38 protein-coding genes and 2 pseudogenes are annotated in these 42,725 nt (G+C 73.3%); 17 read left to right on the top strand and 23 right to left on the bottom strand.

The window, feature by feature from the left end:
* Positions 1-277: septum formation initiator family protein (locus tag JWQ92_RS10960; protein WP_297344494.1), on the bottom strand; the 277-nt coding region annotated here is incomplete at its 3' end.
* Positions 278-311: 34 nt separating this feature from the next.
* Positions 312-1,592: a phosphopyruvate hydratase gene (gene eno / locus JWQ92_RS10955; protein WP_297344493.1), complete on the bottom strand. Its 1,281-nt coding sequence runs from the start codon at positions 1,590-1,592 to the stop codon at positions 312-314.
* Positions 1,593-1,812: 220 nt separating this feature from the next.
* On the opposite strand from eno, the gene JWQ92_RS10950 reads away from it, so the two are divergent.
* Positions 1,813-2,211, top strand: coding sequence for an MmcQ/YjbR family DNA-binding protein (locus JWQ92_RS10950; protein WP_297344492.1), 399 nt, complete (start codon positions 1,813-1,815; stop codon positions 2,209-2,211).
* Between the two features lie 120 nt (positions 2,212-2,331).
* Here JWQ92_RS10950 and hisS read toward each other — a convergent pair whose 3' ends face one another.
* The gene (hisS, locus tag JWQ92_RS10945) at positions 2,332-3,567 is read right to left on the bottom strand and encodes a histidine--tRNA ligase (RefSeq protein ID WP_297344491.1); all 1,236 of its coding nucleotides are present in this window, start codon (positions 3,565-3,567) and stop codon (positions 2,332-2,334) included.
* Positions 3,568-3,645: 78 nt separating this feature from the next.
* Here hisS and JWQ92_RS10940 point away from each other — a divergent pair, with 78 nt between their 5' ends.
* From JWQ92_RS10940 to JWQ92_RS10930, 3 genes are all read left to right on the top strand, one after another.
* Positions 3,646-4,488, top strand: coding sequence for an MIP/aquaporin family protein (locus JWQ92_RS10940; RefSeq protein WP_297344490.1), 843 nt, complete (start codon positions 3,646-3,648; stop codon positions 4,486-4,488).
* A 62-nt stretch (positions 4,489-4,550) separates the two neighbouring features.
* Positions 4,551-5,465 (top strand): ABC transporter ATP-binding protein, encoded by a 915-nt coding sequence (locus JWQ92_RS10935; protein ID WP_297344489.1) that lies wholly within the window; start codon positions 4,551-4,553, stop codon positions 5,463-5,465.
* Positions 5,462-6,523 (top strand): ABC transporter permease, encoded by a 1,062-nt coding sequence (locus JWQ92_RS10930; protein ID WP_297344488.1) that lies wholly within the window; start codon positions 5,462-5,464, stop codon positions 6,521-6,523. Before JWQ92_RS10935 ends, JWQ92_RS10930 begins: the two co-directional genes overlap by 4 nt.
* Before the next feature lie 72 nt (positions 6,524-6,595).
* Here JWQ92_RS10930 and JWQ92_RS10925 read toward each other — a convergent pair whose 3' ends face one another.
* The 3 genes from JWQ92_RS10925 to JWQ92_RS10915 all read right to left on the bottom strand — a co-directional run bounded on the left by JWQ92_RS10925 (position 6,596) and on the right by JWQ92_RS10915 (position 9,398).
* On the bottom strand, positions 6,596-7,267 hold the full coding sequence (locus JWQ92_RS10925; protein ID WP_297344487.1) for a MazG family protein: 672 nt from the start codon (positions 7,265-7,267) through the stop codon (positions 6,596-6,598).
* 22 nt (positions 7,268-7,289) lie between these two features.
* Positions 7,290-8,660, bottom strand: a complete 1,371-nt coding sequence (locus JWQ92_RS10920) for an MFS transporter (protein WP_297344495.1) — start codon at positions 8,658-8,660, stop codon at positions 7,290-7,292.
* A 225-nt stretch (positions 8,661-8,885) separates the two neighbouring features.
* Positions 8,886-9,398, bottom strand: coding sequence for a GNAT family N-acetyltransferase (locus tag JWQ92_RS10915; RefSeq protein ID WP_297344486.1), 513 nt, complete (start codon positions 9,396-9,398; stop codon positions 8,886-8,888).
* 91 nt (positions 9,399-9,489) lie between these two features.
* Between JWQ92_RS10915 and JWQ92_RS10910 the strand changes: the two genes are divergently transcribed.
* Positions 9,490-10,878, top strand: coding sequence for a serine hydrolase (locus tag JWQ92_RS10910; protein ID WP_297344485.1), 1,389 nt, complete (start codon positions 9,490-9,492; stop codon positions 10,876-10,878).
* Here JWQ92_RS10910 and JWQ92_RS10905 read toward each other — a convergent pair whose 3' ends face one another.
* The 5 genes from JWQ92_RS10905 to JWQ92_RS10885 form a co-directional block, all read right to left on the bottom strand.
* Positions 10,879-11,751 carry an alpha/beta fold hydrolase gene (locus JWQ92_RS10905; RefSeq protein ID WP_297344484.1) on the bottom strand — a complete coding sequence of 291 codons (873 nt, stop codon included), beginning with the start codon at positions 11,749-11,751 and terminating at the stop codon, positions 10,879-10,881.
* Between the two features lie 57 nt (positions 11,752-11,808).
* Entirely contained in the window at positions 11,809-13,266 is a 1,458-nt protein-coding gene (locus JWQ92_RS10900; protein ID WP_297344483.1) for a cation:proton antiporter, read from the bottom strand.
* Between the two features lie 162 nt (positions 13,267-13,428).
* Positions 13,429-14,262: a MerR family transcriptional regulator gene (locus JWQ92_RS10895; protein WP_297344482.1), complete on the bottom strand. Its 834-nt coding sequence runs from the start codon at positions 14,260-14,262 to the stop codon at positions 13,429-13,431.
* Between the two features lie 171 nt (positions 14,263-14,433).
* Positions 14,434-18,054, bottom strand: coding sequence for a transcription-repair coupling factor (mfd, locus tag JWQ92_RS10890; RefSeq protein WP_297344481.1), 3,621 nt, complete (start codon positions 18,052-18,054; stop codon positions 14,434-14,436).
* A gap of 124 nt (positions 18,055-18,178) precedes the next feature.
* The gene (locus JWQ92_RS10885; protein ID WP_297344480.1) at positions 18,179-18,622 is read right to left on the bottom strand and encodes a DUF6789 family protein; all 444 of its coding nucleotides are present in this window, start codon (positions 18,620-18,622) and stop codon (positions 18,179-18,181) included.
* A 217-nt stretch (positions 18,623-18,839) separates the two neighbouring features.
* On the opposite strand from JWQ92_RS10885, the pseudogene JWQ92_RS16925 reads away from it, so the two are divergent.
* The 3 genes and pseudogenes from JWQ92_RS16925 to JWQ92_RS10870 form a co-directional block, all read left to right on the top strand.
* A pseudogene (locus JWQ92_RS16925) lies at positions 18,840-19,286 on the top strand (divalent metal cation transporter); the annotation flags it as partial.
* A 100-nt stretch (positions 19,287-19,386) separates the two neighbouring features.
* Positions 19,387-20,022 (top strand): divalent metal cation transporter, encoded by a 636-nt coding sequence (locus JWQ92_RS10875; RefSeq protein WP_297344478.1) that lies wholly within the window; start codon positions 19,387-19,389, stop codon positions 20,020-20,022.
* Positions 20,023-20,106: 84 nt separating this feature from the next.
* Positions 20,107-21,039: an AraC family transcriptional regulator gene (locus JWQ92_RS10870; RefSeq protein WP_297344477.1), complete on the top strand. Its 933-nt coding sequence runs from the start codon at positions 20,107-20,109 to the stop codon at positions 21,037-21,039.
* 74 nt (positions 21,040-21,113) lie between these two features.
* Here JWQ92_RS10870 and pth read toward each other — a convergent pair whose 3' ends face one another.
* The 4 genes from pth to JWQ92_RS10850 form a co-directional block, all read right to left on the bottom strand.
* A complete protein-coding gene (gene pth / locus JWQ92_RS10865) occupies positions 21,114-21,704 on the bottom strand; it encodes an aminoacyl-tRNA hydrolase (protein WP_297344476.1) in 591 nt (196 codons plus the stop codon).
* A 9-nt stretch (positions 21,705-21,713) separates the two neighbouring features.
* A complete protein-coding gene (locus JWQ92_RS10860; protein ID WP_297344475.1) occupies positions 21,714-22,304 on the bottom strand; it encodes a 50S ribosomal protein L25/general stress protein Ctc in 591 nt (196 codons plus the stop codon).
* A 270-nt stretch (positions 22,305-22,574) separates the two neighbouring features.
* Entirely contained in the window at positions 22,575-23,093 is a 519-nt protein-coding gene (locus JWQ92_RS10855; protein ID WP_297344474.1) for a gluconokinase, read from the bottom strand.
* A 130-nt stretch (positions 23,094-23,223) separates the two neighbouring features.
* Positions 23,224-24,279: a D-2-hydroxyacid dehydrogenase gene (locus JWQ92_RS10850; protein ID WP_297344473.1), complete on the bottom strand. Its 1,056-nt coding sequence runs from the start codon at positions 24,277-24,279 to the stop codon at positions 23,224-23,226.
* Positions 24,280-24,448: 169 nt separating this feature from the next.
* Between JWQ92_RS10850 and gndA the strand changes: the two genes are divergently transcribed.
* From gndA to JWQ92_RS10835, 3 genes are read left to right on the top strand one after another with little or no spacing between them, the layout of a single operon-like run.
* On the top strand, positions 24,449-25,924 hold the full coding sequence (gene gndA, locus JWQ92_RS10845; protein ID WP_297344472.1) for an NADP-dependent phosphogluconate dehydrogenase: 1,476 nt from the start codon (positions 24,449-24,451) through the stop codon (positions 25,922-25,924).
* A gap of 11 nt (positions 25,925-25,935) precedes the next feature.
* Positions 25,936-26,640, top strand: a complete 705-nt coding sequence (locus JWQ92_RS10840) for a histidine phosphatase family protein (protein WP_297344471.1) — start codon at positions 25,936-25,938, stop codon at positions 26,638-26,640.
* Positions 26,624-27,478: an NAD(P)H-hydrate dehydratase gene (locus JWQ92_RS10835; RefSeq protein ID WP_297344470.1), complete on the top strand. Its 855-nt coding sequence runs from the start codon at positions 26,624-26,626 to the stop codon at positions 27,476-27,478. The genes JWQ92_RS10840 and JWQ92_RS10835 overlap by 17 nt, the downstream gene beginning before the upstream one ends.
* A 40-nt stretch (positions 27,479-27,518) precedes the next feature.
* Here the strand turns inward: JWQ92_RS10835 and JWQ92_RS10830 are convergent, their stop codons facing one another.
* The gene (locus JWQ92_RS10830; RefSeq protein WP_297344469.1) at positions 27,519-28,310 is read right to left on the bottom strand and encodes an LLM class flavin-dependent oxidoreductase; all 792 of its coding nucleotides are present in this window, start codon (positions 28,308-28,310) and stop codon (positions 27,519-27,521) included.
* Positions 28,311-28,450: 140 nt separating this feature from the next.
* On the opposite strand from JWQ92_RS10830, the gene JWQ92_RS10825 reads away from it, so the two are divergent.
* The gene (locus tag JWQ92_RS10825) at positions 28,451-28,789 is read left to right on the top strand and encodes a hypothetical protein (protein WP_297344468.1); all 339 of its coding nucleotides are present in this window, start codon (positions 28,451-28,453) and stop codon (positions 28,787-28,789) included.
* A gap of 18 nt (positions 28,790-28,807) precedes the next feature.
* Here the strand turns inward: JWQ92_RS10825 and JWQ92_RS10820 are convergent, their stop codons facing one another.
* From JWQ92_RS10820 to gabT, 3 genes are all read right to left on the bottom strand, one after another.
* Complete coding sequence (locus JWQ92_RS10820; RefSeq protein WP_297344467.1) at positions 28,808-29,524, bottom strand: GAF and ANTAR domain-containing protein; 717 nt, start codon at positions 29,522-29,524, stop codon at positions 28,808-28,810.
* Positions 29,521-30,201: a GAF and ANTAR domain-containing protein gene (locus JWQ92_RS10815; RefSeq protein ID WP_297344466.1), complete on the bottom strand. Its 681-nt coding sequence runs from the start codon at positions 30,199-30,201 to the stop codon at positions 29,521-29,523. The genes JWQ92_RS10820 and JWQ92_RS10815 overlap by 4 nt, the downstream gene beginning before the upstream one ends.
* An 83-nt stretch (positions 30,202-30,284) precedes the next feature.
* On the bottom strand, positions 30,285-31,670 hold the full coding sequence (gene gabT, locus JWQ92_RS10810) for a 4-aminobutyrate--2-oxoglutarate transaminase (protein WP_297344465.1): 1,386 nt from the start codon (positions 31,668-31,670) through the stop codon (positions 30,285-30,287).
* A gap of 181 nt (positions 31,671-31,851) precedes the next feature.
* On the opposite strand from gabT, the gene JWQ92_RS10805 reads away from it, so the two are divergent.
* The 3 genes from JWQ92_RS10805 (at position 31,852) to JWQ92_RS10795 (ending at position 37,203) form a co-directional block, all read left to right on the top strand.
* A complete protein-coding gene (locus JWQ92_RS10805; protein ID WP_297344464.1) occupies positions 31,852-33,666 on the top strand; it encodes a family 43 glycosylhydrolase in 1,815 nt (604 codons plus the stop codon).
* 169 nt (positions 33,667-33,835) lie between these two features.
* Positions 33,836-34,894 carry a hypothetical protein gene (locus tag JWQ92_RS10800; protein WP_297344463.1) on the top strand — a complete coding sequence of 353 codons (1,059 nt, stop codon included), beginning with the start codon at positions 33,836-33,838 and terminating at the stop codon, positions 34,892-34,894.
* Between the two features lie 134 nt (positions 34,895-35,028).
* Positions 35,029-37,203, top strand: coding sequence for a beta-glucosidase (locus JWQ92_RS10795; protein ID WP_297344462.1), 2,175 nt, complete (start codon positions 35,029-35,031; stop codon positions 37,201-37,203).
* Here JWQ92_RS10795 and JWQ92_RS10790 read toward each other — a convergent pair.
* Both JWQ92_RS10790 and JWQ92_RS10785 read right to left on the bottom strand, forming a co-directional pair.
* Positions 37,200-38,012, bottom strand: a complete 813-nt coding sequence (locus JWQ92_RS10790; protein ID WP_297344461.1) for a carbohydrate ABC transporter permease — start codon at positions 38,010-38,012, stop codon at positions 37,200-37,202. The genes JWQ92_RS10795 and JWQ92_RS10790 overlap by 4 nt on opposite strands.
* The gene (locus JWQ92_RS10785) at positions 38,009-38,785 is read right to left on the bottom strand and encodes an SDR family NAD(P)-dependent oxidoreductase (protein ID WP_297344460.1); all 777 of its coding nucleotides are present in this window, start codon (positions 38,783-38,785) and stop codon (positions 38,009-38,011) included. Before JWQ92_RS10785 ends, JWQ92_RS10790 begins: the two co-directional genes overlap by 4 nt.
* Before the next feature lie 71 nt (positions 38,786-38,856).
* On the opposite strand from JWQ92_RS10785, the gene JWQ92_RS10780 reads away from it, so the two are divergent.
* Positions 38,857-39,588, top strand: coding sequence for an SDR family oxidoreductase (locus JWQ92_RS10780; RefSeq protein ID WP_297344459.1), 732 nt, complete (start codon positions 38,857-38,859; stop codon positions 39,586-39,588).
* Positions 39,589-39,627: 39 nt separating this feature from the next.
* Here the strand turns inward: JWQ92_RS10780 and JWQ92_RS10775 are convergent, their stop codons facing one another.
* A complete protein-coding gene (locus JWQ92_RS10775) occupies positions 39,628-41,283 on the bottom strand; it encodes an APC family permease (RefSeq protein WP_297344458.1) in 1,656 nt (551 codons plus the stop codon).
* Positions 41,284-41,391: 108 nt separating this feature from the next.
* Between JWQ92_RS10775 and JWQ92_RS10770 the strand changes: the two genes are divergently transcribed.
* Positions 41,392-41,637: a hypothetical protein gene (locus JWQ92_RS10770; protein WP_297344457.1), complete on the top strand. Its 246-nt coding sequence runs from the start codon at positions 41,392-41,394 to the stop codon at positions 41,635-41,637.
* Positions 41,638-41,658: 21 nt separating this feature from the next.
* Here JWQ92_RS10770 and JWQ92_RS10765 read toward each other — a convergent pair.
* Positions 41,659-42,725 (bottom strand): annotated as a pseudogene (locus JWQ92_RS10765) (hypothetical protein); the annotation flags it as partial.

Here is a 42,725-nt window from a genome sequence, read left to right as displayed (position 1 = left end):
CCTGCGAGCGGATGTAGGCGGGATCGTTCCAGCGGGCCACGTCGGCGTCGAGCTTCGTGAGGTCCCGTTCCTGGGACGCCACCTTGGCGGTGGTGTCCTTCAGCTGCTGCTGCGTCTTCAGGTAGGTGCTCACCTGCGGCGCGAGGCTCAGCACCGCGAAGACGAGCAGCACGAGCGCCGCGACGGCGAGCCCCGGGATCCGCACGCCGGCCAGCGGGCCGCCCACGAGCGCCAGCCGGCGCCGAGCCGGTGCCGCCCGCTCGTCCGCGTCCGTCATGTGTCCCCGTCCCGCGCCCCCGCGGCCGGGCGTGTCAGCCCTGGAAGCGCGGGAAGGCGCTCCTGCCGGCGTAGACCGCGGCCTCGCCGAGCTCCTCCTCGATCCGGAGAAGCTGATTGTATTTGGCGACCCGCTCGGACCGGGCAGGCGCTCCGGTCTTGATCTGGCCCGCATCGGTGGCGACGGCGAGGTCGGCGATCGTGGTGTCCTCGGTCTCGCCGGAGCGGTGGGAGAGGATCGCCGTGTAGCCGTTGCGCTGCGCGAGCTCGACCGCGTCGAGCGTCTCGGTCAGGGTGCCGATCTGGTTGACCTTCACGAGGATCGAGTTCGCGACCTTGCGGCTGAGGCCCTGCTGGAGGCGGGCCGGGTTGGTGACGAAGAGGTCGTCGCCGACGATCTGCACCGTCGCGCCGAGTTCCGCGGTGAGCGTCTCGTAGCCCTCCCAGTCCTCCTCGGCGAGCGGGTCCTCGATGGAGACGAGCGGGTAGTTCGCGACGAGATCGGCGTAGTAGGCGCTCATCTCGGCGGCGCTCTTCGCCTGCCCCTCGAAGGTGTAGCTGCCCTTGTCGAAGAACTCGGTGCTCGCCACGTCGAGGGCGAGGGCGATGTCGGTGCCGGGCGTGTAGCCGGCCTTCTGGATGGCCTCGATCAGCAGGTCGAGCGCCGCGCGGTTGCTCGACAGGTTCGGCGCGAAGCCGCCCTCGTCGCCGAGGCCGGTCGAGAGGCCCTTGCCGCTCATCAGGCCCTTCAGCGCGTGGTACGTCTCGGCGCCCCAGCGCAGCGCCTCCCGGAACGACTCCGCGCCGATCGGCAGGATCATGAACTCCTGGATGTCGACGTTCGAGTCGGCGTGGGCGCCGCCGTTGATGACGTTCATCATCGGGACGGGCAGCACGTGCGCGTTCGGACCGCCGACGTAGCGGAACAGCGGCAGCTCGGCGGAGAGGGCGGCGGCCTTCGCGACCGCAAGGCTCACGCCGAGGATCGCGTTCGCGCCGAGGTTCGACTTGTTGTCGCTGCCGTCGGTGGCGATCAGAGTGGCGTCGAGGATCCGCTGGTCCGCGGCGTCGATGCCCTCGACGGCCGGTCCGAGCTCGTCGATGACGGCCGCGACGGCCTTCTCGACGCCTTTGCCGCCGTACCGGCCCTTGTCGCCGTCGCGCAGCTCGTAGGCCTCGAACGCGCCGGTGGAGGCGCCGGAGGGAACGGCCGCGCGGGCGACGACGCCGTCCTCGAGCAGCACCTCGACCTCGACGGTCGGGTTGCCGCGCGAGTCGAGGATCTCGCGGGCGTCGATGGTGTCGATGGCGGCCATGGGGCGGTCCTTCCGTCGTACGTCCTGCGGCCGCTGGCGGCCGGTGGTCACTCTAGTGAAGGCGCGGGAACGGCGGCTGGCGGGGTGGAACGCCCCCGGCGTGCGCCCCTCGACGCTTCCGCCATCGCGCCGTTCCGGAGAAACTGGCGACACGCCGCGTTCCGCGGGGTCGGGGCGGCGTGTCCGACGATGTCTCCGGATCCGCGCGATTGGAGGGCGGATGGCGACGCATCCGATCATGTTCGACGAGCACGATCCGGTGCTCGCCCGCGTGCGGGCGCTCGCCCTGGCGCTGCCCGGCGCGGAGGAGCGGATCGCCCACGGCCGGCCCTGGTTCTTCGCGGGGCAGGCGTTCGCCGTCTACGGCGGCGGTACGAAGGGGCCCGACCACGTGCGGCACGACGGCGCGCTGCTCGTGCACGTCGACGACGACGAGCGGCCGGCGCGGATCACGGATCCGCGGTTCTTCGTCCCGGCGTACGTGGGGCCGAAGGGCTGGCTCGGCATCGACGTCGATGCGCCGGGCACCGACTGGACCGAGATCGAGGAGCTGCTCGACGCGTCGTTCCGCTGGGTCGCGCCGGACCGCCTCGTCCGCGAGCTCGACGCCCGCTGCTGACCGTCGCCGATCATCGCGCCGTTCCGGAGTTCTCGCCCGACATGCCGTGCGGTCATCGTCTGAGCCGGCGTGTCGCCCGGTTTCTCCGGAACGGCGCGATGGCTCGCGGCCGGCCACGCCTCAGGTGAGGGGGCGCTGCTCCCCCAGGCCGTCGGCGGTGACCGTGGCGAAGGCGGTGAAGCCCTCAGCGGCGAGCGCGTCCAGCTGGCCCTTGCGGTTCTTGCGCGCCCGCTCGAGCCGCACCCGGCCGGCCACCGCCTGCGCCTCGCGCTTCGCCGCGAGGAGCGCCGCGGCCGGCACGCCCGCCTCGTGGAGCAGCACGAGCGCCGCGCCCTCACCGCTCGCGTCGGGCAGGAGGTCGAGGATCCGCTCGAAGCCGATCGAGAAGCCGACGGCCGGCACGTCCCGGCCGAGGAACCGACCGATCATCCCGTCGTAGCGCCCGCCACCGCCCACGGAGCTCGCGGATCCGGGGTGCGCGAGCTCGAAGATCGTGCCCGTGTAGTAGCCCATGCCGCGCACGAGTGTCGGGTCGAAGCGGAGGTCGACGGCGGGCAGCGCGTCGCGGAGGGCGAGCAGATCGCCGTACGCGTCCGCGTCGAGCCAGGCGGGTGGATCCACCAGCAGGTCCCAGCCGGCGGACGCGAGCCGCGCGAACGCGTCGTCGAGCCCGGCCGTGTCGACGCCGAGCTCCGCGAGCTCGCCGACGACCCCCGGCACGCCGATCTTGTCGAGCTTGTCGATCGTGATGAGCGCGCGCGGGGCCGCGTCGCCGGCGACTCCCCAGGTGACGAGCAGCCGGTTCAGGATGCGGCGGTCGTTCACCCGCACGTGCACGCCGTCCAGGCCGAGCGCGGCGAGCGCATCCGTGGTCGCGGCGATGAGCTCGAGCTCCGCGATGGCGCCCGGCTCGCCGAGCACGTCGATGTCGCACTGCACGAACTGGCGGTAGCGGCCGCGCTGGGGTCGCTCCGCGCGCCAGACCGGGCCGACCTGGATCGCGCGGAACACCGGTGGGAGCTGCGCCTGGTTCGTCGCGTAGAAGCGGGCGAGCGGCACGGTGAGGTCGTAGCGGAGGCCGAGGTCGGCGAGCGCGAGCGGATCCCCGCTGTTCGCCGCCGCTCCGAGGTCCTCCGGTGTCAGCCCCCGCTTCAGCACGCTGTAGGCGAGCTTCTCGTTGTCGCCGCCGATGCCCGCGTGCAGCCGACCGACCTCCTCGAGCGCCGGCGCCTCGATCTCGTCGAAGCCATGGGCCCGGTAGACGGCGCGGATCGTGGCGAGCGCGTGCTCCCGCTTCGCCTTCTCGGCGGGCAGGAAGTCGCGCATGCCGCGCGGCGGGTTCACGGGGGCGGCCATGCCTCCATCCTGGCGGACCGCGCTCAGGTTCCCGCCTGCCGGGTCGGCGACCCTGAGGGGGCCCGATCCGGAGGACCCATGCCCTTGCTGCACGCCGACCGCGACGGAGCGCGCGTCCTCGGGCCCGTCGTCGCCGCGCAGCCCGCGCGGGCGGGCTCGCACGCCGTGGAGTGGCTGTGCGAGTTCCTCGGCACCGCGATCCTCGTGGGGCTCGGCCTGTCCGTCGTGGTGGCGACGAGCGGATCCGCGTCCCCGATCCACACCTGGCCCCTCCCCCAGCGGCTGCTGCTGAACGGCTTGTGGTTCGCGGGCGTCGGCAGCCTGATCGCCGTGAGCCCGATCGGCCGGCGCAGCGGCGCGCACCTCAACCCGATCGTCACGCTCGCGTTCTGGACGCAGGGCAAGGTGCACCGGCACGACCTCGTCGGGTACCTCGTCGCGCAGTTCGCGGGCGGGATCGTCGGCGCCGCGCTGCTGCTCGCGGTCTGGCAGGGGCAGGCGCGCAGCGTGGACGTCGGCGCGACGGTCCCGGGCAGCGGCATCGGCCCGGTGCAGGCGGTCCTCCTGGAGGCCGGCATGTCGGCGGTCGAGGTGCTCGTGATCCTCGGCATGACGTCGTCGCTGCGCACCGCGCGGTGGACGCCGCTCGCGCTGTGGCTGCTGAACGCGACGCTCGTGTGGCGGTTCGCCGGGTTCACCGGCACGAGCCTCAACCCGGCCCGCAGCCTGGGGCCCGCGCTGCTCGCGCCCGCGCTCGACGTGTACTGGGTCTACATCGTGGGACCGGGCCTCGGGATGCTCCTCGGCGTCGCGCTGTTCGCGCTCGCTCCCCGCCTGGAGGTGCTGACGACGAAGCTGTTCCACGACCCCGCGTATCCGTCCAGCATGGCGTCGTCGCTGCCGGTGGCCGAGCGCCGCTGAACCGGGCGGGGCGCGCCGCGGCGGGCGGCTCCGCCGCTGCTCCCCACCGATACCCTCCGGGCATGCCGACCGAGCCCGGGATCGCCGTCGAGGGGGTCCGCCGCGCGTTCGGACCCGTCCACGCCGTGCGGGACGTCACGTTCACCGCGCCGCCCGGCGCCGTCACCGGCCTGATCGGCCCGAACGGCGCGGGCAAGACGACGCTCCTGCTCCTGCTCGCGTCGCTGCTGCAGCCGGACGGCGGATCGATCCGCATCCTCGGCCACGACCCGGTCAGGGACACGGCTGCCGTGCGGTCGCTGATCGGGTGGATGCCGGACACGCTCGGCTCCTGGGCGACTCTGTCGTGCCGTGCCTCGCTGACCACCTCCGGCCGGATGTACGGCATGCCGAAGCCCGCGGCCGCGGCCCGGGCGGCCGAGCTGCTCGACCTGGTCGGGCTCACCGAGTTCACCGGCCGGCCCACCCGGGTGCTGTCCCGCGGCCAGAAGCAGAAGCTGAGCCTGGCGCGGGCCCTGGTGCATCGCCCTCGTGTGCTGCTGCTCGACGAGCCGGCGAGCGGGCTCGACCCGGCCGCCCGGGTCGAGCTGCGCGTCCTGCTCCGCGGCCTCGCCGCGGACGGCTGCACGATCCTCGTCTCGAGCCACGACCTCGCCGAGCTCGAGGAGGTCACCGACGACGCCGTGTTCATGGCGGCGGGCGAGACCGTCGCCACGGACCGGGTGCAGCGGGCGCAGTCCCGCGTGCGCGAGTGGCGCATCCGCTCGCTCGACGAAGCCGCGCTCGACACGGCGCTCGCCGGCCGGGCGGGCGTGCGGCCGGAGCGCGGCGACCGCCTCGTGCCGGTCGACGGCGAGCGCGCCGCGGCCGACCTGCTCGCGGAGCTGGTGCGCTCCGGGGTGCCGGTCACCGGCTTCGGGCCGGCCGTCGGCGAGCTGGAGACCACGTTCCTCGAGCTCGAACGGAGCGGCGCATGACCACCGTGGCGGCCCCGCGGCGGCGCTTCAACGGACTCGGCACGATCGTCGCCCTCGAGCTCGCGCAGCGCGTGCGAAGCACCGCCTGGTACGTGCTGCTCGGCGTGTTCGCGCTGCTGATGCTCGGGATGACCGCGCTGCTGCTCCCGATCTCCGGCATCGCGGACGGCGGCGGCTACGCCTTCTCCACGATCGTGTTCTTCGTGCTTCTGCTCGGCACGCTCATCACGCCCGCCCTCTCCGGCGGTGCGGTGAACGGCGACCGGGAGGCCGGCACCCTCGCGACCACCCAGGTGACGCTCGTGCGCACCGGCGCGCTGCTGCTCGGCAAGGTGCTGGCCGCCTGGGTCTCGTCGCTGGCGCTGGTCGTGCTCGCGCTGCCGTTCCTCGCCGTCGCCGTGATCGCCGGCGGCCTGCGGGTGGACACCGTGCTCGTCTCGGTGCTCGTGGTCGCGGTCGAACTCGGTGTGGTCGCTGCGATCGGCGTCGGGCTGTCCGCCCTCATCACGAGGACGGTGTTCTCCGTCGTCGTGACCTATCTGATCGTCGCGGCGCTGTCGATCGGCACGCTGCTCGCCTTCGTGCTCGGGGGCCTCGCGGTCCGTACCGACCAGGTGACCCGCTACCGCAGCCTGCAGGACGGCGCGACCTCCACGGCGTCGAAGACGCCCGTCTGCGGCGCGTGGGAGCAGGACCACCAGCCGGTGCCCCGCTTCGACAAGGTCTGGTGGCTGCTGTCCGCCAACCCGTACGTCGTGCTCGCCGACGCCGTGCCCGCCTCGTTCAGCAGGGACGGGGTGCCGAAGGACCTCTTCGGCGGGCTGGCGTCCAGCGCGCGCCTCGCGCAGATCGCGCCGAAGCCGCTCGTGGTCTACGACGACTGCAGCGCCGACAACAGCAGCGGCCCGACGCCCGCGCAGGTGATGGCGCGCACGGTGCCGAGCTGGTTCGTGGGCCTCGGCCTGCACCTGCTGCTGGCCGCCGCGATCCTGCTCGGGGCCTGGCGCGCCCTCCTGACGCCGGCCCGCAAGCTCCCCCGCGGCAGTCGCGTCGCCTGACCCTCAACGCGGACTTGCCACTTTCTGCCCTCATTGGGGCGGTTTGAGGTCAGAAAGTGGCAAGCGTGGGTTTCAGGGAGAGGGGTGGTTCTGCGCCTCGGCCTCGCGGATGCGGGTGGTGAGGCGGCGGATCGCGCCGCGGAGCGCCCGTTCCGCGTCGAGGCCCGCCGCCGACGCGGCGACCACCGTGTCGAGCAGGGCGTCGCCGAGCGCCTCCTCGTCGCCCGGCGCCTCGACCGAGGGCCGCACCTCGAGGCCGGCGCGCGCCGCGCGGCCGAGCAGCTTCTCCGCGAGCAGCAGCGACGGCATCCCCATCGGCACGCCGTCGAGCACGCTCGTGCGGTGCGCCTTCTCGCGGCGCTTCTGCTCCTCCCAGACGCCGACGACCGCCTCCGCGTCGGCCGCGGCGGTGTCGCCGAAGACGTGCGGATGCCGGCCGATCATCTTCGTGGCGGTGGCGGCGGCGACGTCCTCGAGGTCGAAGCCCTCGCCCGGCGTTCCGGCGGCCAGGTCGGCGTGGAAGAGCACCTGGTAGAGCACGTCGCCGAGCTCCTCGCGCATCGCCTCGGCGTCGCCCGTCTCGATCGCCTCGACGAGCTCGGCCGTCTCCTCGATCAGGTAGCGGACGAGGGACTCGTGCGTCTGCTCGGCGTCCCACGGACAGCCGCCGGGGCCGCGCAGGCGGGCCATGACGGCGACGAGCCGGGTGAGCTCCGGCGTGGACACCTCGGGCAGATCGGTCACCCGGCCATCCTCCCCCGGACGGTCAGGCGGCCTCGGCAGCGACCCCGGGCACCGCGACCGTCTCCGCGTGCACGCCCGGCATCGCGATCGCCGCGACGAGGGTGAGCAGACCGGCGACCACCACGGCGTCGAAGACGGCGGAGGAGGCGCTCGAGGTGCCGGAGACGGCCGAGCCGTGCCAGCCGGCGAGCACGCCGTTCGCGAGCGCGCCGAACACGGCCACGCCGAGCGCGGATCCGATCGAGCGGAGGAAGAGGCTCGCGCCGGTCACGACCCCGCGCTGCTCGTATCCGACGCTCGACTGGGCGGCGATCAGGGTCGGCGTCGCCACCAGGCCGAGGCCGAGCCCCACGAGGAAGCAGGTCACCGCCATGAGCCCGATCGACGCGAGCGGCGCCGTGAGAGCGAGGGCGACGGCGCCGAGCGCCGCGATCCCGCAGCCGATCAGCGCGGTCGATCGGAAGCCGATGCGCAGGTACAGCCGGCCCGCGTTGGACGCGGCGACGGGCCAGCCGACCGTGAGGGCGGCGAGCGCCAGTCCGCTGACCAGCGGGGTCGTCGGGACGACCTTCTCGAGGAACGTCGGCACGTAGGACGTGAGACCGATCGTCACCGCGCCGACTCCGGCCGAGACGAGGGCGGTGGTGAGCAGAAGGCGGCGCGAGAAGACCCAGAGCGGCAGCACCGGCTCCGGCGCCCACCGCTCCGCCAGCACGAAGACCGGGAGGGCCACGACGGCCACCCCGAAGGCGACGAGGCTGGGCACCGAGTTCCAGGCCCAGACCGTGCCGCCCTCGAGCAGCGCCGTGAGCAGCGCGGTGAGCCCGATGGTCAGGGTGACGGCGCCGGCCACGTCGATGCGGTGGCGCGTGCGCTCGACGTTCTCGCGGTAGCGGCGGAGCAGGAACACGGTCAGGAGGCAGAGCGGGATGTTGACGAAGAAGATCCAGCGCCACGAGACGAACTGCGAGAAGACCCCGCCGAGCGTCGGGCCGACGACCGACGAGATCGCCCAGACGCTCGCGAGGTAGCCCTGGGCCTTGGCGCGCTCGGCGACCGTGTAGATGTCACCGGCGACCGTGATCGACACGGGCATGATCGCGCCGGCGCCGAGGCCCTGCACCGCTCGGAAGACGATGAGCACCGTCATGGACGGCGCGAACCCGCAGAGGATCGAACCCAGCAGGAAGAGGCCGATGCCCGTCAGGAGGATCGGCTTGCGCCCGACCGTGTCGGCGAGCTTCGCGTAGACGGGCACGGAGACCGCCTGCGCGAGCAGGTAGACCGAGAACAGCCACGGGAAGCTCGAGAACCCACCGAGGTCCTTCACGACCGAGGGCACCGCCGTCGCGAGGATCGTCGAGTCGATCGCGATGAGGCCGGTCGACATCATCAGGGCGAGCAGGATGGGTCCGCGCTCGGACCGGAGGCCCACGTCGCGGCGGCTGACGGTTTCGGTCACGGCAGGAGACAAGCCGCGCCGAGGCCCCGCTCTTCCCGTCCGGGGCGGATCCGCAGGTGCTCGCCCAGATGCATCCACCCGCGGGCTCGTGACTTGCCGCTTCTGCACCCTTCAACGCCCCCGAAGGGTGCGGAAGTGGCAAGCCGCCGCGAGGGGTCAGTCGTCGGCGGCGACCCGCGCCGTCAGCAGCGCGACGCGGTAGCGGCCGCCCTTCGTCTCCTGCTCCCCCACCCGCCGGAAGCCGAGCGCCGTGTGGAAGCCGAGGGACCGCGGATTCGGGGGCCGCACGTTCACCTCGCAGGCCACCTCCGTGCGCCCGTCCTCCTCCGCCTTCGCGAAGACGGCTCCGTAGAGCAGGCGGCCGACGCCCGCGCCGCGGGTCTCCGCGTCGATGACGATGCGGTCCACGTAGAGGAAGTCGCCGCCGCGGGCCGAGAACCAGCGGAAGTTCTCGCTCGCGTAGTCCGTGCCCGGATCCATCGCCACGACGAAGCCGAGCGGCCGGAACGGATCTGCCTCATCGACCGCGACGAGGCAGAGCGAGGCGAGGGCGGTGAGCAGCGCCATCTCGTCCTCGTCCATCATCGGCACGGCCGGCACGGCGTCGTTGTTCATCTCCGTGACGGCGGGGAGGTCGGCGGGTTCGAGTTCGCGCAGCACGACGGGCACGCCGGGAGCCTACTGAGGCGTCCCCGCACAGGACCCGGAGGGCCGCATCCGGCAGGATCGATCCGGCCCACCCCGGCCGGAAGGAGCCCCCGTGCAGTACGACACGTCCCGCGCCGCGCTCTCGGCGCCCGCGATCGACGACCTGCTCGCCGCCCGCGTGAAGGACGGCCGCACCCCGTCCGTCGCCTACGCGCTGGTCGCCGACGGGCGGATCGTGCACACCGGCGGATTCGCGGACGAGGCCGTGACCCCGGTGCCCGGCCCGGACACCGCGTTCCGCATCGCATCCTGCACGAAGAGCTTCACCGCCGTCGCGATGCTGCAGCAGCGGGACGCCGGCCGCCTCGATCTCGACGCGCCGGTCAGCGAGTACCTGCCGCTCGCCACGGTCCCGGAGGCGTTCCCCAGGGTGGCGCAGCTCGCGTCGATGGCCGCCGGGTTCCCCACCGACGACCCGTGGGGCGACCGCCAGGAGTCGCTGCCGCTCGACCAGTTCGACCGGATGGCGGCCGCCGGGTTCCGGCTCATCGATCGGCCCGGGGCGCGCTTCGAGTACTCGAACCTCGGGTACGCCCTGCTCGGCCGCGTGCTCGAACGGGTGAGCGGGCGCCGCTACGTGGACCTGGTGCGCGAGGACGTGCTCACACCGCTCGGGCTTCGAGGCATCGGCTACGACCGCTCCGTCGAGGCTCCCGGCGGCGTCGCGACCGGCTTCGCCCGCTTCGGCGGCCGCTGGGAGCCGCAGCCGTTCGCGGGTCCCGGCGCGTTCTCGCCGATCGGCGGCGTCTTCGCGACGCCGCGGGCCCTCGCGACCTGGGTGGCGTGGCTGGCCGACGCGTGGCGCCCCGCCGCGCCGGATGCGGTCCTCGCCGCCGCGTCCCGCCGTGACGCGCAGACGGCGCGCATCCCGATCGAGGACGTCGGCTCCTACGGCTACGGGCTGTTCCTCGACGAGCATCCCCGCCACGGGCTGCTCGTCTCGCACTCGGGCGGCTACCCGGGCTACGGCTCGCACATGCGCTGGCACGCCGGCACGGGGCTCGGCATCGTGGTGCTCGAGAACGCCCGCTACAGCGGCGCGGGCGCGCCGGCCGCGAGGGCGCTCGAGCTCGTGCTCGATCAGATCGGGTCGCCGGAGACCGTCCCCGACGTCTGGCCCGAGACCGTCGCCGCCCGGGAGACGGTGGAGCGGCTGCTGCGCCGGTGGGACGGCGCCACCGCCGACGCCCTCTTCGCGGAGAACGTCGCGCTCGACGAACCGATCGAGCGGCGCAGGGCCACGATCGAGGCCCTCACCGCCCGCGCCGGCGTCGCAGCGGACGCGCACGTGCTGCCGCTCGAGCAGGCCGCGCCGTCGAGCCGCACCCCGGCCCACCTCGCGTGGACGGTGCCCGGGGCGACCGGAGCGCTGCGCGTCGAGGTCCGGCTCACGCCGGAACTGCGGCCGACCGTCCAGACCCTGACCGTGCGCCTCGGCTGATCAGAACCGGCCGGCGCCGAGCCCGTCCACGAAGTCGCCGACGAGGGCGAGGAAGCGGTCCGGGTCCTCGAGCTGCGGCGCGTGCCCGAGGCCGGGCAGGCTCACCGGGACGGCGTGCGGCACGCTGGCCGAGACGGCGTCGAGGTGCCGGTGCGGGAGCACGACGTCGCGGTCGCCCCATAGCACCATCGTCGGCGTGCCCACCGCGGCGAGCGCCTCGAGCACCTCCTGGCGCCACTCGGGCCGGACGCCGGACCACGCGCCGAGGCCGCGGATGACCTGCAGGTAGTGCCGCCGGGCGCCGGGCCGGCGCATCCGCCGCGCCGAGGACTCCGCGAGCTCGCGGGTCGCGAGCGCCGCGTCGGCGAAGAGCGCCCGCACCTGCATCGTCGCGGCGATCATGTGGCAGCGCTGCAGCACCTCGCCGACCACCGGAACGGTCATCAGCCGGAGCCCGAGCGACGCGTCGGCGCCGAACCCCGCCGGGCTCACCAGCACGAGCGCGCGCACCTGGCCGGGGTCGTCGGCGTGCATCCGCAGCGCCACGGCACCGCCCATCGAGTTGCCGATGATCACGACCGGCCGGTGCTCGCCGACCGTGTCGAGGGTGCGGCGCACCATCTGCGCCATGGAGGCGAGGGTGGTGCGGTCGCTCCAGGGCTCCGACTCCCCGAACGCCTCGATGTCGATCGCGTAGACGGTGTGCTGCTCGGCGAGGCCGGGCGCGACCTTGAACCAGTCGGTGCGGTCGCGGCCGATGCCGTGCAGCAGCACGATCGGGTTCCCCGATCCGGCGACGGTGAGGCCGACCCGGTGACCGTCCACGGTGAGGGTCGGGCCGGTGCCCGTGTGGTGCTGCTCGGCGGTGCTCATACGGTCCTCCTGCACGCAGCATGCCTCCGGAACCTGGATGCGACGTTCGGGATCCGTTCAGGACCGCGGCACCTCGAACAGCCCGCCGACGTCGAGATCCGGACCCGCGAAGGCGAGCACCTCGTCGCCCGCCGCCAGCCGCGTGCGACCGCTCAGCCGCACGGGACCGCCGTCGCGGCGCACCATGCTCACCCAGCCGTGCTCGCCGAGGGACAGCTCGCCGACGGCCGCGCCGTCCGCCGGTGATCCCGCCGTCACGACGAAGTGACGCAGGCCCTCGGGCTCCTGGTTGAACCGCAGTCCCGCCACGAACGGCTGCTGCTCGACGGTGCGCATCGGCACGCGGAACCACCGGGCGAGCAGCGGCACGGCGCCGCCCTGCACCACCACCGAGACGAGCACGACGACGAAGATCAGGCCCGCGAGCACGTCGCCGCCCGGCACGTGCGCGTCCCGGATGAGGATCCCGAGCAGGATCGGCACGGCGCCCTTCAGCCCCGCCAGCACGATGAACGCCCGCTCGCCGAGCGCGAGACGGATCGGGACGAGCAGCGCGCCGACGAGCAGCGGGCGGATCACGAGGAGCAGCAGGGCCGCGATGGCGAGCCCCGGCAGCAGCACCGAGGGCTGCAGCACGTCGTGCCAGGAGACGCTGAGCCCGAGCACCGTGAACGCGACGATCTCGGCGAGGCTCGACAGGCCGCCGCTGAACCGGCGCACCTCGCCGGCGTACGGCGCGCGGACGTCGCCGACGACGATGCCCGCGAGGAACACCGCGAGGAAGCCGGAGCCGTGCAGCACGGCGGCGACGCCGTAGAGCAGGCCGGCGAACGCGATGGTCCGCAGCGCGTACAGCGACTCGTTCGGCAGCCGCACCCGGCGCATCAGGAGACCGAGCAGCCGGCCGCCCGCGAGGCCGACCGCCGTGCCGACCACCATCTGCAGCAGGAAGTCGCCCACCCCGGCGGCCACCGCGCCGGCACCGCCGCCGGCGGCGAGGAGCGCGGCGAGGAGCGCGATGCCGACGGGATCGTTCACCCCGGACTCGCCCTCGAGGATCGTGCCGGAGCGCCCCTCGATGTCGCGCTTGCCGAGCACCGCGAACACCACGGCGGGATCGGTCGGCGAGAGCGCCGCGCCGAGCAGCAGCGCCGCCTGCCAGGCGAGGCCGAAGAGCAGGTGGGCCACGAGCGCGACGGCCGCCGCGGTGACGGCGGTGCCGGCGATCCCGACCCAGGTCATCGGCCCGGCGCTCTCGCGGAAGCGGCGCCAGCCGATGTGCATGCCGCCGTCGAACAGGATGAGGATCAGGGCGACCGTGACGATCCGCTCGTCGGTGACGAGCGGCACGGTGCCGAGCACCGGGAACAGGTCGGAGGCCAGCGCGGCCACGATCAGGAACAGGGCGGGCGCCGGCACGCGGATGCGGGAGCCGACCGAGTTCGCGGCGATCGCCGCCACGAGGCCCAGCCCGCAGAGGAGGACGGCGACCCCGAAGACCTCGGTCTCGCCCATCCCGGCCCCCGATGCATCCGAACGATCGGGATGCGGATCCCGGCCTCCATCCTAGGAAGCCCGGGCGGCCGGTCCCAGGCAGGGCGTCGCCGCCGGTACCAGCCCCGCAGGGAGCCCCGGCCGGACAGGCGGCTTCCCCCGCGGCACCGGACCGCGACGGGATCAGGCGCCGGCCGCCACCGGCTGCACGAGGCGGGTCACCCACTCCTCCTGAGGACGGTCGCCGGGCGTCAGGTAGATCTCGCGGCAGGCGTCCGACAGCACCGCGCCGCGGGCCTTCACCTGGTCGACCAGCGCCATCCAGGACTCGTCGATGGTGTCCATCGAGCCGTGGTGCGTCGTGATCGCCGCCTCGACGGCAGGGAGCACATGGACGTCCAGTCCGGCGACCGGCGGAGCGGCGTCGCCGATCTCGAAGCCGGCGGTCACGAGCACGCCCGACCCGTCGCCGGACTCGTCGGCGGAGTAGACGGCGACGGCGGGACCGAAGGCGACGCCCGCGGCATCGAGCCGCGCCTGCACCTCGGGGAACATCGGACCGACCACCGGGCCGATGTTCGACGAGCCGAAGCCCGCCGCCGTTCGGGTGAGCGTCGCCACACGCTGGGCGGGCGCGCTGCGGAACTCGACGATGGTCGTCGGATCGGACATGGGACCAGCTCCTTCTTCCTGGCGGAGGTAGGCGTCGAATCGCGCCAGGCGCTCGGCATCCGCGGCGAGCGAGCGCCGCAGCGCCTCCCGCGCCGACTCGAGCACCGACCGGGCGGCTCGGGAATCGGCGCCGGCGCGCAGCACGCGCCCGACGTCGACGAGGCCGAGCCCGAGGTCGCGCAGCCGCACGATCTCCGCGAGGTCCGCGAGCTGCTCCGAGGCGTACGAGCGGTACCCGGTGACCGGGTCGACGTGCGCGGGAGCGAGTAGGCCGGTCTCGTCCCAGTGGCGAAGCATCCGGACGGTCACCCGTCCGATCGATGCGAACCTGCCGATGGTGTACATGGTGCGTCCGAGCCTCGGGCCTCACACGGTGTGAGGGTCAAGCGCTCGCAGCCTGGCCGATCGGACCGCTGGATCGCAACCGCTCGGGCGTGCTCACCGCCGGTGCGCCGCCTGCATGCGGCAACCGCCTGCGGAGGCGCCCTTCGGCGCATCCGCAGGCGACGGGACGGCTCAGGCGGTGGGCTGCGGCTGCTTGACGAAGATCGCGCCGAGCAGCTGCTGCGCCCACTCGATCAGCCCGGCGTCGGGCAGCGGCTGCCCGTCGAGGAGCGGCATCGGCACGGTGACGGCGCCGGCCGTGGCGAGCACCCTCGAGCCCGGGTACATCCGCTGCAGTCGCACCTGGATCGAGTCGGGCAGGTTCGCGGGCGCGACGCGGAGCATCTTGCCGAGCGCGACGACGTCCGACAGCCCGGCCTGCTGCGCCATCCGGCGCAGCGTCGAGACCCGGATGAGGTTCGTCACCTCGTCGGGCGCCGGGCCGTAGCGGTCGACGAGCTCGTCGAGCACGAGCTCGAGCTGCCCGTCGGCGGCGGTCGGCGCCGACGCGGCCGACAGCTTCTGGTAGGCCTCGAGGCGCAGCCGCTCGCTGTCGATGTAGCTCTCGGGGATCCGCGCATCGACCGGCAGCTCGAGCCGCAGCTCGGTCTGGCCCTCCGCGACCTCGCCGCGGAAGTCGTTGACGGCCTCGCCGATCATCCGCAGGTAGAGATCGAAGCCGACTCCCGCGATGTGGCCCGACTGCTCGCCGCCGAGCAGGTTGCCCGCACCACGGATCTCGAGGTCCTTCAGCGCCACCTGCATGCCGGAGCCGAGCTCGTTGTTCGCCGCGATCGTCTCGAGGCGGTCGACGGCGGTCTCGGACAGCGGCTTGTCGGCGTCGTAGAGGAAGTAGGCGTAGCCGCGCTCGCGGCCCCGCCCGACGCGACCGCGGATCTGGTGCAGCTGGCTGAGGCCGTACTTGTCCGCCCGGTCCATGATCAGGGTGTTCGCGTTCGCGATGTCGAGCCCGGTCTCGATGATCGTCGTGGAGACGAGCACGTCGAATCGCCGCTCCCAGAAGTCGATCATCACCTGCTCGAGCGCGTGCTCCCCCATCTGCCCGTGCGCGACCGCGATCCGCGCCTCCGGCACGAGCTCGGCGAGCTCGGCCGCGACGCGGTTGATCGACGCGACCCGGTTGTGCACGTAGAACACCTGGCCCTCGCGGAGCAGCTCGCGCCGGATCGCGGCGGTGATCTGCCCGGGCGACCGGGCCCCGACGTAGGTGAGGATCGGGTGCCGGTCCTCGGGCGGGGTCGCGAGCGTCGACATCTCGCGGATGCCCGTCACCGCCATCTCGAGCGTGCGCGGGATCGGCGTCGCACTCATCGCGAGCACGTCGACGTTCGTCTTCAGCTTCTTCAGCTGCTCCTTGTGCTCGACCCCGAAGCGCTGCTCCTCGTCGATGATGACCAGGCCGACGTCCTTGAACCTCACGCCGTTGGAGAGGATGCGGTGGGTGCCGATGACCATGTCGACGCTGCCCTCGGTGAGGCCCTTGATCGTCTCCTTGGCCTCCCGGTCGGACTGGAAGCGGCTGAGGGGCCGCACCGTCACGGGGAAGCCGGCGAACCGCTCCTGGAACGTGTCGAGATGCTGGCGCACGAGCAGCGTCGTCGGCACGAGCATCACGACCTGCTTGCCGTCCTGGATGGCCTTGAACGCGGCGCGCACCGCGACCTCGGTCTTGCCGAAGCCGACGTCGCCGGAGATGAGGCGGTCCATCGGGATCGGCCGCTCCATGTCGGCCTTCACCTGGTCGATCGTCTCGAGCTGGTCGGGCGTCTCCGTGAACGGGAACGCCTCCTCGAGCTCGCGCTGCCAGGGGGTGTCCGGGCCGAACGCGTGACCGCGGCTCGCCATCCGGGCGGAGTAGAGCTTGACGAGCTCGACCGCGATGTCGCGCACCGCCTTGCGCGCGCGTCCCTTCGCGGCGGCCCAGTCGGATCCGCCCATCTTGGACAGCGGGGGCGCCTCGCCGCCGACGTACCGCGTGAGCAGATCGAGCTGGTCGGTCGGCACGTAGAGCTTGTCGCCCGGGAAGCCGCGCTTGCTCGGGGCGTACTCGAGCAGCAGGAACTCTCTGATGATCTTGTCGGGCGCCTTCTCCCCCGCCCGGCGCGGGCCGGTGCGGGTGCTGCCGGCGACCTCCCGCCGCACGAGCTCGACGAAGCGGCCGATGCCGTGCGTCTGGTGCACCACGTAGTCGCCGGCCTTCAGCTGCAGCGGATCGACCACGTTCTTGCGCCGCGACGCCAGCTTGTGCGGACGGCTGTCGACGGATGCCGCCCGGCCGTAGAACTCCCGCTCGGTGATGAGCGCGAGCGCGATCTCGGGCTGCTCGAACCCGGCCTCCACGTCGCCGAGCGTGACGTAGGCCACGCCGGACTCGAGCTCGGACGGCAGCTCCTCGACCTGGCGGGCGGCGAGGCCGCGCTCCGCGAGCACGTCGCGGGCGCGCTCGACGAGGCCGCGGCCGGCGGCGGTGACCACGGCGCTCCAGCCGTGCCGCAGGCGCGAAGCGAGGTGGTCGAGCAGCTCGGCCGGCTTGCCGGGCGTGACCGGCGTCGCCGCGCCGTCGACCCGGAGGTATTCCGCGGAATCGGCGAGCAGGGCGGCGGCGAGCGCCGGATCCGCGTCCTCCACCGGCTGCGACTCGAACGAGCTGACGGTCCACCAGGTGCGGTCGTCGCCCGCGGCCTGCCGCAGGACCTTCACGGTCAGGAAGTCGCCCGCGTCGAGGTCGATCGGCGCCTGGGCGCCGGCGGTGGCGGCGCTCCACGCGGCGTGCAGGAACTCGCGGTTCGTGTCGGCGAGGCTCACCGCGCGGGACGCGACGCGCTCGGGCGAGAGGATCGCGACCGCGGCGCCGTCGGGCAGGTAGTCGCTGACCGGCACGAGCCGGTCGACGAGCACCGGCGCGAGGGACTCCATCCCCTCGACGGGGATCCCCTCCGCGATCTTCGCGAGCATCGTGGTGAGGTTCGGGAACTCGTGCTGCAGCTCGCGCGCCCGCTGCTGCACGGCTGGGGTGAGCAGCAGCTCGCGCGCGGGCACGAGGGACACCGACTCGACGGGCGCGTCGAGGGAGCGCTGGTCGGCGACGGAGAAGAACCGGAGCTGGTCGACCTCGTCGCCGAAGAAGTCGATGCGCACAGGGTGCTCCGCGACGGGTGAGAACACGTCGAGGATGCCGCCGCGCACCGCGAACTCGCCGCGGCGGGTGACGAGGTCGACGCGGGCGTAGGCGAGCGCGACGAGGCGCTGGGTGACCGCTCCGAGGTCCACGCCCCGCTGGCCGAGCGCGATCTCGATCGGCTCGACCTCGCCGAGGCCGTCGGTCAGGGGCTGCAGCGCGGCGCGCACGGGGGCGACGACGATCAGCGGGGCGTCACCGGGACGCCACAGATGCATGCGGCGGATGGCGGCGAGCCGCCGGCCGACCGTCTCCACGCCCGGGCTCAGCCGCTCGTGGGGCAGCGTCTCCCAGGCCGGGAAGTCGAGCACCTCGGCCTCGGGCACCAGGCACTCGAGGCCGGCGCGAAGCGCGTCCGCGTCCCGCTCGGTGGCGGTGACGAGGAAGGCCGCGTCGGCCTCCCCGCGCTCCTTGCGGCGCTGGAGCAGCCCGACGAGCAGCGGGGCGTGCAGGCCCGGCGTCGCGGAGAAGTCCGCGCTGCGTGATGCGGCGGACAGCGCCCTCGCGACCGATTCGCCGTCGGCGAGCAGGCGCGGCAGACCCGTGAGACTCACTCGTTCGATTCTACGGCGCGGTGGCGACGCCGCTGCGGCGTCGCCACCGCCCTCGCGTCGCGATCGGAGCCGCATCCGCTCCCTCGACGCGGCTCGAACCGCGACGTGGAGCGAGTGGCCCTCCTCAGCGCCCCCGGCGCCGACGCGCCGTCACTGCGCCCAGCACGAGGCCGTAGACGACGTGCGCGGCGATCATCGACGCCTGGCGCCGGCGGTCGTCGAGGTGGGCGGGCGGCAGCGCGCCGAGCAGCGGCACCCACCCCTGGTAGCTGCCGGCCCAGAGCGCGAGCGCGTAGAGGACGGATGCGGCCGGTCCCGGGCCGCCGAGCACCGCGCGGTGCAGGGCGCCGGCCGCGGCGCCGTACCCGAGATGCGCGACGACCGCGGTCGCGTTCACCGCCTCCCGCGACAGGCCGGGCAGCGCCGTGCGGACGATGGCCCGGGGCGGCGGCTCCTGCAGCAGCCCTCGCCTCGCCGCGACGGCCAGCACCGCGCTCATGGCGGCCGTCGCGACCGTGCCGGCCACTGCACCGGCCACTGCGTTCCGCACCTCGTCGTTCCCGCGCATCCGCACCTCCCGGCGCGCAAGCGTGGCCCCCTCGTCCGCACGTTGGGTGGGAGTCCCCCGACCGCCCGCTCCCCCGGTTCGCAGGTAAGGGCCACCTCACCTACCGTGGAACACCGTGACCGCGGACGCCCCCACGACCACCCGCCCCGAGGGGCAGGCCGAGACCGTCACCCCGCAGCGCGGGCTGCTGCGCGTCTGGGGCCCCGGCCTGATCGTGATGCTCGCGGACACGGACGCCGGGTGCCTCGTCACGGCGGCCCAGTCCGGGGCGTCGTGGGGCTACGCGGTGCTGCTGCCGCAGCTGCTGCTCATCCCGATCCTGTTCATGGTGCAGGAGATCACGGTGCGCCTCGGCATCGTGACCGGCAAGGGTCACGGGCTGCTCATCCGCGAGCAGTTCGGGCGTGGCTGGGGCTACCTGTCGGCCGGCACCCTGCTGCTGTCGTCGATCGGGGCGCTCCTCACCGAGTTCGCCGGCATCGCGGGCGTCGGGGAGCTGTTCGGGGTCTCGCGGTGGTTCACGATCCCCGTCGCGACCGTGCTGCTGCTCGCCGTCGCGCTGCTCGGGCGCTACCGCCGGGCGGAGCGGATCGGCATCCTCGTGGGGCTCGGCGAGCTCACGTTCCTCATCGCGATGGTGCTGTCGGGGCCGAAGGTGGGCGACGTGATCGCCGGTGCCACCGCCATCCCGCTCGACAAGCCCGGCTACGTCTACCTGCTCGTACCTGCTCGCCGCGAACATCGGCGCCGTGATCATGCCGTGGATGATCTTCTACCAGCCGACGGCGGTGGTCGACAAAGGCCTCACGGTCGCCGCGCTGCCGCGCGAGCGGCGCGACACCGCGTTCGGCGCGGTGCTCACGCAGGTGATCATGATCGCCGTCATCGTGACGCTCGCCGCCACGGTCTTCACGCACGGGCTTCGGCCGACGCTGAACACGGTCGGCGACATCGCGGGGGCGGTCACGCCGTTCCTGGGGGGCATGCCGGCGAAGGTCCTGATCGGCGCCGCCGTGCTCGGCGGGGCGCTCGTGGCGGCGCTCGTCGTGTCGCTGGCCGGCTCGTGGGGCGTCGCGGACGTGATGGGCTGGAAGCACAGCCTGAACAGCCGCATCGACCGCACGAACGGGAAGTTCTACACGGTCTACGCGCTCGCCCACGTGCTCGGCGCCGTCGTCGTGCTGTCGGCGGTCGACCTCGTCGCGCTCGCCGTCGACGTCGAGGTGATGAACGCGGTGCTGCTGCCGATCGTGCTCGGGTTCCTGCTCGCGCTCGAGGTGCGGGCGCTGCCCGAGGAGCACCGGATGCGGGGCGTCTACCGCTGGATCGTGTGGAGTCTCTGCGGGGTCGTCATGGCGTTCGGCCTCTACATGGTGCCGGTGAGCCTCCTCCCCCACTGACCCTTCGACGGTTGCCACGTTCGCGGGTGCAGGTGCGCAAGAACGGTCGGAACGGATCGGCGCATCCACCCGCAGGATGAGGGCATGGCGACGGTGGACGAGGTCATGGATCTCCTGGGCACGCGCCTCGACGAGGCCGACCTCGACGCGCTCGCGCAGCGCGTCCACCTGTCGCGGTTCCACCTGCACCGCCTGCTGACGGCCGCGCTGGGCGAGCCGCCCGGCGCGCTGCGGCGGCGGCTGCTGCTCGAGCGCGCGGCCCACCGCCTCGTGACGACCGACGAGACGGTCGTCGACCTCTCGGTCGCCGCCGGCTACGACTCCCCCGACGGCTTCACGCGGGCGTTCAGCCGCGCCTTCGGGATGCCGCCGTCGGACTACCGCCGTACCGGCCGGGTGCGCCATCGCATCCCGGCGCCCTCCGGCATCCACTTCCATCCGCCGGGCGGCCTCGCGCTGCCCGCTCTCGTGAGGAGCGATCCCATGGACACCCTCGTCCGCATGCTCGACCACCATCTCGACACCACCGCCGCGGTCCTCGCCCGGCTCGACCGCGTGCCGGACGCCCTGGACCGGCCGATCACCCTCTCCGTCGAGGGGATCGACGAGGCGCCGACCCTCCGCAGCACCTGCGACCGCCTCGTGCGGCAGCTCGAGCAGTGGGTCGTCGCGCTCGAAGGAGGCACCAGCATCCCGGCGGGCGACGCGACGCCGGCCGGGCTGCGCCGACGCCTGGAAGCGGTCGCGCCGCGCTTCCGCGAGCAGGTCGTCGCGCAGGTGGTCGCGGGGAACGCGGAGTCGACGTTCCTCGACCTCACCTGCGATCCGCCGCAGACCTTCACGCTCGGCGGCGTGCTCGCGCACGTGCTCACGTTCGCCGCGGTGCGGCGGACGATCGCGATCGGCGCCCTCGAGACCGCCGGCGTCGGCGACCTGGGCTCCGGGGATCCGATGGCCTACGTCGGCGGCGCGGGCCCGGACGCCTCGACGGTGCACCGCCGCTTCGACGAGCCCTGACCCGAGCGCGGACTTGCCGCTTTCTGCCCTCGAACCGCCCGGATGACGGCAGAAAGTGGCACCTGTGCGTGGTCTTAGGGGGCGGGCGGGGCGTTGAAGCGCTGCTGGGCCGCTGCGAGACCGTCGGTCGAGAGCGCGAGCACCGCGTCTGCCGCCTCGCCGACGAGCAGCGGCAGCTCCTTGCGCTCCGTCGACGAGAAGTCGTGCAGCACGTAGTCGGCCGCGGGCTGGCGCCCCGGTGGCCGGCCGATGCCGACCCGCACGCGGGCGAAGTCGGGCGTGCCGAGCACCGTCGCGATGTCGCGGACCCCGTTGTGGCCGCCGTGCCCGCCGCCCGTCTTCAGTCGAAGGGCGCCGAAGGGGATGTCCAGCTCGTCGTGCACGACGATGAGCCGGTCGGGGCTCAGCGAGTAGAACTTCACCAGCCGCCCGACGGGGCGCCCGGACTCGTTCATGTAGGTCTCGGGTGCGGCGAGCACATAGCGGGCGCCGCCGGGCGCCTCACGGCCCTCGGCGACGAACGCGTTCGTCTTGTGCCGCCCGAACCGCACGCCCATGCGGTGCGCGAGCTCGTCGAGCACCATCCGGCCGACGTTGTGCCGGTTCCCGGCGTACTGGCCGCCGGGGTTGCCGAGACCGACGACGAGCCAGGGGCGCTCGTCCACGCCCGGGGACTAGCTCGCGGCGCCGGCGCCGACCGTGTCGGCGGCCTCGGACTCCGCGGGCTCCTCGGCGGCGTCGCCCACGATGCCGACGATGAGCAGGTCGGGCTCGGAGGCGAGCTTCGCGCCCTCGGGCAGCGTGATGTCGCCGGCCGTGATGTGGGTGCCCTCGGTCAGGCCCTCGATCGAGACGAGCACGCGCTCGGGGATGTGGGTCGCCTCCACGTCGAGCAGCAGCGTCTGCACGTCGAAGTTCGGGCTGGTGCCGGGAGCGGACTCGCCCTCGAGGTGCACGGGGACCTCGACCTGCACGGTCTCACCGCTGCGGACGAGCAGCAGGTCGACGTGCTCGATGATCTGCCGCACCGGGTCCTTCTGCACGTCCTTGACGAGCGCGAGCTGGCTGGCCCCCGCGATGTCGAGGTCGAGCACGGCGTTCGCCTTGCGGATGATCAGGCCGGTCTCGTGCGCGGGCAGCGAGATGTGCACGGGTTCGCTCCCGTGGCCGTAGATGACGGCCGGGATGCGGCCCGCAGCGCGCAGCTTGCGCGCGGCGCCCTTCCCGAACGATTCGCGACGCTCGGCGCTGATCCTGTCGGCCATGTCGGTCCCTCCGTGGGCCCTGCCGGCCCGGTCGATCGGTCGGCGGTCGCGGGCGCACGCTGCAAATGGCGCGCCACGTCGATCACGGATGCAGGTGCGCATCCCTCGCCGAAGTCCGACGGACGAGTGTAGCGGAAGCGGCGGGGACGCTTCCGCACGATCCGGGCTCGCACGCACGCCCGGCCGGGCCGTTTCGGGCGGAAGGGGCGTCCGATGACACCCGCGAATGCCCGAAGCGGCCCGTCGACGCCGCGAGCGGGAAGAGGGGCTTCAGGCCGGGCCGCGGCTGTGCGTCGCGGCCTCGATGGCGCGGTCGACGACCTGCTCCTTCGTGCCGTGGATGTTGATCGTCGCGCCGTTCTCGTCGGAGGCGAGCGGCTCGAGGGTGTCGAGCTGCGAGTCGAGCAGCGACGGCGGCATGAAATGCCCGTGGCGCTCCTGCAGCCGCCGCTCGAGCTCCTCGCGGGTGCCCGTCAGCAGCACGAAGAAGGCCGCGGGCTCCTCGGCGCGGATCCGCTCCCGGTACTTCCGCTTCAGCGCGGAGCACGCCATGACGACGACCCGGCCCTCGCCCTGCCGCGTGCGCATGACCTTGCCGACGATGTCGAGCCAGGGTGCGCGGTCGGCGTCGTTCAGGGGGACGCCCTGGGACATCTTCGCGACGTTGGCCTTGGGGTGGAAGTCGTCGGCGTCGAGGTAGACGCCGCCGACGCGGTCGGCGATCCCCTCGGCGACGGTCGACTTCCCGGATCCGGAGACGCCCATGACGACGATCGGCGGCAGGTCCACGTCGCCGACGCTAGCGCGCGCTCATCCAGCCGGAGCACTTGGGCAGGACATGGTCGCTTCAGCAGGACGTGAACCGGCTCTCGTCCGGCTGGGGGCGAAGCGTCCTGCTGAAGCGCTTCCGGGGGGGCGCTCAGTAGAACTCGTCGGTGTTCACCGGGTTGATCAGCTCACGGCCGTCGAGGTACCGCGTGCAGTTGTCGGCGAAGAGGGCCGCGATCAGCTCGTCCTCGAGATCGCTGAGCGCCGCGGTGTGCGGGCTGATGAGCACGTTCGGCTCGTCCCACAGCGGGGAGTCGGCCGGCAGCGGCTCGGGTGTCGTCACGTCGAGCGCCGCGAAGCCGACGCGGCCGGCGCGCAGCTGCTCGAGCAGGGCGTCCTGGTCGATCACGGTGCCGCGGCCCACGTTCACGATCACGACGCCGGGCTTCGCGTTCGCGAGCACCTCGGCGCTGATCAGGTGCTCCGTCTCGGCGGTGCCGGGCAGCGAGACGAGGAGCGCGTCGAAGTCACCGACGCGCTCGCGCAGCGCGTCGGGATGGATCACCTCCTCCACCCCGTCCACGGTCACGTCGCGCCGGGAGGTGCCGGCGACGTGCGCGCCGAGTGCCGCGAGCTTCGCCGCCGTGAGCCTGCCGATGCCGCCGAGGCCGACGAGCAGCACGCGGCTGCCGTCGACGCGCCGCATGATCCACCGGCCGTCGGCCCAGTCGTGCTGCCGCTGGTGCTCGATCAGCCGGGGCAGGCTCTTGAACCCGGCGAGCAGGCCGAGCACGCAGAACTCCGACAGCGGCCCGGCGTGCACGCCGGCCGTGGTCGTGAACCGGACGCGTTCGAGCTGCTCGGACGACAGCTCCGCCCCGCGCACCTGGGCACCGCCCCCCGCGGGCATGAGCTGCACCCACTCGAGCGCCGGGTTCGCCTGCACGCTGCGCTTCAGCTCGGCCGGCCGCTCCCCGGGGATGCCGTAGAGCACCTGCGCCGAGTCCACGAGCCGCTCGAACCGCGCCTGCTGCTCCGGCGTTCGGCGGAACTCCGGATCCCCGGCGTGGTCGCCCGGATGCCTCATCGGCGGCAGCAGCGACTGGTCGACGACGAAGTCGACGCGCGGCTCCGCGGCCACGACCCGCGCGACGAGCTCGTCCGCGATCGGGGTGGCGGCGACGACGCGGAGGCGATCCTTCGGCACGGCGGCTCCCTTCCGGGCGCGGACCCGGGTGGGTCCGGCGGCGGCAGCCTACCCAGCGGCCACCCACCGGCTCCCGGGAGGCCGCCGCCTGATCGAACACCCCCGGCGAGCGGTCGGGGAGGACGGATACAGTCGGCTGAACGGCATCCGAACCCCTTGGGAGCGCATCGTGAGCGACACCGCCACCTCCACGAACGACACCACGGCCACCGCCGACATCGGTGTGGTCGGCATGGCGGTGATGGGCTCCAACCTCGCCAGGAACCTCGCCCACCACGGGCACGCGGTTGCGGTCTACAACCGCACGGCGGCGAAGACCGACCAGGTGATCGAGGAGCACGGCTCGGAAGGGCGGTTCGTGCCGTCGCACGACATCGACGCGTTCGTCGCGAGCCTGAAGAAGCCGCGCGCGGCGATCATCATGGTGCAGGCCGGGCGGGGCACGGATGCCGTGATCGACCAGCTCGCGGAGCGGTTCGAGCCGGGCGACATCATCGTCGACGGCGGCAACGCGCTCTTCACCGACACCATCCGGCGCGAGCGCGACCTGCGCGACAAGCAGCTGAACTTCGTCGGCACCGGGATCTCGGGCGGCGAGGAGGGCGCGCTGAACGGCCCGTCGATCATGCCCGGCGGCTCGGTGGAGGCGTACGCGACCCTCGGCCCCATCCTCGAGTCCATCGCGGCCGAGGCCGAGGGCGAGCCCTGCGTCACCCACATCGGCACGGACGGCGCCGGGCACTTCGTGAAGATGGTGCACAACGGCATCGAGTACGCCGACATGCAGCTCATCGCCGAGTCGTACGACCTGCTGCGCCGCATCGGCGGGCACGACCCGGCCGCGATCGCCGAGGTGTTCGAGGCGTGGAACGAGGGGGATCTCGAGTCCTACCTCATCGAGATCACCGCGCAGGTGCTGCAGCAGCAGGACGGATCGACCGGTGAACCGCTCATCGACAAGATCGTCGACCAGGCGGGGTCGAAGGGCACCGGCGTCTGGACCGTGCAGAACGCCGTCGGCCTCGGCATCCCCGTGTCGGGCATCGGCGAGGCCGTGTTCGCACGGGCCGTCTCCTCGAAGCCGGAGCAGCGGGCCGCGGTCGGTGCGCTCCCCGGCGAGCGGCCGACGCCGGTCGACAAGCCGGAGGGCTTCGAGGACGACGTGCGCGCCGCGCTCTACGCCTCGAAGGTCGTCGCGTACGCGCAGGGCTTCGACGTGATCATCGCGGGCGCCAAGGAGTTCGGCTGGGACATCGACAAGGGCGCGGTCGCGAAGATCTGGCGGGCGGGCTGCATCATCCGGGCCCGGTTCCTGAACCGGATCGTGGAGGCGTACGACCGGAACCCCGAGCTGCCCACCCTGCTCGCGGACGAGTACTTCGCGAAGGCCGTCGCCGACGGGGAGGCCGCATGGCGCCGCGTGGTGGCTGCGGCGGCGCTGTCGGGCGTGCCGGTGCCCGGCTTCGCATCGGCGCTCTCCTACTACGACTCCCTGCGCGCGGAGCGGCTGCCCGCGGCCCTGATCCAGGGCCAGCGCGACTTCTTCGGCGCGCACACGTACCGCCGGGTGGACAAGGAGGGCACCTTCCACACGCTCTGGAGCGGCGACCGCACCGAGATCGAGTCCGAGGGCTCGTCCCACTGAGGGGCCGGCCGGTGGAGCTGATCCTCGTCCGGCACGGCGAGAGCGAGGCCAACGTGGCCGCCTCGGCCGCGGAGGCCTCCGGCGCCCTGCGGATCGACGTGCCCGCCAGGGATCCCGACGTCGAGCTGTCCGAGCGCGGCCTGCGCCAGGCCGAGGCGCTCGGTCGCCGGCTCGCCGCGGATCCGCCCCCCGACGCCCTGCGGGTGTCCCCGTACCGGCGGGCGCGCGCGACGGCCGAGGTCGCCCTCGGAGTCGCCGGGTGGGACGTCCCGCCCCTCGTCGACGAGCGGCTGCGGGACCGGGAGCTGGGCGTGCTCGACACGCTCACCGGCCGCGGGGTGCGGGAGCTGCACCCCGGCGAGGCGGACCGTCGGCGGTTCCTCGGCAAGTTCTACTACCGGCCGCCCGGCGGCGAGTCGTGGGTGGACGTCGCGCTGCGCATCCGCGCCGTGCTGCCCGAGCTCGAGGCGTCGGGCAGCCGGGTGCTCGTCGTCGCGCACGACGCGGTGATCTGGCTGTTCCGGGCCGTCTGCGAGCGGATCGAGGAGCGCGAGCTGCTCGACCTGGCGGCGGCGACCCCCATCCCGAACGCATCGATCACCCGGTTGGTGCACGATCGCGGCGACGGCCCGTGGCACGCCACGGTGCTGAACGACGTCGCCCACCTCGACGAGGTGACCGAGCACGGAGGTCGGCACGATGCCCCGCACGGCTGAACCCGCTGACCCGACCACGCTGCCGCCGCTGCCGGCGCCGGCCTCCTCCAAGCGGGAACGCGGCGACGTGCTCGTCATCGGCGGCGCGGCCAAGACGCCCGGCGCGGTGGCGCTGACCGGGATCGCGGCCCTGCGCGTGGGCGCTGGCCGGCTCACGGTCGCGGTCGCGGAGTCGGTGGCCGCTCCGCTGGCCGTGGCCTTCCCGGAGGCGGGCGTGGTCGGGCTCCCGCAGAACCGGTCCGGCTCGGTGACCGGCGGTGCGGCATCCGTCCTCGAGGGCGCCCTCGACGTCGACTGCGTCGTCGTGGGGCCCGGGCTCGACGACGCCGACGAGGCCCAGGAGCTGCTCCAGCGGCTCGTCCCCCTGATGGGTCGGGAGACGCGGGTGCTGCTCGACGCGTTCGCGCTCGGCGCGCTCGCGAACGACGCGGACCTCTGCCGGCCGCTCGAGGGGCGGCTGCTGCTCACGCCGAACAGCACCGAGACGGCGATCCTGCTCGGTCGCGATCCCGGCGACACGGCCGACGACCTCGCGGAGGTGGCGGACCGGTACGGCGCCGTCGTCTCCGGTAGCGGCATGGTCGCCGAGCCCGGCGGCCGGCTCCGGCGGATCGACGCGGGCAACCCGGGACTCGCGACCTCCGGCTCGGGCGACGTGCTGGCCGGCGCGATCGCAGGGCTCGTCGCGCGCGGCGCGGACGCCGGCGATGCGGCCTGCTGGGCGACGTGGCTGCACGCGACGGCCGGCGACCGGTTGGCCGAGCGCATCGGCCCGGTGGGCTTCCTGGCCCGCGAGCTCGCGGACGAGCTGCCCCGCCTCCTCGCCGAGCACACCTGACCCGCCGCGCGCGCCTCGTCGCACCGCCCCTGACGGCGCCTCAGCGCAGGGCGGCGATGACCGGAGCGAACGCCTCCGCCTGGGTGCTCGAGACCGGGAACACCGTGATCCCGGTGCGCTCGCTCAGCATCTGCAGGCTCTCCGCCATGGCATCCGCATCCCCTCGGAGCACGCCGACCGCGTCGTGCACGTCGTCGGCCCTGAGGCCCTGCCGCTCCAGGTAGGGCACGAGCCGCCCGCCGACGCCGGACAGCTGGAGCGCGAACGCCGGATCCGTACCCTCGCTCCGCACGATCTCGACCGCTCGCAGCACGTCGTCGAGCACGGCCGTCGGCGGGAGCGCGAGCGCGACCGTGTCCGCGATCGCGGCGGCCTTCAGAGCGCGCGGGCCCGATGCGGCGATCACGACCCGCGGCACCGGCTCGACCTCCGCCCGCACCGCCTCGACGGTGGCGGTGAGGATCCGGCGCCGGTCCTCCCCGGTGCCCCACGCCCTGCCGAGCGCCGCCGCCTCCGACTCGGCGTCCGGTCGCCCCGTGCCGATCCCGAGCTCGAAGCGGCCGCCGGAGAGCAGCTGCAGCGCCGCCGCCTCCCGGACGACCGCTGCGGGCGACCGGAGCGGGGCGGCGAGCACCCACGGCGCGACGGTGAGCCGGGAGGTGACGGCCGCGGCGGCGGCGAGGGCCGGGAACGGTGATGGGGTGGAGCGCGTGTCGGGGAGCAGGAGCAGGTCGTAGCCGCCGGCCTCGATCTCCCTGGCGCGGTCCAGCCAGCCGGCTCCGGACCGCTGCGGCCCCTCCACCACCCCGAACCGGAACGCCGACGTCGTCATGCCGGCAGTCTCCACCCACCGATGGACGGATCGCGCAACCCCCCTCCACCCGGTTCGTATCCGGTGGTACCGTCGCCCCCGCCGCATCCCCCAGACCTCGGGACGGGATCTTCCGGATCGACCGAGGGACTGATCAGATCATGCAACGCATCTACTACTGCACCGGGACGTCGTTCCTGACCGGCGACGACGTCGCCGACGCGGTGCTCGAGTACGCCTGGGTGCTGGCCCAGTACGGCCGCTTCGACCTCGTGCGCATCCCCACCAGGAGAGCGGACGGATCCGACGGATCCTCGACGCTCCTCGTCGGGCCGAGCAGCCAGATCTCGACCGAGGAGGTCGCCCTCGCCGAGGCCGGCGAGGAGCTCGTCGCCCGCGAGTTCGTGCAGTCCGTCAAGGAGCGGGCCGCGCACCTGCGGGACCCGCTGCCGGTCGTGGACTTCGACGGCTCCATGTTCGAGACCGAGCCCGACGACTGACCGCTCGAGGACGATGAGCTAGAGGCGGATCCGCCGCTCCACGACGCCACGGGCGGCGGCGGCGAGCGGGAGGCGGTTCGACCGCGCGTAGCTGCGGAGCATCCGGAACGCCTCGTCCATGTCGACCTCGTGCCGGTGCGCGAGCACGCCCTTCGCCTGCTCGATCGCCACCCGGGAGTTCAGGGCGCCCTGCAGCTGGTCCCGCAGCACGTCGTTCGCCCGGAAGCTGCGCTCGTGCAGGACGCCGATCGTCGCGACGTCGCCGAGGGCCTGCGCCGCGCGGAGGTCGTGCTCGTTGAGCTCCCCGGCTTCGGCCCGGAACAGGTTGAGCGCGCCGATCGTCTGGTCGCGCAACCGCATCGGGATCGCGAACACACCACGGAATCCCTGCTCGGCCGCGCTCGACCGGAACTCCGGCCAGCGGTCGCCGGTCTCCGCGATGTCCGGCACGATCGTGGGCAGCCCGGTCCTGAAGCACTCGACGCAGGGTCCGGCCTCGGCGCCGAGCTGCAGGGTCTCGACGATGCGACTCTCCTCGCTCGTCGATGCGACGAGGTCGAGGACGCCGCTGTCGGGATCGGCGAGCAGCAGGCCGACCGCGGTCACGTCGAGGAGGTCGCGGCACGTGTCGACGAGCACCTGCAGCATCTCGACCACGTCGTAGTCCGCGACGAGGGTGTCGGCAAGGGTGGCGAAGGCGTCGAGCAGTGCGACCTCGCGGCTGGTCTCGGTCATCGCTCGTCCTGGATCTCGCCGCCCCGGATGGTGAACCGGCGGCTTCTCGTGAGGATGTCGTCCGCGACCTCCAGCATCGTCCTGCCCTCCGCGAAGGCGCGGGCGCGGATGAGCAGCTCGGCGTCGTCGGCCGAGACGTCGAGCTGGGCGATGACGAACCCCGTCGCCTGATGGATGCGCCGCCGGGACCGGGGCCGTGCGGCGGCGGGCGCCTCCTCGAGCCCGCTCTCCTCGATGGCCTGCCGGAGGACGGTGCGGCTGACGTCGGCGGCCACGGCGACGGCCCGAGCGAGGTCGTCGCCCTCCAGCGGCCGCGGGCGCACGTCGTACAGGTCGATCGCGCCGATCCGGAGCGGTCCGACGTTGAGCGGGATGGCGAACAGGGCGGCGACCGCGGAGTCGGCGAGGGCCCGGGAGAACGCCGGCCAGGTGCGGCTCGGACTGCCGCGCAGGTCGGGTTCGAGCACGGGACGGCCCGTCGCGATGGCATCCCAGCAGGGACCTTCGCCCAGGTCGAACTGCAGCTCGTCGACGCGCGCGATGACGTCGTCGCTCGCGGAGATCGTCTCGGAGCCGAGCAGCCCGCCGAGCGTCGAGATCGCGGCACCGGCGACGGGCACCACCGCCAGCACCACCTCGGCCTCGACCGGGCCCGGAGATGATTCGTCTGGCGTCATGGGTCCTCGGTCGCTCCCGCGGTCCTCCACGGGGTCCTCGCCAGGCTACCGCGCGGAGCCGGGAATCGCCTCCCCGCAGCGCGTCAGGACGCCGGGACCGGCTCGTGCTCGTCCGCGGATCCGGGGAGCGTCGCGAACGCCTCCTCGAGCACGCTCGCGGCGTCGTCGAGCAGCGCGTCGGAGATCACGACGCTCGGCAGCAGCCTCAGCACGCTGTCCCACGAACCGGCGTCGAGCGCGATCACGCCGTGCTCGGCGGCGTAGGTGAGCACGTGCTTCAGCGCGGCGGCGTTCGGCTTCTTCGTGCCCGGCTGCACGAGCTCGATCCCGAACATGGCGCCCTTGCCGCGCACCTCGCCCACGACGTCGAACCGGTCCGCCCAGTCACCGATGCGGGAGACGAGGGTGCGCTCGACCCGCTGGGCCTCGCCGATCAGGTCCTCGCGCTCGATGAGGTCGAACACGGCGAGCGCCGCCGCCGTCGAGACGGGGTTGCCGCCGAAGGTGCCCCCCACGCCGCCCGGCTGCACCGCGTCCATGATCTCGGCGCGGCCGGTGACGGCGGCGAGCGGCATCCCGCCGGCGATCCCCTTCGCCGACGTGACGAGGTCGGGTACGACGCCGTGGTGCTCGATCGAGTACCAGGCGCCGGTCCTGGCGATGCCGGCCTGGATCTCGTCGGCCACGAAGACGATGCCGTTGTCGCGGCAGTACTCGGCGATCCGGGCGAAGTAGCCGGGAGCCGGGATGATGACGCCCCCGTCGCCCTGGATCGGCTCGGCGAAGAAGGCGGCCACGTCCCGGGGGCCGACGTGGGTCTCGATCACATCGATCGTGCGCTCGGCCGCCTCCTCGCCGGACAGGCCGTCGCGGAAGGGGTAGCTGATCGGCACGCTGTAGATCTCGCCCGGGAAGGGCCCCATGCCCTCGCGCTCCGGCCACGGGCGGTAGGTCATCGCCATCGTGAGGTTCGTCCGACCGTGGAACGCGTGGTCGAGCACGACGATCGCGCGCCGGCCGGTGAAGCGGCGGGCGATCTTGGCGGCGTTCTCGACCGCCTCCGCCCCCGAGTTCACGAGGATCGAGTGCTTCTCGTGGGTGCCGGGCGTGATCTCGGCGAGCTTCTCGGCGACGCGGACGTAGTTCTCGTACGGGGTGACCGTGAAGAGCGTGTGGGTGAGCTTCTGCACCTGCTCCGCGACCGCGGCGGCGACGTCGGGGTGGGCGTGGCCGATCGTGGTCACGCCGATCCCGCAGCCCAGGTCGATGAGCTGGTTGCCGTCGACGTCGACGAGCACCGCGCCGGCGCCGTGGTCCATGTAGATGTTCGCGAGCGTGCCGGCGCCGCGGGACACCGCCCTCACCCGCCGCTCCTGCAGCGCCCGTGACCGGGGACCCGGCAGCTCGGTGACGAGCCGCCGTTCCTGCGGGACGGAGAAGGTGCGGGTCGCGGAGGTTCCGGCTGCCATCGCTCCAGGCTAGGCGGTGCCCCCTGGGCCGGCCCCGTTTCCGCTGGGGGCGACGGCTCGGCGGGCGCGGGCGCCGCCGCACACGCCGGCTGCGGCGGATTTACAGCGCTTACCAGGCCGCTCCCAGTGGCGCTTCTTACGCTCGCCCCCGATCCACCACCCCCGACGAAGTGGGAGCTCCATGCGTCTCCGCATCCCCGTGATCCTGGCGGCCGCCGCCCTGGCTGCGCCGCTGCTCGGTGCCGCCGCACCGTCGGCCGTCGCGCGTCCAGCGCTGCACACGGCCGGCACGTACTCGAATCCGCTCGACCTCCAGCTGCCCGGAGGCCGGACCGCCGAGAGCTGCGCCGATCCCTTCGTGCTGCAGCCCACCGCGAGCGACCACCGCTGGACGCTCTACTGCACCGCCGACGCCCTCACCTCCAGCGAGACGGACTCGACCGGCGCCCTCGTGCTGCACCAGGTGCCGCAGTACCGGTCGACGGACCTCGTGCACTGGACCTACGCCGGCGACGCGTTCCCGACGAAGCCGTCCTGGCTGAAGTCGGACGCGGGCGTCTGGGCGCCCGACGTCGTCTACCGCAACGGGCAGTACCGGATGTACTACACGGCGTCCGACACCACCGCAGGCGGCTCCGCGATCGGCCTCGCGACCAGCTCCTCCCCGACCGGACCGTGGACCGACACGGGCACCCCGGTCGTGCCGCCCGGCGTGAACCCCGACAACGGGCAGAGCCGCTGGGAGTTCGACCCCGAGGTGATCTCGGCGAACGGGACCGACTACCTCTACTTCGGTTCGTACAACGGCGGCATCTTCGTGCGCACGCTGTCCGCGGACGGCCGGACCTCGATCGCATCGAGCGAGAAGCGCATCGCGATCGACAACCGCTACGAGGGCACCTACATCGTCCAGCACGGCGGCTGGTACTACTTCTTCGGCTCCGCATCGAACTGCTGCAACGGGTCGCTGACCGGCTACAGCGTGTTCACCGCGCGGTCGAGGAGCCCGCTCGGGCCGTTCGTGGACAAGGACGGCGTGGCGATCACGGCCAGCCGCGTCGGCGGCACCCCGGTGCTCAGCCAGAACGGGAACCGCTGGGTCGGCACCGGCCACAACGCGGTGATCACCGACTACTCCGGCCAGGACTGGATCGTCTACCACGCGGTCGACAAGAACCACCCGTACTACACGGGCGGCACCAACCCGACCTACACGAAGCGGCCGGCACTGATGGATCCCCTCGACTGGCAGAGCGGCTGGCCGGTGGTGCGCGGTGACAGCGGGCCGTCCGACTCGACGATGCCCGCACCCGCGGCCCAGCCGGGAGAGCAGACGGCGTACCGCCCGTCCTTCGTGCCCCAGGCGCAGCCCGGCACGACGATCCCCGGGCTGTCGGACTCGTTCGACGGCTCCTCGCTGTCGAACCGCTGGTCGTGGATCCGGCAGCCGTCGTCGAGCACCTACTCGGTGAGCGGCGGCGCGTTCGCCTGGCAGACGCAGGCGGCGGACCTGCAGCCGCCGGACAACTCGCAGGCCTCGGTGCTCACCGAGCCGGCGCCGGCGGGCGACTACGTGGTCGAGACGAAGGTCTCGGTGAACACGGGCCTGAACGACGTGCACAACTACGTGCAGGGCGGCCTGATCGTGTACAGGAGCGACTCCGACTACGTGCGCCTCACGTCGAACTCGATCTGGGACACGCGCCAGACGGAGTTCGGCAAGCACGTGAGTGGAGCCGCGGCCGGCCAGCCGAGCTACGGCAACGGGGTGGTCGGGCCGGTCGGCGACTGGACCTACCTCCGGATCGTGAAGCACACGGTGTCGGGCCAGGAGGCGTACACCGCCTACACGAGCCTCGACGGCACGAGCTGGGACAAGGGCATCACCTGGACCGCGTCGCTCGGCTCGTCGGCGCGGATCGGCCTGATCTCGCTCGGTGGCTCCGGGTTCACGTCCACGTTCCAGTACGTGAAGGTCAGTCACCTGGCGCGCTGACGTCTCTCGGTCGCCGCGGGACGGGCCGCTTCGGGCATCACTGGGCGTCATCGGACGCCCGTCGTGCCCGAAGCGCCCCGTGGTCCGGTTGCAGGGCCGAGGGCCGGGGTGGGATCGTGCGGAGACCGCGAGCGCATCGCCGCGGCTCCACGACCCCTGAGGAGTGCTCGTGCCTGGAGCCCGCGTCGCCGGCGCCCACCTCGTCGGCAGTGTCAACCTGCCCACCGCCGAGGCCGTGATCGGGACGGTGGCCGAGCACCTCGGCGCCCACCTCGCCCGCATCCCGGACGGCGAGGTCGGCGAGCGGTACTACTGGCTGCAGTTCCAGAGCGCCCGACTCGAACGGACCCCCGGGCTCGTGCGGCTCGGCGAGACGCCGTACCTGATCCGCGGCGAGTTCGATCAGCGGCCGCTGGCGCTGGACGGGTCCGTCGCCGCGGAGGACCTCGTCCTTCCCGATCTCGGCTACGCGGACGCGGCGATCACGTCCTTCGCGACGTTCGCGTCGCTGCAGGAGGCCGGGGTCGTCCCCGCCGGGGTCCGCTTCCAGGTCTCCCTGCCGACGCCGGCGGCCGTGGTCGGGGTGTTTCTCGCCGAGCGGGACCGCGCAGCGGTCGAGCCGGTCTACGAGCGGGCCCTGTTCGGTGAGCTCGACCGCATCCTGGCCGCGATCCCCCACGAGCGCCTGGCGATCCAGTGGGACACGGCGGTCGAGTTCGGCTTCCTCGAGCAGGTCGACATCGGGGGCTTCCGCCTCGCCGCCTGGTTCGACGACGTGCTCGCCGGCGTGGTGGAGCGGGCGGCGCGCCAGGCGGCCGCGGTGCCGGAGGACGCGGCCGTCGGCTTCCACCTCTGCTACGGCGACGTGGAGGAGGCGCACTTCGTGCAGCCGAAGGACGCGGCCACCCTCGCCTCGGTGATCCGCGGCCTGCTCGCCGCGACGCCCCGCCGGATCGACTGGATCCACCTGCCGGTACCGATCGAGCGGGACGACGCCGCCTACTTCGCACCGCTCGCCGGACTCGACCTGCCGGACGAGACGGCGCTCGTCCTGGGACTCGTCCACCACGAGGACGGCGTCGACGGCGCCCTCCGCCGGATCGAGGCCGCCGCCACCGCGGTGCCGCGGTTCGGTGTCGCGACCGAGTGCGGCTTCGGCCGTGGCCCCGCCGAGCGCACGGCCCCCCTGCTCGACCTGCACCGGGAGATCCTCGAACGGGTGGGCTGAGCCGGTCGCCGCGCCGGCCGCCCGCTCGACGCTGCTCCCGGTTTGTGCTGACCCACAACGAATAGCGCCGGCGCGCTACCCTCGTACCGCCGGCGGCAGGGTCGTCGCCGGTGTCGCACCTCCCGGGGGTCCCCATGTCCGACGACACCACCGCCTTCGACGCCGCCGCGGCACGCGTGCGAGCCGGCGCATCCGCCGACGACGAGGCGAAGGTCCTGCTCGGCCGGATGAGCGAGCAGGAGAAGCTCGGCCTGCTCGACGGCGACGAGCCCTTCTGGGCCGGCTTCCGCCGGATGATCGAGGAGGGCTACAACCACACCCCGTACGTGCACGGCGCGGTGCCGCGGCTCGGCGTCCCCGGCCTGCGCTTCGGCGACGGCCCGCGCGGGGTGGTGCTCGGCCGCTCCACCGCCTTCCCTGTCGCCATGGCGCGCGGCGCCACCTGGGATCCGGCGCTCGAGGAGCGGATCGGCACCGCGATCGGCCTGGAGCTGCGCGCACAGACCGGCAACTTCTTCGGCGGCATCTGCATCAACCTCCCTCGGCATCCCGCCTGGGGGCGGATCCAGGAGACGTACGGCGAGGACCCCCTGCTGCTCGGGGCCTTCGGCGCAGCCCTGCACCGCGGCGTCGCCCCGAACGCGATGACCACCGTGAAGCACTACGCGCTCAACTCGATGGAGAACGCGCGCTTCACCGTCGACGTGACGGTCGACGAGGCGCCGCTGCGCGAGGTGTTCCTGCCGCACTTCCGCGCCGTCGTCGAGGCAGGCGCGGATGCCGTGATGACGGCCTACAACTCCGTCAACGGCGAATGGGCCGGCCAGAACCCGCACCTGATCACCGAGATCCTGCGCGAGGAGTGGGGCTTCGCCGGCATCGCGGTCTCCGACTTCATCTGGGGTCTCCGGAACGCCGTGGCCTCCCTCGAGGCCGGGCTCGACGTCGAGGAGCCGTTCGCCGAGCAGCGCGCCCAGCACCTGCCCGCGGCGCTCGAGGCGGATCCGTCGCTGTGGTCCCTCGTCGACGAGACGGGCGTCCGGATCCTCGCGGTGCAGCTGCGGTTCGCCGCGCGGCGCGCGCCCGAGGAGCCGCCCGCGTCCGTCGTGTTCTCGGCGGAGCACCGGGCGCTCGCCCGCGAGGCGGCCGCGCGGGCGATGGTGCTGCTGCAGAACGAGGCCGTCGACGGCGCGCCCGTGCTGCCGCTCGCCCCCGCCCTGGTGCGGACGGTGGCTGTGGCGGGCGCCCTCGCCAAGCGCCCGAACACCGGCGACAACGGCTCCTCCGACGTGCGCTCCCCCGCGGTCGTGACCCCGCTCGACGGCCTCACCGCCGGGCTCGACGGCATCCGCGTGCTGGACGCCGGTGACGACCCCGAGCAGGCCGCCGCGACCGCCGGCGAGGCCGACGTGGCGATCGTCGTGGTCGGCTACACCGCCGAGGACGAGGGCGAGTTCATCGACGCCGGCGCGTTCCTCGCCCCCGAGCTCGTCGCGACCTACCCGCCGACGGAGGGCGACGCCTGGGCCGATGGCTTCCTCCGCGCCGAGCGCGCGGCGTCCGGTGGCATCGTCGGCGGAGCCGCGGGCGGCGACCGCCGCAGCCTGCGGCTGCACGACGCCGACGTGGCCCTGATCCGCGCCGTCGCCGCCCGGAACCCCCGCACCGTCGTCGTGATCGTCGCGGCCGGCGCCGTGCTCACCGAGGAGTGGCGCCATGAGGTGCCCGCGGTGCTGCTCGGCTGGTACGCGGGCAGCGAGGGCGGCGCCGCCCTCGCCGACGTGCTCACCGGCGCCGTCGACGCCGCCGGCCGGCTCCCGTTCTCGGTGCCCGTGAGCGAGGCGCATCTTCCCGACTTCGACCCGGACGCGACGGAGGCGACCTACGACCGGTGGTTCGGGCAGCGCCTGCTCGACCGGCTCGGCGTCGAGGCGGCCTTCCCGCTCGGGTTCGGCCTCTCCTACACCACGTTCGCCATCGACGGCCTCGAGGTCGGGCGGCCCACCGGCGAGTCCCTGCCCGCCCGCGTGACGGTCAGCAACACCGGCGGCCGCGCCGGACGGACCGTCGTGCAGCTCTACGGCGAGCCGCAGGACGCCGGCGAGGAGGTCCCGTCGCGCGTGCTGCTCGGCTTCGCGAGCGTCGCCGTCGACGCGGGCGCATCCGTCGAGGTCGAGGTCCCCGCCTCGCTCCGGCCGCTGCAGCGGTGGACCGGCGAGCGGCTCGAGCTGCCGTCGACCGAGGTGCTCGTGCGAGCCGCGGCGCACGCCGCCGACACGTCCGGCCCGACCGCGCGCATCCGGCTCTAGGTCCCGGCCAGGGACCCGCTGACGCCGCCGAGGCTGAAGAACCGATGGAGCACGAGGAACACGACGAGCGGCGGCACCAGCCCGATGAGGCTGAGCAGCGGTGACCCGTACGAGGCGGCGAGCCCGATGCCCATCGTGTAGTTCGCGTTCGAGAGGATGAACACGAGCGCGATCCAGTAGTCGTTCCACGCGAGCAGGAACGTGAAGATCGCGGCGCTCAGCACACCGGGCAGCGCGTTCGGCAGCACGATCCGCCAGTACCCGCCGAACACCGAGCAGCCGTCGAGCCAGGAGGCCTCCTCGAGGTCGACCGGGATCGAGTCGAAGGCGGCGGCCATCGTCCAGGTGGCCACGGCGATGCCCATCCCGATGTAGATGATGCCGAGCCCGAGCAGGTTGTCGACGAGGCCGACGAGTGCGAACAGCACGAAGAGCGGCACCAGGAACAGGATGATCGGCAGCGACTGCAGGCCGAAGATCACGAGCGCGAAGACCGAGACGCCCCGCCCTCGGCCCCGCGAGAGCACGTAGCCCGCCGGGGCGGAGACCAGCACCGTCACGACCACCGTCGCCGCCGTGACCATGAGGCTGTTGCCGAGCCAGGTGAGTACCGGGCCGTAGGTGAAGGCTCCCGCGAGCTGCGCGAGCACGCCGCCGCCTCGCTCACCCGGCGTGAGCACGCGGACGAAGGTGCTGAGCAGCGGCGCGAGCAGGACGACGGTGAGCACCACGAGGGCGGCGAACCGGATCCACGCACCGGCCCGGAATCGGGACCGGACGCGGACCCGGCGCTCGGGGACCGCCGTCACGCCGACGGCCGCTCGGCCGCCAGCTCGTACGCCCGTTGCGGCATCTGTGTGGCCAGCTTGCCGCCGGAGATGTCGAGGAGGGCGCCGGTGAGGTACCCGGCGGCGTCGCTGGCGAGGAAGACGAGCAGCTGCGCGACGTCCTGCGGGGTCTCCCAGCGCCGGATCGACAGGGTGTCGAGCAGTCGGTCCTGGGCGGCCTGCGGCATGTCGGCGAAGCCGTTCATCGCCGTGGGCACCATGCCGGGCGCGTACGCGTTGACGGTGATCCCGTAGGGGCCGAGCTCGCTCGCGAGCACCCGGGTGAGCTGCACCACGGCCGCCTTGCTCGCGGCGTAGGCGCCGCTGCCGACGGAGGGCACGATCGCCGCGAAGGACGCGGCGTTGATGATCCGGCCCGCGCCCTGCCGCTTCATGGCGGGGATGACGGCCTTGCTCATGCGGAAGACCCCGCCGACGTTCACCTCGAAGCTGCGGTCCCATGCGGCGTCGTCCATCGTCTCGATGGGACTCTCCGCGAGCACACCCGCGTTGTTCACGAGCACGTCGATGCGACCGAAGCGGCCCTCGATCTCCTCCGCGATACGTCGGGTCGCGCCGCCGTCGCGGACGTCGCACACGAGGTCCACCCGCGGATCCGCGGGGAACCCCTCGCTCGCCAGATCGAGTCGCACGACCGTGCACCCCTCGCTGACGAACACGTCCGCGATCGCAGCACCGATGCCGCGCGCGGCGCCGGTGACGACCACCACCTTGCCCTGCAGATCGAGCAGCATCGCTCCTCCTCCTCAGCCGCCGGGAAGCATACTGAGCGGGCATCGCAGTGCGGTGAGCGGGAGGTGTGCGGATGGCGGAGGCAGCGCCGGGGCGGGTGCTCTGGGTGACGGGAGCCGGATCCGGGATGGGCCGCGCCGCGGCCGTCGCGGCGGCGCACGGCGGACGACGGGTGGCGCTGAGCGGGCGCCGCCCCGACGCGCTCGAGGCCGTCGCCGGCGAGGTGCGGTCCGCGGGGAGCGAGGCCCTCGTGGTGCCGCTGGACGTGACCGACGTGGCGGCGATCGAGGCGGCGCACGCCACGATCCGGCGGGAGTGGGGTCACGTCGACGACCTCGTGCTGTCGGCCGGGCTCAACACCCCGCGCCGGACCTGGTCGGATCAACGGATGGACGACTTCCAGGCGATCGTCGCCACGAACCTCACCGCCGTCGCGGCCGTCGTGCAGGTCTCGATCGAGGACCTCCGCGCCGCCTCGGGCGTCGTCGTGGTGATCTCCTCGGTGGCCGGCTGGGGCTTCAAGCCCGGCACCGGCATCGCCTACGCGGCGAGCAAGACCGCGGCCGGGGTGCTGTGCCGGGATCTCAACGTCGCCGAGTGGCCGAACGGCGTGCGCGCGACCCACCTCTGCCCGGGCGACGTCGACACCGACTTCCTGTCGATGCGACCGCAGGTGCCCGACGCCGCCGGGCGCGAGGGCATGCTCTCCCCCGCCGACGTGGCGCGGGCGGTGCTCTTCGCGCTCGACGCGCCGCCGCAGGTGCGGATCGACGAGCTGGTGATCACGCCGACGCACCTCCGCTGACGCGCCGCTGCCTGCACGCCGCGGCTCGCGGGGGTGGGGTCAGTCGAGCGCCAGCGCGTCGTCCTTGCGGTCCTCCTCGACGAGCGCCTCGGCGTCCGCCTGCTCCTGGCCGTTGCGGACGGCCCAGAAGAAGATGGCGAGCGCGAAGACGGCGACGGCGACGTCGTCCCAGCCGCCCGGGATGATCTTCGCGGCGCTGGGGCCGTACTGGCCGAGCCAGTCGAGGAGCACCAGACCGGCCAGCCAGACCCAGATCCAGACGGCGCTGCGGAAGCCGGGCCGCCGCGTCTCCACGCTCTTCGCGTGCAGGCGGCCGGCGATCAGATAGATGACCTGGCCGATCAGGATGAAGATCGCGAGCTTCCACGAGGTGTCGAAGCCGCCCCAGTAGGCGATGAGGTTCGCGAAGACGAAGCCGAGGGGCAGCAGCACCCGCTGCGCCGGCGCCCGGTACGGGTGGTCCCGGTCCGGGTCCGACCGGTTCAGCACCCAGAGCGAGATGGGCGCGAACGCGTACATCAGCGCGGTGGACGAGGTGATGACCTTCACGAGCTGCTCCCAGCTCGGCGTGGGCGCGAGGGCGATGAGGCCGAAGCCGGCGGCGATCAGCACCGACCAGATGGGAACGCCCCGCTTGGTGGTGCGCCGCATCCAGCTCGGCATCCCGAGCGCGTAGGAGATGCGCGAGGAGGTGCCGACGTAGATGAGCCCGGTGCCGCCGGGCGAGATGACCGCGTCGATGATGAGCACGATCGACAACCAGGTGATCCCCGCGCCCACCGCGAGCGTGTAGTACGGGCCGTAGTCCCCGACGGGCAGCGGGTGGGCCCAGCTGCTCCCGACGCGGGCCGAGGGCACGGCGCCGACGAACGCGATCTCGAGCAGGATGTAGACGACGGCGCCGATCGCCATGGCCGTGATGATCGCCTTCGCCATGTGCTTGCGCGGGTCCTTCGCCTCGCCGGCGACCTGCGCCGCCTGCTCGAAGCCCTGCAGGGCGAAGACGACGCCGGCCGGCAGCGCGGCGAAGATGCCGTGGAAGCCGTCCGGAGCGAAGCCGCCGCCGGCGGTGAAGTTGTGCGGCTGGAAGACCACGATCAGCAGCACGACGACGGTGAGCAGCGGCACCGCGACCTTCCAGAGCACGATGCCGGTGTTGCTGTCGGAGAGCCAGTTCGCGCCCATCGCGTTGACGAAGGTGAAGAGCAGCAGCGCGAGCACCGCGATCACGAGGCCGAGGGCGTTCAGCTGGCCGTCGGGCTGCACCATGTCGAAGTTCTTCTTCACGGCGGGGATGGCGTTGACGTAGTCGATGCTCGCGGACACCTCGAGCGGCGCGATCGCCACGCACTGGATGTAGGTGGTCCAGCCGGCCGTGAACCCGGCGAAGCCGCCGAAGGCGTAGTGCGGGTACCGGGTCGTGCCGCCGGCCACGGGATACGCGGCACCGAGATCCGCATGGATCAGGGCGAGCACGCCGAGCATGATCGCGGCCAGCACCCAGGAGACGAGGGAGCCGCCACCGCCGGCGGTCTGCGCCGCGGTGAGCGCGCCGAGCAGCCAGCCCGATCCGATGATCGAGCCGAGCGAGATGAAGGTGAGTCCCCAGAACCCGATGCGCCGCTGGAGCCCGGTTGAGCTCTCCGTGGTGTCGCCGGTCTCGACCGCTGTCGTCATGTCGACCTGTCCCTTCATGAATGCCGCCTGAACGATAGGGAGTGTCGGCTGGGCACCCGCCGAAGCACAGCGATCCCGCATCCACCTCGGAGAACGGCCACACCGGAACGAAACGACGATGGAACAGTGGATGCGCGCAGGACGGCCGTGGAGATGCTCGACATCGCGATTCGGGACGAGCAGTGCGCCCGCCGGATCGCCGCCGAGGACGAGGCCGCCCTCGTCCGGCTCGAGCTCCGCCGGCTCGGCCGTCGGAACGGCGTCCGCATCCGCACCGCCCGGATGGGCGACGCCGTGCTCGTCGTGCGCCTCGACGCGGCGGTGCGGCACGAGGACGCCGCGACGATGCGACAGGAGCTGACGCCGGCCTGACCCGGCCGGTCCGGCCCCGGCCTACTGATAGGTGACGAGGTCGGGCGCCGGCCGGACGTCCCGCATGGTCTGCCGCGGCGTGAGGGTCGGGTGGTCCTTGTGCAGGAAGTTCTTCCAGCCCCAGCCGATTCCTGCGGGCGCGTCCTCGTGCACGGCCCGCCAGGTGGCCCGCTTGTCGGGCTGACCGCCCTGCCCGTCGACGTGGAGCACGGTGGTGAGCTCGCCTCGCTGCACGATCCGGTCCCGGTCCCGCAGCATCGAGAGCCGGAACTGGTGCAGCACGAACAGCTTCGGCGGCAGGTGATGCGCGGTGACCAGCTCCGCCAGCCACGCGGACGTGCGGTTCACCTCGGCGGCCGACACGGATCCGATCTGCCGCAGCGGCACCTGGTGGGGGCCGAGACGCCACTCGGGATCGAGCGCGAGGCCGACGTTCGGCTGCTCGAGCAGCCCGGCGTAGTGCCTCGCCTGGCTGGGGAAGTCGGAGCGGCCCGGCTGCAGGTCGAGGACCACCTCGACGCCGGCACGCCGTGCCGCGTCGACCCAGGGCCGCAGGGAGGCCGGGTCGAGCTCGTTCGAGTAGTCGCCGTCGGAGCCGGCCGAGCCCGCAGCGACAGTGGCGATGATCTCGAGGGTCGGCACCACCGGCTCGTCCGAGAGGGGCGCGTACTCGGCCGCGAGCGACTTCACGCGACGGATCGACGCCTCGATCCCCTGATCGCCGAGGGCGCCGAGCACGGGCACGCCGGGCACGCCGTAGAGCGCGACGAAGCGGTGGCCGGGCAGTGCGCGCTGGCCGCCGCCCGGGAGCTGGAAGCCGGAGCGGGCGGATGCGACGGTCCAGGTCGCCGACGGGGCGGTCGCGAAGCCGGCGCCGAGCAGCACGGCGGGAGCGCTGCGGTGCGCCGCCAGGGCGGCGACCGCCCGCGGGCTGCGGGTGAGGTCGCAGTCGCCCGGCGCCAGGTCGACGACCGTCGCGCCGGCCGCACGGGCGGTGGCGACACCCGCGGCATCGGCGGTGGCGTCGCCGACGAGGGCGACCGCGGGCGCCGCCGATGTGCGCGGCGGCGGGGTCTGCCGGGCCGCAT

Source organism: Amnibacterium sp. (genome assembly GCF_025463795.1).
Classification (GTDB): domain Bacteria; phylum Actinomycetota; class Actinomycetes; order Actinomycetales; family Microbacteriaceae; genus Amnibacterium.
This window is presented reverse-complemented; position numbering and strand designations above follow the sequence as displayed.

Excerpts from the sequence above, each read along its gene's own strand:
- JWQ92_RS10905 (WP_297344484.1), bottom strand. The coding sequence starts at position 11,751 with ATGAGCACCGCCGAGCAGCACCACACGGGCACCGGCCCGACCCTCACC.
- JWQ92_RS10895 (WP_297344482.1), bottom strand. The coding sequence starts at position 14,262 with ATGTACACCATCGGCAGGTTCGCATCGATCGGACGGGTGACCGTCCGG.
- JWQ92_RS10920 (WP_297344495.1), bottom strand. The coding sequence starts at position 8,660 with ATGATGTCGACCGGCCTCATCGCGATCGACTCGACGATCCTCGCGACG.
- hisS (WP_297344491.1), bottom strand. The coding sequence starts at position 3,567 with ATGGCCGCCCCCGTGAACCCGCCGCGCGGCATGCGCGACTTCCTGCCC.
- JWQ92_RS10825 (WP_297344468.1), top strand. The coding sequence starts at position 28,451 with ATGCAACGCATCTACTACTGCACCGGGACGTCGTTCCTGACCGGCGAC.
- JWQ92_RS10875 (WP_297344478.1), top strand. The coding sequence starts at position 19,387 with ATGATCTTCTACCAGCCGACGGCGGTGGTCGACAAAGGCCTCACGGTC.
- JWQ92_RS10885 (WP_297344480.1), bottom strand. The coding sequence starts at position 18,622 with ATGCGCGGGAACGACGAGGTGCGGAACGCAGTGGCCGGTGCAGTGGCC.
- JWQ92_RS10930 (WP_297344488.1), top strand. The coding sequence starts at position 5,462 with ATGACCACCGTGGCGGCCCCGCGGCGGCGCTTCAACGGACTCGGCACG.
- JWQ92_RS10835 (WP_297344470.1), top strand. The coding sequence starts at position 26,624 with ATGCCCCGCACGGCTGAACCCGCTGACCCGACCACGCTGCCGCCGCTG.
- JWQ92_RS10940 (WP_297344490.1), top strand. The coding sequence starts at position 3,646 with ATGCCCTTGCTGCACGCCGACCGCGACGGAGCGCGCGTCCTCGGGCCC.
- JWQ92_RS10785 (WP_297344460.1), bottom strand. The coding sequence starts at position 38,785 with ATGCTGCTCGATCTGCAGGGCAAGGTGGTGGTCGTCACCGGCGCCGCG.
- JWQ92_RS10815 (WP_297344466.1), bottom strand. The coding sequence starts at position 30,201 with ATGACGCCAGACGAATCATCTCCGGGCCCGGTCGAGGCCGAGGTGGTG.
- JWQ92_RS10820 (WP_297344467.1), bottom strand. The coding sequence starts at position 29,524 with ATGACCGAGACCAGCCGCGAGGTCGCACTGCTCGACGCCTTCGCCACC.
- JWQ92_RS10900 (WP_297344483.1), bottom strand. The coding sequence starts at position 13,266 with ATGGGCGAGACCGAGGTCTTCGGGGTCGCCGTCCTCCTCTGCGGGCTG.
- JWQ92_RS10780 (WP_297344459.1), top strand. The coding sequence starts at position 38,857 with ATGGCGGAGGCAGCGCCGGGGCGGGTGCTCTGGGTGACGGGAGCCGGA.
- JWQ92_RS10775 (WP_297344458.1), bottom strand. The coding sequence starts at position 41,283 with ATGAAGGGACAGGTCGACATGACGACAGCGGTCGAGACCGGCGACACC.
- gabT (WP_297344465.1), bottom strand. The coding sequence starts at position 31,670 with ATGGCAGCCGGAACCTCCGCGACCCGCACCTTCTCCGTCCCGCAGGAA.
- JWQ92_RS10860 (WP_297344475.1), bottom strand. The coding sequence starts at position 22,304 with ATGGCCGACAGGATCAGCGCCGAGCGTCGCGAATCGTTCGGGAAGGGC.
- JWQ92_RS10935 (WP_297344489.1), top strand. The coding sequence starts at position 4,551 with ATGCCGACCGAGCCCGGGATCGCCGTCGAGGGGGTCCGCCGCGCGTTC.
- JWQ92_RS10805 (WP_297344464.1), top strand. The coding sequence starts at position 31,852 with ATGCGTCTCCGCATCCCCGTGATCCTGGCGGCCGCCGCCCTGGCTGCG.
- JWQ92_RS10795 (WP_297344462.1), top strand. The coding sequence starts at position 35,029 with ATGTCCGACGACACCACCGCCTTCGACGCCGCCGCGGCACGCGTGCGA.
- eno (WP_297344493.1), bottom strand. The coding sequence starts at position 1,592 with ATGGCCGCCATCGACACCATCGACGCCCGCGAGATCCTCGACTCGCGC.
- JWQ92_RS10870 (WP_297344477.1), top strand. The coding sequence starts at position 20,107 with ATGGCGACGGTGGACGAGGTCATGGATCTCCTGGGCACGCGCCTCGAC.
- JWQ92_RS10830 (WP_297344469.1), bottom strand. The coding sequence starts at position 28,310 with ATGACGACGTCGGCGTTCCGGTTCGGGGTGGTGGAGGGGCCGCAGCGG.
- JWQ92_RS10950 (WP_297344492.1), top strand. The coding sequence starts at position 1,813 with ATGGCGACGCATCCGATCATGTTCGACGAGCACGATCCGGTGCTCGCC.